40 protein-coding genes (1 of these 40 only partly in view) are annotated in these 49,708 nt (G+C 60.3%); 18 read left to right on the top strand and 22 right to left on the bottom strand.

The window, feature by feature from the left end:
- Both IWY39_RS24625 and IWY39_RS23060 read right to left on the bottom strand, forming a co-directional pair.
- Window positions 1-146 (bottom strand): alpha-amylase family glycosyl hydrolase (locus IWY39_RS24625; RefSeq protein ID WP_196871724.1); only part of this gene is annotated, 146 nt, incomplete at its 3' end.
- On the bottom strand, window positions 143-2,002 hold the full coding sequence (locus IWY39_RS23060) for an alpha-amylase family glycosyl hydrolase (protein ID WP_107125665.1): 1,860 nt from the start codon (window positions 2,000-2,002) through the stop codon (window positions 143-145). The genes IWY39_RS23060 and IWY39_RS24625, both read right to left, overlap by 4 nt.
- 168 nt (window positions 2,003-2,170) lie before the next feature.
- Between IWY39_RS23060 and IWY39_RS23055 the strand changes: the two genes are divergently transcribed.
- The gene (locus IWY39_RS23055) at window positions 2,171-3,193 is read left to right on the top strand and encodes a LacI family DNA-binding transcriptional regulator (protein WP_017181297.1); all 1,023 of its coding nucleotides are present in this window, start codon (window positions 2,171-2,173) and stop codon (window positions 3,191-3,193) included.
- 86 nt (window positions 3,194-3,279) lie between these two features.
- Here the strand turns inward: IWY39_RS23055 and IWY39_RS23050 are convergent, their stop codons facing one another.
- The 9 genes from IWY39_RS23050 to IWY39_RS23015 form a co-directional block, all read right to left on the bottom strand.
- Window positions 3,280-6,057: a TonB-dependent receptor gene (locus IWY39_RS23050; protein ID WP_196871723.1), complete on the bottom strand. Its 2,778-nt coding sequence runs from the start codon at window positions 6,055-6,057 to the stop codon at window positions 3,280-3,282.
- A gap of 273 nt (window positions 6,058-6,330) precedes the next feature.
- Complete coding sequence (locus IWY39_RS23045) at window positions 6,331-7,536, bottom strand: phosphatidylinositol-specific phospholipase C1-like protein (protein ID WP_261376070.1); 1,206 nt, start codon at window positions 7,534-7,536, stop codon at window positions 6,331-6,333.
- Window positions 7,533-9,467, bottom strand: coding sequence for a glycoside hydrolase domain-containing protein (locus IWY39_RS23040; protein WP_107125663.1), 1,935 nt, complete (start codon window positions 9,465-9,467; stop codon window positions 7,533-7,535). The genes IWY39_RS23045 and IWY39_RS23040 overlap by 4 nt, the downstream gene beginning before the upstream one ends.
- Window positions 9,464-10,717 carry a YdcF family protein gene (locus IWY39_RS23035; protein WP_107125734.1) on the bottom strand — a complete coding sequence of 418 codons (1,254 nt, stop codon included), beginning with the start codon at window positions 10,715-10,717 and terminating at the stop codon, window positions 9,464-9,466. Before IWY39_RS23035 ends, IWY39_RS23040 begins: the two co-directional genes overlap by 4 nt.
- Before the next feature lie 10 nt (window positions 10,718-10,727).
- The gene (locus IWY39_RS23030; protein WP_229380708.1) at window positions 10,728-13,241 is read right to left on the bottom strand and encodes a TonB-dependent receptor; all 2,514 of its coding nucleotides are present in this window, start codon (window positions 13,239-13,241) and stop codon (window positions 10,728-10,730) included.
- 381 nt (window positions 13,242-13,622) lie between these two features.
- The gene (locus tag IWY39_RS23025) at window positions 13,623-15,035 is read right to left on the bottom strand and encodes an IS4 family transposase (protein WP_107126268.1); all 1,413 of its coding nucleotides are present in this window, start codon (window positions 15,033-15,035) and stop codon (window positions 13,623-13,625) included.
- Entirely contained in the window at window positions 14,975-15,802 is an 828-nt protein-coding gene (locus IWY39_RS24240; protein WP_229380690.1) for a TonB-dependent receptor, read from the bottom strand. The genes IWY39_RS23025 and IWY39_RS24240 overlap by 61 nt, the downstream gene beginning before the upstream one ends.
- On the bottom strand, window positions 15,796-17,523 hold the full coding sequence (locus IWY39_RS23020) for a TonB-dependent receptor (RefSeq protein WP_229380689.1): 1,728 nt from the start codon (window positions 17,521-17,523) through the stop codon (window positions 15,796-15,798). Before IWY39_RS23020 ends, IWY39_RS24240 begins: the two co-directional genes overlap by 7 nt.
- Before the next feature lie 81 nt (window positions 17,524-17,604).
- Window positions 17,605-18,776, bottom strand: a protein-coding gene (locus tag IWY39_RS23015) for an IS3 family transposase (RefSeq protein WP_107124077.1) whose coding sequence is annotated in 2 segments (ribosomal slippage) — window positions 17,605-18,512 and window positions 18,512-18,776 — 1,173 coding nt in all. Because the reading frame shifts where the segments join, the coding sequence is not laid out codon by codon here.
- 411 nt (window positions 18,777-19,187) lie between these two features.
- Between IWY39_RS23015 and IWY39_RS23010 the strand changes: the two genes are divergently transcribed.
- Window positions 19,188-20,375 (top strand): acyl-CoA dehydrogenase family protein, encoded by a 1,188-nt coding sequence (locus IWY39_RS23010; protein WP_107126357.1) that lies wholly within the window; start codon window positions 19,188-19,190, stop codon window positions 20,373-20,375.
- A 65-nt stretch (window positions 20,376-20,440) separates the two neighbouring features.
- Here IWY39_RS23010 and IWY39_RS23005 read toward each other — a convergent pair whose 3' ends face one another.
- A complete protein-coding gene (locus IWY39_RS23005; protein WP_229380809.1) occupies window positions 20,441-21,391 on the bottom strand; it encodes a LysR family transcriptional regulator in 951 nt (316 codons plus the stop codon).
- Window positions 21,392-21,600: 209 nt separating this feature from the next.
- Here IWY39_RS23005 and IWY39_RS23000 point away from each other — a divergent pair, with 209 nt between their 5' ends.
- Both IWY39_RS23000 and IWY39_RS22995 read left to right on the top strand, forming a co-directional pair.
- Window positions 21,601-22,968, top strand: a complete 1,368-nt coding sequence (locus IWY39_RS23000) for an aminotransferase (RefSeq protein ID WP_107126355.1) — start codon at window positions 21,601-21,603, stop codon at window positions 22,966-22,968.
- 63 nt (window positions 22,969-23,031) lie between these two features.
- On the top strand, window positions 23,032-24,216 hold the full coding sequence (locus IWY39_RS22995; RefSeq protein ID WP_107126354.1) for an MFS transporter: 1,185 nt from the start codon (window positions 23,032-23,034) through the stop codon (window positions 24,214-24,216).
- Between the two features lie 105 nt (window positions 24,217-24,321).
- Here IWY39_RS22995 and IWY39_RS22990 read toward each other — a convergent pair whose 3' ends face one another.
- Together IWY39_RS22990 and IWY39_RS22985 are read right to left on the bottom strand one after the other, a co-directional pair.
- Window positions 24,322-25,125 (bottom strand): SDR family NAD(P)-dependent oxidoreductase, encoded by an 804-nt coding sequence (locus IWY39_RS22990; RefSeq protein ID WP_107126353.1) that lies wholly within the window; start codon window positions 25,123-25,125, stop codon window positions 24,322-24,324.
- Window positions 25,122-25,961, bottom strand: coding sequence for a 2-keto-4-pentenoate hydratase (locus IWY39_RS22985; RefSeq protein WP_107126352.1), 840 nt, complete (start codon window positions 25,959-25,961; stop codon window positions 25,122-25,124). Before IWY39_RS22985 ends, IWY39_RS22990 begins: the two co-directional genes overlap by 4 nt.
- 127 nt (window positions 25,962-26,088) lie before the next feature.
- Between IWY39_RS22985 and IWY39_RS22980 the strand changes: the two genes are divergently transcribed.
- From IWY39_RS22980 to IWY39_RS22940, 9 genes are all read left to right on the top strand, one after another.
- On the top strand, window positions 26,089-27,597 hold the full coding sequence (locus IWY39_RS22980; protein WP_017181284.1) for an aldehyde dehydrogenase family protein: 1,509 nt from the start codon (window positions 26,089-26,091) through the stop codon (window positions 27,595-27,597).
- Window positions 27,598-27,643: 46 nt separating this feature from the next.
- Window positions 27,644-28,678 carry a WD40/YVTN/BNR-like repeat-containing protein gene (locus tag IWY39_RS22975; RefSeq protein WP_229380807.1) on the top strand — a complete coding sequence of 345 codons (1,035 nt, stop codon included), beginning with the start codon at window positions 27,644-27,646 and terminating at the stop codon, window positions 28,676-28,678.
- A complete protein-coding gene (locus tag IWY39_RS22970) occupies window positions 28,665-29,153 on the top strand; it encodes a VOC family protein (protein WP_107126350.1) in 489 nt (162 codons plus the stop codon). The genes IWY39_RS22975 and IWY39_RS22970 overlap by 14 nt, the downstream gene beginning before the upstream one ends.
- Window positions 29,154-29,220: 67 nt before the next feature.
- Window positions 29,221-29,826, top strand: coding sequence for an amino acid synthesis family protein (locus IWY39_RS22965; RefSeq protein WP_017181281.1), 606 nt, complete (start codon window positions 29,221-29,223; stop codon window positions 29,824-29,826).
- 3 nt (window positions 29,827-29,829) lie between these two features.
- Entirely contained in the window at window positions 29,830-30,753 is a 924-nt protein-coding gene (locus IWY39_RS22960) for an alpha/beta fold hydrolase (RefSeq protein WP_107126349.1), read from the top strand.
- Window positions 30,754-30,768: 15 nt separating this feature from the next.
- A complete protein-coding gene (locus IWY39_RS22955; protein WP_107126348.1) occupies window positions 30,769-32,358 on the top strand; it encodes an acetolactate synthase large subunit in 1,590 nt (529 codons plus the stop codon).
- Window positions 32,355-33,140 (top strand): SDR family oxidoreductase, encoded by a 786-nt coding sequence (locus IWY39_RS22950; protein WP_107126347.1) that lies wholly within the window; start codon window positions 32,355-32,357, stop codon window positions 33,138-33,140. Before IWY39_RS22955 ends, IWY39_RS22950 begins: the two co-directional genes overlap by 4 nt.
- A 17-nt stretch (window positions 33,141-33,157) precedes the next feature.
- Window positions 33,158-33,730: a cytochrome b gene (locus IWY39_RS22945; RefSeq protein WP_107126346.1), complete on the top strand. Its 573-nt coding sequence runs from the start codon at window positions 33,158-33,160 to the stop codon at window positions 33,728-33,730.
- Window positions 33,731-33,766: 36 nt separating this feature from the next.
- Window positions 33,767-34,507, top strand: a complete 741-nt coding sequence (locus IWY39_RS22940) for an aldehyde dehydrogenase family protein (RefSeq protein ID WP_231377817.1) — start codon at window positions 33,767-33,769, stop codon at window positions 34,505-34,507.
- A 7-nt stretch (window positions 34,508-34,514) separates the two neighbouring features.
- On the opposite strand, the gene IWY39_RS22935 is transcribed toward IWY39_RS22940, so the two are convergent.
- Window positions 34,515-35,351: an IS5 family transposase gene (locus tag IWY39_RS22935; RefSeq protein WP_107125139.1), complete on the bottom strand. Its 837-nt coding sequence runs from the start codon at window positions 35,349-35,351 to the stop codon at window positions 34,515-34,517.
- Window positions 35,352-35,386: 35 nt separating this feature from the next.
- Between IWY39_RS22935 and IWY39_RS22930 the strand changes: the two genes are divergently transcribed.
- Together IWY39_RS22930 and IWY39_RS22925 are read left to right on the top strand one after the other, a co-directional pair.
- Window positions 35,387-36,151, top strand: a complete 765-nt coding sequence (locus IWY39_RS22930) for an aldehyde dehydrogenase family protein (RefSeq protein WP_331274494.1) — start codon at window positions 35,387-35,389, stop codon at window positions 36,149-36,151.
- A 25-nt stretch (window positions 36,152-36,176) separates the two neighbouring features.
- Window positions 36,177-36,566 carry a carboxymuconolactone decarboxylase family protein gene (locus IWY39_RS22925; protein ID WP_107126344.1) on the top strand — a complete coding sequence of 130 codons (390 nt, stop codon included), beginning with the start codon at window positions 36,177-36,179 and terminating at the stop codon, window positions 36,564-36,566.
- A gap of 172 nt (window positions 36,567-36,738) precedes the next feature.
- On the opposite strand, the gene IWY39_RS22920 is transcribed toward IWY39_RS22925, so the two are convergent.
- The 3 genes from IWY39_RS22920 to IWY39_RS22910 form a co-directional block, all read right to left on the bottom strand.
- On the bottom strand, window positions 36,739-38,283 hold the full coding sequence (locus tag IWY39_RS22920) for an alpha/beta hydrolase domain-containing protein (RefSeq protein WP_231377815.1): 1,545 nt from the start codon (window positions 38,281-38,283) through the stop codon (window positions 36,739-36,741).
- 10 nt (window positions 38,284-38,293) lie between these two features.
- Entirely contained in the window at window positions 38,294-40,618 is a 2,325-nt protein-coding gene (locus IWY39_RS22915) for a TonB-dependent receptor (protein WP_231377814.1), read from the bottom strand.
- 352 nt (window positions 40,619-40,970) lie between these two features.
- The gene (locus IWY39_RS22910) at window positions 40,971-41,978 is read right to left on the bottom strand and encodes a sterol desaturase family protein (protein ID WP_229380803.1); all 1,008 of its coding nucleotides are present in this window, start codon (window positions 41,976-41,978) and stop codon (window positions 40,971-40,973) included.
- A gap of 807 nt (window positions 41,979-42,785) precedes the next feature.
- On the opposite strand from IWY39_RS22910, the gene IWY39_RS22905 reads away from it, so the two are divergent.
- The 3 genes from IWY39_RS22905 to IWY39_RS22895 all read left to right on the top strand — a co-directional run bounded on the left by IWY39_RS22905 (window position 42,786) and on the right by IWY39_RS22895 (window position 46,521).
- The gene (locus tag IWY39_RS22905) at window positions 42,786-43,085 is read left to right on the top strand and encodes a 2Fe-2S iron-sulfur cluster-binding protein (protein ID WP_107126358.1); all 300 of its coding nucleotides are present in this window, start codon (window positions 42,786-42,788) and stop codon (window positions 43,083-43,085) included.
- Window positions 43,086-43,405: 320 nt separating this feature from the next.
- Window positions 43,406-44,599 (top strand): hypothetical protein, encoded by a 1,194-nt coding sequence (locus tag IWY39_RS22900; RefSeq protein WP_107126341.1) that lies wholly within the window; start codon window positions 43,406-43,408, stop codon window positions 44,597-44,599.
- Window positions 44,600-44,772: 173 nt separating this feature from the next.
- The gene (locus IWY39_RS22895; protein ID WP_107126340.1) at window positions 44,773-46,521 is read left to right on the top strand and encodes a PAS domain-containing protein; all 1,749 of its coding nucleotides are present in this window, start codon (window positions 44,773-44,775) and stop codon (window positions 46,519-46,521) included.
- A 23-nt stretch (window positions 46,522-46,544) separates the two neighbouring features.
- Here IWY39_RS22895 and IWY39_RS22890 read toward each other — a convergent pair whose 3' ends face one another.
- The 4 genes in view from IWY39_RS22890 to IWY39_RS22875 are tightly spaced (at most 53 nt apart) and all read right to left on the bottom strand, a layout consistent with a single transcriptional unit that may run on beyond the window.
- On the bottom strand, window positions 46,545-47,036 hold the full coding sequence (locus IWY39_RS22890) for a DUF3237 domain-containing protein (RefSeq protein WP_229380802.1): 492 nt from the start codon (window positions 47,034-47,036) through the stop codon (window positions 46,545-46,547).
- Between the two features lie 53 nt (window positions 47,037-47,089).
- Window positions 47,090-47,971, bottom strand: a complete 882-nt coding sequence (locus IWY39_RS22885) for a kinase (RefSeq protein ID WP_107126338.1) — start codon at window positions 47,969-47,971, stop codon at window positions 47,090-47,092.
- On the bottom strand, window positions 47,971-48,942 hold the full coding sequence (locus IWY39_RS22880) for a 2-hydroxyacid dehydrogenase (protein ID WP_107126337.1): 972 nt from the start codon (window positions 48,940-48,942) through the stop codon (window positions 47,971-47,973). Before IWY39_RS22880 ends, IWY39_RS22885 begins: the two co-directional genes overlap by 1 nt.
- A gap of 9 nt (window positions 48,943-48,951) precedes the next feature.
- Window positions 48,952-49,708, bottom strand: the 3' portion of a protein-coding gene (locus IWY39_RS22875) for a TauD/TfdA dioxygenase family protein (RefSeq protein WP_229380801.1). Its footprint extends 158 nt past the window's final position; 757 of the gene's 915 nt are visible here — the last part of the coding sequence; its start codon lies beyond the right edge, outside the window; its stop codon occupies window positions 48,952-48,954.

The following is a 49,708-nucleotide window of genomic DNA, read 5'->3' as shown; positions in this document are numbered from 1 at the left end:
TCGACGCCAAGCGATGCCACATAGGGCAGGCGGGCAGTGATGCCGTTGAGATCGCCGATGCCATCGCCATTGGAGTCAGCAAAACTGCGCGGGTAGATCTGATAGATGGCGGCGCCGCGCCACCATGGCTGTAGAGTGTCGGTCATTCAGGGGACTTTGCGGGCAAGGAACGGGAAGGGCGGACAGCGCACAGGCTGTAGCCAAGCGGAGGAAGGCGGAGCGAAAGACTGCCCGGCGCGACAGCGCGGGCGGCGCAGGGCGCACCGGCGAGGGTGACGAAATCCCGCGATCCGACATCGACCTGAACATGGGTGTCGATCGGCGCGGTCGAAGTGTTGAAGGCGATGAGATATTCCGCGCCGCTATCAGGATCGAAGCGCGAGACGGCGAAGAGGCCGGGCTCCTCCGACCGGGCGCGGGTCGTCTGCTTGCCCCGGCGCAGCGCGGGATGGGCGGTGCGCAGGCGGGCGAGCGTGGCGATGGTGCGATAGAGGGGATGGGTCGGATCGAAGCGGGCCATGGCCGTCGTGGCGTAGGTGCCGACGAGGCGATTGTCGTTGTAGGACGCGACCTTGCTGCCGAACATATCCTCGCGCGCGTCCTGATCACCGCCATCGCCCGAAAAGCCCTGCTCGTCGCCATAATAGAGCGTCGGTGCGCCGCGCAGCGTCAGCATCATGGCATGGCCGAGCGTGACGCGGTCCAGCACTTCCTGTTCGCTGGCGGCGGGGAAGGCGCGGCGGACGAAGGTGGCGAAGCGGCCATTGTCGTGGTTGCTGATGAATGTCGGCAACTGCCGCGCGGTGGCGGCGCCCCGGACATAGAGGTCGTCACCTTGCAGCATCTTTTCCCACAGCGCCGTCGCACCCGGACCCGCGACGGTCTGGATCGCGGCCTGATGAAAGGCGAAGTCGAGGACGGCGGGAAAGCCGCCTTCGCGCGTGTACCAGGCGAGCGCGCCGGACATTATGTCGCTTTCCGCCACCTCGCCGAAAATGTGGAAATTGGGGATGCCCCTGGCCCGCGCCCGCGCCTGCATGGCGGGGACGAAAGCCTGCCAGAAATGCGGATCGACATGCTTGGCCGTGTCGACGCGGAAGCCATCGACGCCGAAACGGTCGATCCAGCCGCCGAATATATCGATCATCCCCGCAATGACGCGGGGATTTTCAGTCATCAGGTCATCGAGCCCGGCAAAATCGCCCATTGTCGCGCTTTCGCCCCGGTAGGTCGTTTCGCCCCGGTTATGATAAAGGGTGACGTCGTTGAGCCAGGCGGGCGTCTTGGCCTGTTCCTCGCCCTTGGGGACATAGGGGGTGTAGGCGTAGGATGGATCGGTCAGCCGGGCGAAATTGTCCGCGCTATGATCGTCATCGCCGGCAAAGCCGCTGTTGATCGGCGGGCCGTTGACGCCGCCGCGCCGTTGATAGGGATAGTCGGCCCGCGAACGGTAGGGGCAGGGGGCCGCAGCACATTCGCGCATCTGGATGACGTCGGCGGTATGGTTGGCGATGATGTCCATATAGACTTTCATGCCGCGTGCGTGCGCCGCCGCCACGAGTGCCGCGAAATCGGCGTCGGTGCCCAAATGCGGGTCGACATGGGTGAAGTCGGTGATCCAATAGCCGTGATAGCCCGCGCTTTCCTGACCTTTGGCCCCCTGCACCGGCTTGTTGCGGAAGATGGGGCCAACCCAGATGGCGGTCGCGCCCAGCCCCTGGATATAGTCAAGCCGCCGGGTCAGCCCTTTAAGATCGCCGCCGTGGTAAAAGCCTTTTGCCGCAGGATCATAGCCATGGGTCAGTCGATCGCCGCCATAGCCGCCCTTGTCGTTGCGTGGATCGCCATTGTCGAAACGGTCGGGCAGGACGAAATAGATGACTTCATCCTCCGGCAGGCGGGCGCGAAAATCCGCTGCGGCGGGCGAGGGGGGCGCCTCCGACAGGGCCGGGCTGGCCAGTGCCAGCAGCGCAGCGAACAGCGTGGGATTGCGCCTGCCCATTCCTCATCCTCCTCTTTTGCCGCACCTGCGTGATTGCGGCGGTCTTGTTCCCCCCTTCTTAGGCGGCGTTGGTCCGCCGGGCCAAGCATGTGACATACGTATTCAAAGCCATGTTCCAGACTGAACGCCCTGCTTTCCAAGCGGGCCGGACGGGCGTAGGATCAGACCATGGCCGTCAATGAAAAAATCACCTCGTTCGACATCGCCACACTGGCCGGCGTTTCCCAGCCGACCGTGTCGCGCGCGCTGCGGGGCGACCCCACGGTCAGCGAGGGGACGCGCAAGCGGATCGAGGCGATTGCCCGCCAGCTCAACTATGCGGTGGACAAAAATGCCTCTTCGCTGCGGCGGGGGAAGAGCAACACGCTGGCCTTGCTGTTTTTCGAGGATCTGCTGCCCGACGAAAGCTGGATCAACCCCTTTTTCCTGTCGATGCTGGGGCCGATCCTGCAAACCTGCGCCAAGCGCGGCTATGATCTGCTCACATCCTTCCAGCAATTATCGACCGACTGGCATGTCGATTATGAGGATAGCCGCAAGGCCGACGGCATCATCCTGCTGGGCTATGGCAATTACGAGATCTACCGCGTGCGGCTGGAGCAATTGATAGCGCAGGGGACGCATTTCGTGCGCTGGGGATCGGTTGACGACCATGCGCTGGGGATGACGATTGGCTGCGACAATCGGCAGGGCGGGCGTGACGCCGGGCGTCGTCTGATCCAACGGGGCTGTCGCGCCATCGCCTTTCTGGGCGATGCGTCCGACCGCTACCCCGAATTTCGCGACCGCTATGCGGGGCTGGCGCAGGTGATGACGGAAGCGGGCCTGCCCGTCGACCCCAGGCTGCATGTCGATGCCCTGTCGATCGAACATTCAGGGCATGAGGCCGCGCGCCGACTGATTGCGGGCGGTGTCCCCTTCGACGCGATTTTCGCGGGTTCGGACCTGATCGCCATCGGCGCGATGCGGGCGCTGGATGAGGCAGGCATGGCGGTGCCGGGCGACGTCGCCCTGATCGGCTTTGACGATATTCCGGCGGTCAGCCTGACGCGCCCGCCATTGACGACGGTGGCGCAGGATTATCTGCGTGCGGGCGAAGTGCTGGTCGATGCGCTGATCGGGCTGATCCAGGGCAAGCCGGTGACGCCGACGCTGCTGGCGCCCCGCCTGATCACCCGCATGACTGCCTGACAAAAAGAAGGGACCGCCAACTCCGTGAAAAGGAGCGGCGGTCCCGGCGCTGCCTGCGTGCAGTCAGGCAGTTTGGCGAAGGGCGATCAGAATTTGTAGGTCAGGCCCAGATAATAGTCGCGGCCATAGCGCTGATAGTCGATGACCTGGCGCGGATCGTCATTCTGATAGGTGACGAACGGCTGGTCGGTCAGATTCTTGCCCTGGAGCAGGATAGACAGGCCAGTGAGCGGACCGGACTGGAATTCATAGCCGATCTGCGCGTCCAAAATCCCTTCCGCCTTGGCGGTGCGGAAGGTCGGGGCTGCCGACAGGCCCGCCACTTCGCCCAGGAAGGAGGAACGGTAGCGATAGCTGACCCGCGCCTGGAACCCGTTTCGTTCGAAATAGGCGGTGCCGCTGGCGACCCATTTGGACAGGCCGGGCAGGGTCACGGTGTCGGTGGGGTTGGAGCCATATTTGACTTCGCTGTGGGTGTAGGAGCCGCTGGCGAACAGGCCGAAGCCATCAAGCGACTCGCTGAACAGCTTGAAGGGGAGCGATGCGGTGCCTTCCACGCCCATGATGGTGCCCCGACCGTTGTTGGCGGGCGCTTTGAGCAGGCCGATCGCGCCGCCATTGGCAATGATTTCGTTGCGGACGTCCACTGGCAATGCCGGAAGGAGCGACGAGAAATCATAGGCGATGCTGTTGTTGGGATCGACGAAATCGGTCAGATTCTTGAAATAGCCCGACAGCGACACATAGCCGCCATTGCGGAAATAGCGCTCCACCGACAGGTCGATATTGGTCGACTGCGAGGGACGCAAATTGGTGTTGCCGCCGTTGGAACTGAACGGGCTGTTCATGGGGTCTGAACCCAGGCCGATCTTGGACGGATCAAAGCTGAATTCCTGGTTCACGCGCTCCTGATCCAGACGGGGGCGGACCATGGCCTGCGCCGCGCCCAGCTTGACGAAGAAGCCCGGCTCCAGTTCGACCGAGATCTGCGCGCTTGGCAGGAAGTCGGTATAGCTGGCCTTGCCCGATGCGGGCACCACCGTGACGACGCCGTTGCTGAAGCTGGAAATGGTGCCGACCGAGCGCTGCCGGGAATGGATCACCTGGACGCCGAAGGCGCCCTTGAGCGGCTTGCCGCCCAGTTCGCCGTCCATCGTCATCTTGGCATAGCCGGTGAACACGTCTTCCTTCACGAAATTGTCGCGCACCAGCGATTGCGGGCGATTATCATACACCGCGTCCAGCACATTATCGTAGAGATAGAGCGGATTGAGCGTCAGCATCGCCGGGACGCCCAGATAGCCAAGCGAGACGTTGGAGCCGAGCAGCGCTTCGCTTGGGACCGGCGCGGAACCGGGGGTGCCGCCCGCAACGGTGCAATCGGTGCCGCCCGTGGGACACAGGAAAAAGCTGGTAAAGGCGCTGGTTTTCTTGCGACGGCTATAGTTGCCGCCGATTTCCCAGTTGCTGAACAGGCTGCCTTCGATGTCGCCGTTGAGGTTCATGCGGAGCGAGCGCATGTCGTCGATGAATTTGGGCCGATTGAGGAAACCGGCCTGCACCACGGCGGTCGTGCCATTATAGCCCCAGCCATTGGGATCGGTCAGGCTGATGATCCCGGTGTTGGTATAGTCGATGGTCGGCACGATCTTGAACAGGCCGTTCGACTGGCGATCGACCCGCACGCTGTCCGGCACGCCCGACCGCAGATAGCCTGTGCCCGAATAGGTTTCGAGCAGGAAGTCGGTGCGCTTGGCGCGCGACCAGCTGGCATCGACGTTCAGGCGAAGCGCGTCGTTCAGGCTGAACTGGTTGTTCCAGCCCAGCGAGATCGTGTCGGCGGTACGCTTGTTATAATCGTTGCGCTGGACGCCATAGACATTGCTGAAGGTCGCGCCGGTGACGAAGCCATTGTCGACCGTCACGTCGCTGACACCCACATTGGCGCCCCAGACCAGCGGGAATTCGATGCCGCGCAGCCGCTGTTCTTCCTCGAAATGCGAATAGAGGACGTCGAAGGTCGAATGGAAATTGTCGCTGGGCTGCCATTCCAGCGTGCCGACCGCGCCGTAGCGCTTGAGCAGGTTGGACTGCACATAGGGCTTGGCGCCGCCGATGATCAGGTTGCCGCTGGCGTCGGTGGGATAGCCCCAGGCGTTGAAGCGTTCATTCTGCGAGGGGGTTTGCGATGCCGCAAAGCCGATGGCCAGGCCCAGCGTGTCGTCGGCATATTGATCCACATAGGTCGCCGACGCGCGATAGCCATAGCGTTCGCCGTCCGGGTTGAGCTTGTTCATGCCGTTCATCTGGCCGCGCAGCGACACGGCGATGATGCGGTCATTCTTGTCAAGCGGGCGCAGCATCCGGAGGTCGACCGTGCCCGAAATGCCCGCCGCGATCAGCGACGCATCGGTGCTTTTATAGACATTGACGTTCTGGAAGAATTCGGACGGATACTGGTCATATTCCACGCCGCGATTGTCGCCGACCGTCACCTGTTCCCGACCGTTGAGCAGGGTGGTGGAGAAGTCGGGGCCAAGGCCGCGGATCGACAGGCGCTGGTCGCGGCCTTCGAGACGTTGGGCGGTGACGCCGGGCAGGCGGGCCAGCGAGTCCGCGATCGACACGTCGGGCAGCTTGCCGACATCTTCGGCAGTGATGGAATCGACGATCAGGACCGAATCGCGCTTCATCTTCGCAGCGGAGGCGAGGGAGGCGCGGATGCCAGTGACGACGATGGCCTCGCCAGCTTCGTCGGCTGCGACGGGCGCATCGGCCGTCTGCGCAGATGCTACAGACGCTACGGAAAGCGAAACGCTCGCCATCAAAGCTGCGCGCAGAATGGAACCATGAAATTTGTGCATTGCAGAAACACCCTCCCCAAGACGCCTGTCAGGCGCTTCTTGCCGCTTTCGCGGGTCTGGAGGCGTGATAGCCCTGTGCTGCCCGATCTGCACAGAATCCCACATACGTATTCAGGCGATTTCGCGCGACATCCCCCGCACCCCGGCGGTTCCCCGGCTGAATGGGCGGGCGTGGCGGCAAGGACGGGGAGGGACGAGGAGCGGTTATTTTGTGGGCGGACGGAGCGCGGGCACGATCAAAGCTCCGCTAGCCAGAGAGGCGGTAGCCAATGCCTATCGTACGCTGCTGCAACGATAGACCAGCCTGTTGCAGCGCCATCCCTGCGCAAAGGGGGCAAGGTGATAGTCGTTGGCGTAGATATTCGGCGTGGTCAGATAATCGGTCGATATGATCTGTGCGCCGCTGGCCAGCGCTGCGTCGCGGCGCTTGCCTGAACCGTCGCGCGCATCGACGGTGTCAATGTCGGCGCGTGTCCGCACCAGATACCCTTTGCGGACAGCATCGCCTATTTCAGCGCCGCGCGTCAGCGCATTGTCGAACAGCATGAAGGCCGTGTGCGCCATACCGGCCTGACCCTGGACGAAGGCGGCGCGTCCCTGAAGTGACGGGCGTCCGTCCAGATAGGGTGCGAAGGCATTGAGATTCATGCCCGGCACGAGAAACAGGAACAGGAATTTGCCACGGGCCTGCCCCAGCGTCGGCCAGCGCTTTGCCAATGCGGCAGCTTCGAGGGTCGGCAAGTCCCCCCGCAGGTCGTCGGGCGTAAAAAGCTTGTCGCGGCCAAGGATGCTGCGGATGCTGTCATCCACTTCATCGAACGCCGCCTTGTCGAAGGGCGGAATCTGTGTCGCGCCGGGGATCGCCTTGTCCAGGCCAGACAGCTTGGGCTCTAGCAGCACGAATACCGGGCTGTGGTTCGGCGTGGCGTCCGACCATTGTTTCATCAGCGTCAGGCAGTGGCGAAAGGTCGGGCACTGGCTGCGAAAATCCAGGTCCGCGACATGCAGCACCTTCATCCCCGGCTTTGCCAATTCATCGCGATAGATTGGCGCGAGATCGGTCACCCCCTGCGCGCGCAACTGGCGATAGGGCAGGGGATCGGCATAGGCGCCACCGGCAGGATCGGGTTGCAGATCGATTTCTATGCTGCGAACGCCGCTGCGCAACTGCGCCTGCAACGGCATCTGCACATAATCGAGGCTGACCGCCATGTCCGTCAGGCGACCGGGATGTTCATCCAGCATCTGCGCCCGCTGGGCGGGTAGCATCATGTCGTTCATTTTGGCCATGAACGCGGACAGACGTGGTGCCATCAGCGCCATCACGCGCGGATCGGCCGGGATTGCATAGCTGTTGTGCGTGCCGACCACTTGTATGGCGTTGATGGGTACAGCGTCGGCGTTCGACGCAGGTTGCGCCACGGCCATTGCTCCACACAGGGTCGCGGCAAGGCCGGCCATCATCGCAAACCGTTTCACTGACCTGTCTCCTGCTGCATCGACCGGACCGGCAAGTCCTTCAAAGCCGTGCCGTTGATCCGAATGTTCCGGCCTATCGGCGTCGTGACGACATAGCGCGGATCGCCGGGCGTTATCGGATAGAGGCCGAGCATGGCCCACACGTACCAGGCGGACATGGTGCCCGCGTCATCGTCCATGCCGTCGGCAAAACCCTGCGGTGACAAGGCAAAGCTGTGTCCTACCCAAGGCTGTGGCCGCACGCCGGAATTGACGTAGCGATGGGGGACCGACTGGGTGATATAGCGGCGCACCACCCGTTCGGTCGCAGCCTTGTCGCCCGCCCATGCAAAGAGATAGGGCGTATGAATGTCCGGCTGGTTCGTCATGTTGAACAGATTGTCGGCGAAGAAGCGATCCAGTTCAGGCCGGAACCGCGGACCCAGCGTTTGCGCCAGCCAGGGGAGATCGAACACCGGGGCCCAGCGATATTGGGCCAATGTGCCCTGATATAGCCCCCGCGCCTTCACGATATCAGCATCGTCCCCCAGATCCCGAAAGGTCGCCAGCCACATCGGACGATAGCTGAGCGCCCGCGCACGAAACGCCTGTGCGGTGGCGGTTTCGCTCAGGTCCGACGCCAGTTCGGCAATCGCCCAATCATCATAGGCGGCCTCGATCTGTTCGTCCGGCGTCTTTCGCGCAAGCGTGGCGCTTTCGGCGACCATCCCGGCCAAGGCTGCTTTCGCGTCGAAATCGGTAATGCCCCTGCGTCGGAAATCGAGCAGGGCAATGCCCGCATGTTCGGTGCGTACGGTCAGAAATGGCTCGGTCGGCGTCGCCCAGCGCGCCTTGCCGCTCTGGTAGAGCCTCACCAGCGAGCGTGCGATCTGCGCGGCACGATCCGGATCGATCAGCGCAATCAGGGGCATCTGCGTCCGGTAATTGTCCCAGAGCGCCCAACTGGTATAATGTTGCTGTCCGGGGGAAAGCCGTTGAACCATGCCATCGCTGCCGCGGAAGCGCCCGTCAGGGTCTGCGATGGCGACCGGCGACTGCATTACCCGGAACAATGCGGTGTAAAGCAGTGCCTGCTGCTTTTGGGAACCACCGATATGGACGCGGGAAAGTTGCCTGTTCCAGTCGGCCAATATCCGGTCGGCAATGGCCTGAAAGGGGCGGTCGCCCAGTTCGGCGTCACGTACATTGGCTGCGGCCATCGGATCAACCGAGGAAAGGCCCGTGCGCAGTTCGACAATATCGCCGCTGCGCACCTTCAGCGCCAGTTGCGCATCGTGCGCCGGGTCGCCTTGCCAGATTGCCGTTACCGGATTGCCATTATGGGTCAGGCGGGTCGCTGAGTGGAGATGATAGGTGCCCGCGTCGCAGACGGTGCCTGCCGAAAAACTGGCCTGTAGATCGCCGTCCGGCTGCGCCTGCCAATGGGCGGCGATGCGCCTGGAATAGCCACGATCGAAGGCGATCATGACATTGACCTGTCCGGATTTCGGTATGGTGAAGCGCAAGGCGCCTGCTCCGCGCGTAGCGGTCATCTCCGCAAGGATGCCCGGACCGTAACTTACGCCATAATAGCCCGCATGGGCGCGCTCACGGCGCTTGTCGATCGGCGCGGGATCAGTGGCGTCATCATAGGCAAGCATGACCTTGACGTCGCCACCCGCGCCGTCGCAGCCGACACCGACGCCGCGCGTGTGCGAAAATCCGGTAAGCGTGGTGGCGGCGTGGTCATAGCCGGCATGATTGGCAGGCGTCGTATCAGGGCCAAGCTGGACCATGCCAAAAGGCGCGACGGCTGCCGGACTGAGTTGCCCATAATCGGCGAGCGTGCCTACGAAGGGATCGACCAGCAACCCCGGCTCGCGCGCGCCCGCCGTCGCGGCAATTGCGCCATATGCCAGAATTGCCGATAGGGTAGAGACGATGCGGTTCATGGATCGAGCGGGTCGATGGCTTCGACATGGAAGGCGGCCGGGTCCGGCGTGAACATCAGCGTGAACTGATCAGGCCCCGCTTTCAGGCGACCGGGCTGCACGCCCATTTCCGCGAGATTGCGCTGCGCCAGCATGTCGCTGCCGATATATTGGATCGTGCGATGATCCGACACGACCAGCGCTGGCCGGTCGGTCGGAAATTTCGCGGCCAGCAACAGCCGCGCGCAGTTGCGCAAATTGGTGGTGGTGTGGCGCGCGTGCGGTTCCATCAATATGCGGTCGGCGGGCACGCCATATTGCGTGACAAGCAGCCGCTTCATCTCGACCGCTTCGTTGAACGGTGTGCGATTGGGATGAACATTGCCGCCCGACACGATGATGAACGGCGCGACGCCGCGCGCGAACATATCGGCGGCGATCGACAGGCGGATATGCCCCAGCACGCCCGTGCGCGATTGCGCATCTTCTGGTCCGTGACCAAAGACCAGCAAAGCGGTATAGGGCTTTCCGCGCCAGTTCATTGCGTCGATGGCGCGGTTCGTCGCGGCATTGTCGCCGCCGAGCAATGGCCGGAAATTGCCCGCGTCGATGCGCTCGTTCATTTGCAGCAGACCCGCCGCATAACGCAAGGCGGGATCGAAAAACAGGTCGTTGCCCTTGGCCTGCGCAGCGGTGGCGACGCCGTGCGCGCTCAAAATGTCGGCCATCTGTGGCGACGCTACAGGAAAGATGGTCGCATCTATGACAGGATAGCGCGGCGCCACACCCTTGGCATAGACAGCGATCACGCGGTTGGTTGCCGCCGCCGTTTCCGTCCATGCCGCAGCCAGCAGATCGGCATCGGACAAAGCCGCATATCGCGCAAAACGTCCCGATGGGCGCATCTGCTGCGCGACCAGCGCCTTGCCCAGTTTGGGATCGTCCAACAGGAGCCGCAGGCGGGTTTGCGCCAGGGCGATGTCCGCATCGGTCCATAGCCACGCATCGGCCAGGCAGTGCGGCGATGGCGTGCATGTGCCTGTGGGAATGCGTGCCGCGCGATCGGCCATTAGCGTTTGCAGAACATGGTCGTCCCGCAATGCCTCAGCCCATCTGTCCGCTGTCCGCAACATGGCGAACAGCGGAAAGACACGCGTCGACAGCGTGTCGGCAAAGGGTGATGCGTACCCCGCAGGTTCCTGCGCCACGGCCGTTACCGACGCCAGCGACAGGGCAATCGCCACGAAAGGCCCGAAGGCGCAGGCACGCATCAGGCGCAAATCACCAGCTCCGGCTAAGGATGAAGCGGAAGTTGCGGCCGAACACCGGACGACCATAGATCGCATCGCTTGCACCTTGCCCGGCAAGCTGGTCCGTGCGGGGATTGCCTTCGGTCAATCCCTTGGCGTTGCTCAGATTGTCGCCCACCACCTGGAAGCGCCATTTGCCGTAGGTCATGGCCGCGCTGGCGCCGAAGGTCTGATAGGCGGGCAGCGCGGTCAGATTGAAAAGGTCGACATAACGGCGACCGACCCATTCATAGCGCCCTGCGATCTGCAATTCACCTTCGCCAACCGGGAAGGTGAATGCCGGACGCACATTGCCGAAGAATTTGGGTTCACGGATGATCTGATTGCCGTTGACCGCGCTGGGATCGGCACCGGACGAGTTTTGCAGGTTGCGATATTGCGCATCGGAATAGGTTATGGAACCGGCCAGTTCGAACCAGCGGACAGGCGCAATCTTGCCATCGATTTCCACCCCCTTCACGACCGCTTCTCCGATGAAGGGCACGGACTGGTCGTTGCGGCCGGTCGCCGGGTTGAAGGCGATGAACGAGGCGTTGAACGGGTTAAATTTGGTGTAAAATCCCGTCACATAGACATAGGCCGGGCCGTAGCTTGCCTTGACGCCCAGTTCATACTGGCGCGCCTTGGTCTTGATGATGGTCGGCGCCGGGGTGGATACGACGCCCATCTGCGGGGGCACTTCCAGATTGGAGACGCGGCCATAGGCGCCCAGATTGCCGTTCAAATCGTAATTGGCGCCCAATGTCCAGTTGGTCGCCGAAGGCTTGAGCGTCCGGTTCACGATCGCACCCGTGAAGGCGCGGGTGTTATTGTCGGCTATCGTGGTGGGATCGCCCAGATTGGCGCTGGTCGACAGCAGCGAATAGCCATCATAATCGTACCATTCCTTGCGGATGCCGCCGTCTATCTTCAACCCGTCGGTGACGTCCCAGGTGTCGTTCGCGTAGATCGCGATCATCTTCGCATCGGCCTTGCCCTGATTGAGCGTGGTCGTGTAGCGCAAAACCCCATTTTGCGTGACCGAGCCAAGCACGGCGCCCGTGGCCGAATAAGCGACAAGATCGAGCGTGCGTGGCCGGCTCTTCACTTCGATCAGCATGTCCTGATAGGCCTGGAACAGCGTGTTGCCGTAGAATGACCCATAGGTGCCGACGCGCACGTCGTGCGTGCCAAAGCCGGTTTCGAATTGGCGGGTCACGCTCAGATCAGCCTGTCCCGAATAGAATTTGGATTCCGAAACGCGATACTGGCCGGACATGACCAGCCCGGAAGCGGCATAGGGATCATAGACCGTTGCGCCGTTCGTACCGGCAATCGCATAGCCCAGGCGCGCTACGTCCGCACCGAAAGCTGTGCGTGCGGCGGCCAGATTGCTGGCGATGAAGGCATTGCCATCGACCGGATTGGTGGTCGAATAGAAGGCGTCGAAGCTGTTCTTGCCCTTGGTAAATCCGCCCTTGGCGGATACGATCCAACCGTCGAAATCGCCTTCATATTGAATGCCGGCGTTGAAGAAGCGGATATGGCGGCCATCGGCCAGATCGCGCGTCATGCTCTGGGTCACGCCTGCGCCATCGCGATATTTGAAATTCACGTTGCGCAGCGACGGCGAATTCATCGTGCCGGTGTGATAGTCGATGTAAGGATCGAGCGAGACGGAGGGATTGCGCGGATCGGCGATCGGGATCGGCAGATAGAACAGGTTGTGATCGTTCGTATACTGCATCGTCACCTTGACGAAGCCATTGTCCAGATCATGCTTCAGATTGGCGCGGATCTGGCCACCCTTGTCGTTGGGAAAGCCGGCGTCGCGATAGCCATCATGCTGGCGCAGGAAACCGCCAATTGCGTAATAGCTGCTATCGCTGATGGGGCCAGACTGCATGGCGTCGAGCCGATAGAGGCCGGTATCGCCCAGCGTGATCTGCGCCTTGCCACGCGATTCCGGGCCGCCGGTTACCGTGATGTTATTTGCAATGGCGGCGGCGCTGCTCGCGTAGATCGGCGCTGGACCACCGCGGACGATTTCGATCCGCTCGGTCATCAGATCATAGCGGTTCATGCCGTCGCCGGAGTTGAAGAACACGCCGTCGATCTCATGATAGAGCGGCAGTCCGTCCTGCTGGAAGATCAGATAGCCGCGATCGGTCGGGATGCCGCGTACGCGGGTGATGTTCTGCACCTCGCCGCCCGTCGCTTCCACCTGAATACCCGGAACCGTGCCGAGCAGATCGGCGAAATTCTTGGGCGCGATCTTCTGGATTTCGCCCTCGCCGAGCGAATTGACAGCATAGGACACGTCAAAGCGGCGTTGGGCGCGCGCGCTGCCGGTCACGACTATGTCCGATTCGGCATCTTCGTCCGCACCGGCGGCAACGGCCGGCGCGGCTTCCTGCGCGGCGGCAGCGCAGGATAACGACAGCGCCAGTGCGCTGAGCGACGTGATCAAAATGGCAGCTTTGGACTTGTGAACTGTAGGTTGCATTGAGCGACTCCCCCGCTTGGATGACGGGCGGTTAGGGGCGCTTCGCGACACAGCCATGACAGTTTGGCGGGTCGACGTCGGAAAGGGTGAGGATGGTTCGTAAAAAATTTTGACGCGCCTTGGCGCGTCATGCGTGGCCCCGATCATGTCCGCGCCTTGGCGGCCATCCGGCTCCGCCGCCCCTGTCGATCACTTGGAGCGTCTGGCACAACAGACTGACTTAAAACGATAATGTTACCGTCGAAAGCGTTATCGCGTTGCTTGAGATGGAGGCTATCTCGTTCCGGTCAGGACGAAATGGCCCCGGAGCCGTGCAGCTCCGGGGTTGGGCACAGGCTGCTTATCGCGCGCCAAAAGGTATGCGCAGGGTCGCACTTGCTCTTACCCACAAGTGCCTGCTGGGGGCCTCGAGATTCGAGCTCCCTCAACGAGATCGGCGAGTCGCGTCATTCCTCTCCATATGACGGTCGTGCCGGGTGGTGGGTCAGACGCGCGGTCCAGGTAGCCTCCGAGCCTTGCGACGGCTCTGACATAGAATGCGAGGTTGCGGGATGGCGCGCGTCTCAACTTTGGCGTCGAGCTATCGAGAAGGTTGCGCTCCGTTTCGGTGAAGACGGCAGCAGGCGTGGCCTCTGGAGCCTCACGAGCCAGGATCGTCAGCCATGACACGCGCCAGGCAACGACGCAGCACAAGGCGATACAATTGGCCAAGCGGTTGATCGTAGTCAGGCGAAGTTCTTCGATCCGGCACCCGGTTTTCAGGGTCCGGAAGAATGTCTCGATCTTCCAGCGCTTGGAGTACCAGTCAAGCTTATGCACGGCATCGGCGTGGTTTTTGACAGGCAAATTAGTTATAAGCTTCCAGTGAATCCGTTCGCGATCTTCCGGCGGATTGAGTTCTTCGGCATGGATGATCTGAAGCTCTTGGTTTATGTATTTCTTCTGTTTTCCGATTGGAGGCCGGACCGTCATTGTTGCATATCGTATCGATAGCACTGCCCGCTGCTCCTTGCCTTTCGCATCGCGGAATTGGATCTCGTGGGTCCCGCTGCACGGCGTCCTTTCCATAACTTGGGCGATGGTCGTCTTGCCATCTTGAGCCAGGCGGTCGACGCAGCTGCGCACGAGGAATTTGGTACCGAGCTCTTCAGCCAAGCAATAAAGCTCGTAAATGTCGCTTTCGCGGTCTCCGATATGTACACATCGCCCCGGCTCTCCAGCCAATTCGGTAGACCGGCGCAAATTATCAAGCCAACGGATACTTTCCTTTTGATCGATGGGAATTCGGGTCAAATTGACCCTGCGCTTGAGCTCTGCAGTTCCCTTGAACTTGGAGCGTGACCAGAATTTCGCCGCCGTGAGACCCAACGGCAGTCCATCTGGCGTAATCGCAAGGCTGACATGCATCAGAAGGCCGCAGATCGTGAACTTCTGGAACCGGCCATCCTTCAACTTGCGACCAGTCGAGCTTTTCGTAAATCCGATCTTATCCGGATCCGCGCGCTTGAAATTGAATTCGGTGGTGTCCTGCAAGATGAGGATCGGACCTTCGGTTGCCTGAATGCGCAAGGCGGATGCTGCAAAATGCCCTTCCAGGATTTTGTCTTCGCTCACGTTCTCGTTCGAGAGGAACCGGTAGGCGGCCTTAGTATTCGACCAGTCCTGAAAAGCCGTCGGCAGAGATTGCCCAGGGCGCTGTTCAAGTGCTTCAAGCATCGCTCCAAGTCGTCGGTTCAGCCGCGCATCACCCAAATTGGTCTCGGCCGTTTCCTTGTCCACCCAGCTATGTTCCATCCCGGCACCTCACTATCCAAAGGTGCCGGAGAATGAATCATGGGTGATTCCAGCCACGCAATGGGCGCGCGGCAGGCCGAATCACGCACGCGACCACTTGTGGGTAAGAGCAAGAGGGTCGCACCATATGTCGCCGGGGGGGCATAGATGGAGGTGACGCCCAGAATGCCGAGGTTGAGGGCATAGGCGCGATAGGCCTTGTCGAACACATTGCGTCCCCATGCGGTGAGCGACATGCCCGTGCCTTCGTGCCGATAGGTCAGGGACGCGTTGGTGACATTATAGGCCTTCTGCTGCGAACCCAGGCCGTTGGTCACTTCCAGATATTGATCGTCATACCATACGCCGTCGATTTGCGCGGCGATGTTGCCGCCCGGAACGTCATGGTTGTAGCGCAGCAGATAGTTGACGCTGAAGCGCGGGGCGTTTGGAAATTGTGCGCCTTTAATGGTCTTTTGCGGGAAATCGCAGCGGAACAGGCCGCCCAGATTGGTGCAATATTGACTGTCAGGCGCTCCCGGAAAAAACTCCGGTCCAAACTGGACGTCGGTCGCCGGTATGCTGTCGACCGACGATGTTTCCCAAGTGCCGCCCAACACAACATCGAAATTCTTCGACGGGGACCAGAAGGCTTCCAGCTCTGCGCCGGTCGCATGGGCATTGCTGTTGAAAACATGCGGCACGCCGCCGGCAAGGGAAAAAGCCTGATAATCATCGTAGATATAATGGAATAGGGTGCCGTTGAGGCGCAGCGATCGCCCTAGCACGGACGTTTTGAATCCTGCTTCGAAGCTGTTGAGCGTTTCAGGCCGGTGCTGGAAATCAGCGGCGGCGATATTGGAAGAAAGCGACCAGTTGCCGCCCTTGATGCCCGGTTCCAGGATGCGAACAGCAGCGTGTCTGGAGTGGCCTGAAAATTGAGGGACGCGCGGGCTGCCCAACCGCCATATTTTTCACGATTGACGCCAGGTACGACGGCCGCCAGATCCTTGTCGGTGAACAGCACGACGGGGTTGGGTTGCGGCGCATAGGTGGGATCGCTCAGGATGTTAACATAGGCGATGGATTTATTATCTTTCGAATATCGGCCGCCCAATGTCAGTGACAATCGTTCCGTCAGCGTGATGTCGCCCTGAGCGAATAGCGACCAGTTTTTCGATCTGATCTTGTAAAATTGATCGACGGTCGGGACGGAGAAACCGCCATTTCCCGACACTGCCAGATCGTAGATCGGCGCGCCGGTGACGCCGTGAACGCCGTCATAGAACATGTTGAGATAATAGGCGCCAAGCTGCCATTTCAGACGGTCTGTCTCGCCCGCAAACCGCAGTTCCTGCGAAAACTGGTGAAAGTTGATCGAGGTGTCGACGTTGACGATGAGGAAGGGCAGCGCATCGCCATCTTCTGCATAGGTTTTGTCCATCTCCAGATAATTTGTGATGGATGTCAGCTTGGCCGCGCCAAGATCCCAGTTCAGTTCGGCCTGATAGCTGTTCATCACCCGGTCGAGCCTGCCTTTGCGCTCGCCGAAATGAACCCATGGCGACGCTGCTTCGCCAGTGACACCGTTGATCACGCCATTCTGGTCGTCGCTCAGGCCCGCCGCGTTGGTGTTGCAATAGCCATTGTCGAGATAGACGCAGTTTTCAAACACATAGCCGCCAGTCGCGACATTATTGTCTTCGGAATGCTTGTACCAGAGGCTGAGCGTTGCATCGGGTGAAAAGTCCGCCTGGATATTGAGGCGCGCCGCCCATCCGTTCTTGCCGCCCAGATCCTGTCCGCTGCCTGGCGCGATCAGCGAACCATCGGGCGCCAGCGTGTCGCGGGACTTGATGTAGCCATCGGCCTTTTCCATGCGGGCGGCGGCGCGGAAGCGCAGCCCCGGCGTGAGTTGCCCGCCGACGGCGCCTTCCAGAGACTTGCTGTCAAATCGGCCATATTCGCCCTGAACATAGCCGTTCAATTCGTCACTACTGGCATCTTCGCTGAGATAATGGATCAACCCGCCAGTGGCATTGCGACCGAACAACGTACCCTGCGGTCCGCGCAGGACCTCCACACGCTTGATGTCGAACAACTGGCCCGAAATCGCGTTCATCGATGCGATGTAGGCATTGTCCTGATAGACAGCGACCGGCGCTTCCAGATTATCGGTAAAATTGCTCTGCGATATGCCGCGCAGGCTGAAAATGGTCAGGTTCGGCGACCAGGCATTGACGCGCAAAGAGGGGATTTGCTGCGTGATCTGCGTCGTTTCGGTGATGCCCAGGCGGTTGATCTGTTCGCCGGTAAAGGCGCTGACCGAAATGGGAACTTTCTGCAGACTTTCACTGCGCTTGTTGGCGGTGACGACGATTTCGCCGAACAGTGCCGGCTGCGCGCCGTTATCAGTGGTTTCCTGAGCACTGACCAGAACCGGAACGGTCAACGCCGAGCACGCCAATATCAACGAAACGCACCGCGCGGCGCGTGTCTTATTCTGCATGATCACTCACTCCCTTGATTTTTTTGTCCCCACAGCACTGCGAACAGTGATCTGCCCCCACCGAGTGGACCGATTGGTTTGTTAGTGCATTAAGCTCATCGCCGCCATATCCGGGTGGAGGTGGAGCGAAGCGGAACCGGAGGCCGGATATGGCGGTGTCGCCGTTTCCGGGGCCGGTGGTCGATAGCCCAGGCTGCTATGCGGGCGGACGGTGTTGTAATGCCGCCGCCAGGCTTCGATCAGCACTTTGGCCTCGGCAAGGCTGTAGAAGATCTCGCCGTTGAGCAGTTCGTCGCGAAGCGACCCGTTGAAGCTTTCGTTATAGCCATTCTCCCATGGTGAACCCGGCGTGATGTAGAGCGTCTTCACGCCGATCTGCCCCAACCATTTCTGGACGGCAGTCGCGATAAATTCGCTGCCATTATCGGACCGTATATGCGCCGGTGGCCCGCGCGAGATGAACAGGTCGGCGAGCGCTGCCAGAACATCCTCATGCTTGAGCTGCCGCGCGACGATGAGCGCCAGGCACTCCCTGCTGGCCTCGTCGATGATCGTCAAAATGCGGAACTTGCGCCCGTCATGCGTGCGCCCTTCGACGAAGTCGTAGGCCCATACATGACCTGGATATTCGGGCCGCAGGCGGATACAGGATCCGTCGTTGAGCCATAGGCGTCCGCGCTTTGGCTGGCGCAGCGGAACCTTCAGCCCCTCACGCCGCCAGATCCGCTCAACGCGTTTATGGTTCACCGTCCATCCCGCATGGCACAGCAATGCCGTCACCCGGCGGTAGCCATAGCGACCATATTGCTTCGCCAAAGCGATGATATCCTCTGTCAGTGCCTGTTCGTCATCCGCCCCGCGCGGCACCTTGCGCTGTGTCGATCGATGCTGACCCAGCACCCGGCATATCCGTCGCTCGGACACCGGAAGCTCTTGTCGCAAATGATCGATGCAGCGCCGCCGCCGCGCAGGGCTCAGAAGTTTCCCTTGGCAGCCTCCTGCAGGATCAACTTGTCCAGCGTCAGGTCCGAAATCGCCCGGCGAAGACGCTGGTTCTCTTTCTCCAAATCCTTCATCCGCCGCGCCTGGTCGGTCTTCAGCCCGCCATATTCCTTCCGCCAGCGATAATAGGTCTGCTCGCTGACCGCGATCCGCCGGCAGGCCTCCGCTGTCGAGGCCCCCTGCGCCAGCACAATCTCAACTTCACGCAGCTTGCCGATAATCTCTTCCGGCTTGTGCTTCTTGCTCGGCATTCATTTTCCCCTTCGTGGTCCAGACTATCATAGTCTCTGGGCCACTCAGCAGGGGGCAGATCAACAGGCAAGCTGCAAAACGAGCCGTCGTGACGCGGCAATATAAATTTACAGCAGGCGGGATTATGCTTTCATTGGTCCTAAATAGAAACAATAAAATGATCGATGGAGCCGGTTTTTCTGATTTGAGCGCCGTCAGGCAGATGGGGATATAAAATACTGAATATAAACGTTAAATAATCAAACATGGGCGAGCTTCCTGTTGCCATCACGCAACAATCGCTAGAATTATAGCCGATTGTCAATTGAGATTGCCATGAGGTACATTAGACCAATCGTCGCATTGATTCGCTGCCCGAAAAGGAGAGCAACGTGCCTCAGGTCCTGAAAGCCGCAAACGGATTATCGCAAATGCACCCTGTGGAAACCAGCATCACCCCGGACGCTATTGTAGAGCGCGCCCGTGCGCTCGTTCCGATCCTGCAGGAGCGTGAAGCGCAGGCGATCGCCAACAGGCAGGTGCCGGCGGAAACCATCGCTGCGTTTCAGGATGCCGGCTTTTTCAAGATATTACAGCCCAAACGCTATGGCGGCTATGAAATGTCACCGGCTGTCTATTGCGAGGTGGCAAAGACGCTGGCGGAGGGCTGCATGGGCAGCGCGTGGGTCTATGGCGTCGTCGCCGTTCACAACTGGCAGCTCGCCCTGTTCGATCCACAGGCCGCAGAAGATGTCTGGGGGCAGGACCAAAGCGTGCTGATCAGTTCATCCTATATGCCGACCGGGCAGGCCAGGAAGGTGGATGGTGGATATCGGTTCAGCGGTCGCTGGGCATTTTCGAGCGGGTCGGCGCATTGTTCATGGGTGATATTGGGCGCGAACATGGTTGCAGAAGGGGGGGATGGTAAAGCCGAACCCTATAATTTCCTGCTGCCGCGCAGCGACTATACTATCGTCGATACCTGGAATGTGATGGGCCTGTGCCCGACCGGAAGCAACGATATCGTTGTGGATGACGTGTTCGTCCCGGAGCATCGCGTCCTGCGCGAACGCGACATGTTCAATCTGGATTGTCCCGGACACGCGCTCAACAGCGAAGCGCTCTATGCGATTCCGTTTGCGCAGCTTTTCAACCGGACGGTTTCGACCACATCCATTGGCTCGCTGCGACGGGCATTGAATGTGTTTGTGGAAACGACGCGCAAGAAGCGCACGACTTATACCGGATTGAGCGTGGCGAGCGATCCGACGATCCAGAAAGCGGTCGCGGATGTGAAGCTCATATTGAGCGATCTTGAGCTGCGGCTCGCGGCGGATCTGGCGGAGTTGGATGCCAGGGCGGTAAGTGGCGACTGGCCGATCGAGCGCCGCGCGGAATTGGGCCATAGCACCACCGCCATGGTTTCACGCTGTGTCGAAGCAATCGACAAGCTGATGTTGTTTTCGGGAGGAAAGGCGATCTATTCCGGCAATGTCGTCCAGCGCGCGTTTCTCGATATTCATTGCGCACGCGCGCATGTCGCCAACAATCCCTATCCCTATGCGCGCAATGTCGGCGGCCTTGCGTTCGGTTTCGACAATGATTGCATGGATTTGTGATCGGATCAGATCAACCCCGGCTTATCCCGGCCCTGGAAGGGGCCGGATACCGGGCTGAAGCGGCGTCAGGATTTCAGGTCGTGCGCGAGTGCCAGCAGGGGGCCTGAAGCGTCCGGCTTGTCATGCTGCATATTTTCACGAACGAAATCGACGAACGCCCTGACCTTGGAAAGGGCGAAATTGCCGCGCGGGAAGATGATATGAAGCGGGATGCTTTCGCTGACCACGTCGGTCAGGAGCGGTTCCAGCCGGTTCGCCGCGATGTCTTCTTCCACCAGGAAGCGAGGCAGGTAGCTGATGCCGAGACCTTGAAGCGCGGCCTCGCGCGCCATGCGAACCGAATTGCTGGTCAGCGGGCCGCGATTGACGGTAACCGACACATCATCGGAAAGTCGCCATTCGCCCACTTTCGAGAGATGGGTTTCAATGATGAAAGTGTGATCCTTCAGATCATGCGGCGTATGCGGCTTGCCGGTCTTGGCGAGATAGGCCGGCGCTGCGATCAAAACCATCGGATAATCCCGAAGCAGCACATATTCAAAGCTGGAGTCAGGTGGGTCGCCCATCCAGAAGGCCACGTCGAAACGACCTTTGAGCATCCCGACATGGCTGTCCGACAAGTTGAGGAACAGGCGTACGTCCGGATAGGTTTGCAAAAATCTGGGTATTATCGCCGTCAGGTCGAACAGCGAGGAAACGACGGGCGCATTGACCTTGAGATCGCCGCGAGGCTTTGACACCATCCCTGTGATGATCTGATTTGCCTCATTCACCTCATCGACAATTCTGGCGCAGCGCGCATACATTTCGCGTCCGGCAGGGGTCAGCGAAACGGAACGCGTCGTCCGTTCCAGCAGGCGCACGCCAATGCTTTGTTCGAGTTTGGCGATTTGGCGGCTGACGGCGGCCTTTGAATAGCCCAGCAAATTGGCGGCGTTCGAAAACCCCCCTGTGCTTACAACGGCGGCGAACGAGATCATCGCCATCACGTTACCTAGGTCCGGTCTTTCTTCCATGCCTCTCCCTCTTTCATAGAGCCAGATTAGTCAATCGGATTGCTGAAATAGGACGAAAGCGGAAGGCGCGCTTGTTCGTAACTGTTGCGATTATGCAAAAATAAGATTGTTTTGATATTCACTGTTGCGTATGCAGATGCCCATGCACGAGTGTGCGCCCACTTGAATTGCATGGCGGCGATTCGTGTTGTGGTGATCGACGGAGATTTATGATGTTTGAGAAGCTTTCCCAATCCTCACAGCGTGACGTGAGCAGCCAGTTTCATCCGTTCACATCGATCAACGATCTGAAGGCTGAAGGCACGATGATGATGGAATCGGGCTCTGGCGTGCGGGTTCGGGACATTCACGGCAAGGAATATCTTGATGGGATGGCCGGCCTTTGGTGCGTGAACCTTGGTTATGGGCGCAAGGAAATCTCCGAAGCGATTGCACGTCAAAGCGAGAAGCTTTCGTTTTTCCACACCTTCAACGGCATGAGCACGGATGTTGTGGGCGAATGCGCGGAGGCGCTGCTGGCGCGCGCGCCGGTGCCCATGTCGCGCATCTTCTTCGGTACGTCGGGAAGCGATGCGAACGAAACGCAGCTCAAGATCATCTGGGTTTACAACAATCTGCGCGGGAAACCTGAAAAGAAGAAGGTCATTGCGCGCTGGAATGCCTATCATGGCTCCGGCGTCGCCACGGCCAGTCTGACCGGCCTGCCGGGCATGCACAATCTGTTCGATTTGCCCAAGGGGCCGATCCTGCATGTCAGTGCCCCCTATTATTACCGAAAGGCGCCTGATGGCATGTCCGAGCGGGAATTTTCCCGCCAGCTCGCCAAGGAACTGGAAGATGTGATCGAGCGGGAAGGCGCGCATACCATCGCGGCATTTTTCGCAGAGGCGGTGATGGGCGCTGGTGGTCTCATTCCGCCGCCCGAAGGCTATTTCGAAGAGATCATGCCGATCCTCAAGAAGAATGACATCCTGCTGGTCGCGGACGAAGTGGTTTCGGGCTTTGGTCGTCTGGGCACCTATTGGGGCAGCCAGACATATGGATATGAACCCGATCTCATTACCTCCGCCAAGGGGGTGACGTCAGGCTATTTCCCGATGTCGGCCGTGTTCATTTCTCCCAAGGTGTGGGACGTTCTGGACTCCGGCGCGGACAAGATCGGGGTATTCGGCCATGGTTACACCTATTCGGCCCATCCTGTCGGCGCGGCGGCCGCGCTGGCCGCGCTCAAGCTGATCGATGAGCTCAAGGTGGTTGAAAATGTCGCCGATGTTGGCCCCTACATGATGCAGGGTTTGCGCGACCGGTTGGGCCAGCATCCCCATGTCGGCGATATTCGGGGCCAGGGCCTGATGCTGGGCATCGAACTGATGCAGGACCGTGAGACAAAGCAAATCCTGCCGCCGGAAAATCGCACCGGGCGCCAGGTTCTCAAAGCGGCGGCGCAACGGGAGCTGATCACCCGCGCATTGGGCGATACGCTTGTCTTCGCCCCGCCGCTCGTACTCACGCGTGCGGAAGCCGACGAGATCGTCGACAAATTCGCGCTGGCCGTCGACGATGTCTTGAAAGCCTGATCGCACAAGGGCCGTCCAGACTTTCTGGGCGGCCCGTTCACTAAACCTTGGGAATGGGGCGACATGGAGCTTAACACGGCGATTTCGGGCCTGGCCGCTGCGGAACAAGGCGCGGAACGCCTGACCAGAGGCGGACTGATTTCTGCAATATTGCTTGGGCTGGTCGGCGCGGTCGTGATTTTCGTGACGCCCGGTTTCCTGGCGGTAATAGCGCAGAAAACCGGGTTTAACGACGACCAGCTGGGTTATCTGGCGGCCTGGGACATCAACGCCATGGGCGTGACGATCGGCCTCAGCACATTTGCCTTGTCCAGAGTGCCCTGGCGTGTGGCCGTAGGTCTTGGCCTGGCGCTCATAATAAGCGGAAATATTTTAACGGCAGCCGTTGTCAGTTTTCCGGCCATGGCCGCCGCGCGGGTCGTGGCCGGGGCAGGGGAAGGAATTGCGATAGGCTTTGCCTTTGCAGCTTTGGGCCGCGCGAAAAATCCGGATCGGGCCTTTGCTATATATCTGGTGACCGGCGCCGCATTGAGCTCGCTGTTTCTCTACTTTCTTCCCGCGTTGATGGCGATGTTCGCGCCAAGCACCATTTTCATCGCCAATGCAGGGCTTACGGCTCTCGTGCTGCTCTCGCTACGGGCCTTTCCCGACGGCAGCAAGGATGAACCGGACATATTCGCGGCGGGCGGCGGCAAGCTGGACCTGCGGGTGGCATCCGGCGCGCTTGTTGGCGTGTTTCTGCTCTTCTTCGCGATGGGCGGGGTATGGAGCTATGCCGAGCGCATCGGCCAGTTGAGCCGTTTGACGGACAATGCCATTGCCAGCGGGCTGTCCATTGGAACCATGGCGGGCGTTGTCGGGGCGGGGCTGGCGGGTGTCCTGCCGCGCCGCTGGGGACGGAGCTGGCCGTTGATATTCAGCGGGTTGATCGGCACCATCAGCTTCCTGCTGTTCCGCGACCAGGTGTCGAGTACGGCCTATATCCTGGCCTGCGCGATGATGTTGTTCAGCTGGAATTTCGCGCAGCCGCTTTTGTCAGGGATATGCTCGGAGGCCTGCAAACGCGGACGCGTGGTGTGCGCAATGGCGTCGATTCAGACATTTGGCACGGGGCTGGGCCCTGCTGCTGCGGCGGCTAGCCTGATCACGGGATCTTTTGCGGTCATGATCTATGCCGCAAGTCTCATATTGGCGCTCAGCATCATTGTCACAATTTCGACGGCCCAATGGGGACGCAGCCCCGCATGAGCGAGATGGCGGGCATATAGTCCCGCATATCGGTGCGCCGATGCGTTGCGATCATCGTCCGACGGTTGAAAATGGGCTGCCCCTCTCAGGGCAGCCCATTGCCGTTTAGAGGAATATGGCGCGCGACAGGCCGCCATCGACCGCGATCGATTCGCCCGTAATCCCGCTGCCCAGATTGGAGCACAGGAACACGATCGGATCGGCTACCTCTTCCACTTCGAGCATGCGTTTCAGTGCAGCCGGATCACCGGCTTCGCGCGCGACGATCGCATCGACCGTGGTGCCTTCCTCGGCCGCCATCTCGGCGAACCATTCCTCGATATGCTCGGTCCGGGTGACGCCGGGGTGAATGATGTTCACCGTGATGCCATCCTTGCCCACTTCGTCCGACAGCGTCTTTGTGAAATGGACGAGCGCGGTATTGCGCATGCCCGACAGCGCTTCGGTGCAGCGCGCGGTCAACCCGCCAACATTGACGATCCGTCCCCAGCCAGCCTTGCGCATGTAAGGTACGCACGCCTTTGCCGTGCGGAAATAGCCGAACAATTTTGTATTGAGGTCCAGCATCAGCGCATCTTCGTCCGCTTCCTCAATCGCATTGCGCACCAGTCCGCCCGGCGCTGCGGCGCAATTCACCAATATGTGAACGGCCCCGAATTTTTCCACTGCGGTATCGACAAGCGCCTGAACCGATTCTTTGGACGTGGTGTCGGTTGGAACCGCGATGATCTCGCCACCTGTTTCGTCACGCAATTGCTGCGCTGCCGCTTCAAGCTTCGCAGCGGTACGCGCAGCGATCACTATCTTGACGCCGGCAAGCGCCAGCTTGCGCGCCGTTTCCTTGCCAATGCCAACGCCACCCCCTGTGATGACGGCAACCTTGCCTTCAATACCAAGTTTCAAATTCATAACGACTGGTCCTTCTCGTCTGACGGAATGAGGGAGATACGGGCCGCAGGTGCGCCGTCGAAGCTGACGCTTATAGTGTCTCCTGCGAAAATCTCGGTCGCGCCGGTCGTGGTGCCCGATGCGATCAACTGTTCTTTCTTCAAATTGTCATTTTCGTTTTCGCGCAACCAGTTGGCCAGCCAGACGACAGCATCTAGCGGGTTGCCCAAAACTCTTGCGGTCGAGCCTTCGACAGGCGCCTCGTCATTGCGGCTGAGCTTGGCTGGCATATCGGCAAACCTGTCTTCCCACTGCGACGAGAGTTTGCCGCCGAGCACAAGGCCGTAGGCATTGACATTGTCGGCGATCAGCAGGGGCAGCGATTGGTGATCGTCGGCAAAACGGGAAAAGACGATCTCGATGCCGGTATAAATTCCCTTGAGCGCCGCGCAGATGTCGGCCCGCGTATAGGGCCTGTCCAGCATCGGCAGATCACTGCCCATTTCGAACACCAGTTCGGCCTCCGCATATATTTCCGGCACGACCGCGAAAATCTGGCTGCGGTCCGAAAATATCGCGCTGGCCGGAAGGCGACCCACGGTTGGCTCGGCAGTGCCGAACGCGTCCTGCGGCGCCTTGCCGGTCAGGCCCAGTTTCCACACCATGATGGGTTGACCAGTCCGGGCATGGATTCTGCGCTGAATGGCATACGCCTCGTCAATGCTCGGAAATTGCCGGGGCAGGGGCGTCGACATTCGCCTTTCCCCGGTGGCCGCGAGCAGTGCCCTTTCAAGATCGAGATTGTTGTCCTGCACCATGATTCCTTCGGTCTGAACGTCTTTGGCATTGTCGTGCATATGCAACAAATAATCTGATAAATCTATAATTGTTTACATTGTGTCGATCCGCTATTAGATGGATGGAATCGCTCAGGCGTCAAGGCGCTGCGGGCAGGACAGGTTTCAGCAATTGAGGGTCAAGGCCATGTCAGAACAGTCTACAGCATATGCAAAGGCCGAAGCGCTTCGCTCTGATCTGGGCAAAACGCCCCGCGGGCTGATTATCGATGGAAAATCGGTGCAGGCGCAGTCGGGCAAGACCTTCGCCACCGTAAATCCCGCGACGGGCCAGGAAATTTGCCAGGTGGCAGAAGGTGGCGTGGCCGACGTCGATCTGGCGGTCAAGGCCGCGCGCAAGGCGCTGGTCGATCCCAGCTGGCGCGACATGAGCGCAGTAGATCGCTCCAAATTGCTGAATCGTCTGGCCGACCTGATCGAGCGCGATGCAGCAGAGTTGGCCGTTCTTGAGTGCATGGACAATGGCAAGCCGGCAACGCTGACCCAGGCCGTCGAAATCGAAGGTTCGATCAAGACCTTCCGCTATTATGCCGGCTGGCCGACGAAATTTGGCGGTGAAACGCTGCCGGTATCGCCCCGCAGCGGCGCGAAAATCCTGAATTACACGGTGCGCGAACCGGTGGGCGTTTGCGGACTGATTGTGCCGTGGAATTATCCCATGTCGATGGCGGCCTGGAAAGTGGCCCCGGCGCTGGCAGCAGGTTGCACCGTTATCCTCAAGCCAGCCGAGCAAACCCCGCTGACGGCCCTGCGGTTGGCTGAACTGGCTCTGGAGGCCGGTATTCCTGCTGGCGTTTTCAATGTCATAACCGGCTTTGGCGAAGCGGGTGCAGCACTGGTCGACCATCCGGGCGTGGACAAGGTAGCCTTCACCGGGTCGACCGCGGTCGGCAAGGCGATCGTGCGCGGCTCTACCGTCAATCTCAAGAAGGTCAGTCTCGAACTGGGTGGAAAATCTCCGCAGATCGTCCTGCCTGACGCTGATCTCGATGCAGCCGCGGCGTCTGTAGCGGCGGGGATATTCTTCAATCAGGGGCAGACCTGCACCGCAGGTTCGCGGCTCTATGCGCATGCCTCGATCCATGACGATCTTTTGGCACGGGTTGCTGACCATGCGGCGCGGCTCACGATCGGCAATGGTCTGGACCCGAGCGTGAATTTCGGTCCGCTGGTGTCACAGGAGCAATGGGACCAGGTGAGCGGCTATGTCGAAATCGGGAAGAATGAAGGGGCTGAAATCCTGATCGGTGGCGGTCGGCCAAAAGCCCATGGCGAGGGCTTCTTCTTTGAACCCACGATCATGGCAAATGCGGGCCGTGACATGCGCATCGTGCGCGAGGAAATCTTTGGCCCGGTGTTGAGCGCGCTGAGCTGGTCGGACCCCGAAGATCTGGTCGCGCAGGCGAATGATTCCGATTTCGGCCTTTCGGCAGGAATCTGGACGAACGACCTCAAGCAGGCGCACCGCCTTGCCGGTGCGGTCAAGGCCGGGACGGTCTGGATCAACTGTTTCAATCTTGTCGACAATGCCACGCCATTTGGCGGCTTCAAACAGTCCGGCTGGGGGCGTGAGCATGGTCGCCAGGCGATGGAGCTCTACACCGAGATCAAGAGCATCTGGGTCAATCTGAGCTGAACGGCGTCGGAATATAGCAAGCATCGATAGAATAGCAGGAGACCTCATGAGCAGGACCATGATAGTTGCAACCGATGGGCAGGCGATCATTCGCACCCATGACGAGGGCAAGCATTGGTATCGGATCAATATCGGGCAGGATCTGGAATATGACGACCGGGTTCGGTGCCTGCTGATTGATCCCGCCAATCCCGAAGCGCTGTTTGCCGGGGCGGAAAAAGGTTTGTTCTACAGCGCTGACCATGGCGTTCACTGGAGCAGGATTGATTGTGCGCTGAACGGTCTTGCCGTGTGGAAGCTGGTGGTGAGCGAGAGTGATCCCAAGGTGATCTATGCCGGCACTGGCGCTCCTTCGCGCGCTATCCTGTTCCGTTCGCGCGATGGCGGAAAGAGCTGGGAACGCACGCCGCTGGAAATGCCGGAGTTTTGCGCGGGCGTGAATCGCCCCCGCATGCTGGCGCTTGCCGTCGACCCGGCCGATTCCAACGATGTTTGGGCAGGGGTTGAAGAAGGCGGCCTGCACCGCAGCCGCGATGGTGGCGATACGTGGCAACGCATCGATACGAGCTGGTCGGAATTTGGTGGCAATTCCGATCTGCATGACATCGTTATTCTGAAGCAGGACGATGGAACGACAGTGCATCTCGCGCTCACCGTCATCGCGCTTTATCGTTCCACCGACAATGGCGAGACCTGGGTCCGTCTGCCTGCCAAGGAAAGTTGGGGGCTGCGCTATTCGCGACTGCTGATGCGCAAGCCTGGCAGTAATCGGGAGATTGCAGTGGGAATCGGCGACGGAACGCCCGGCACCACGGCTGCGATACTGACATCGGACGATGCTGGCCTGACCTGGACGAAGGCGGAACTCGACCGCCCTTCAAACTCCTGCATGTGGGCATTCGGCGCAAATCCCGCCGATCCCGATTTCATGCTGGCAGGAAGCAAATTCGGCTATCTGTATCTCTCGACAGATGCCGGAAAATCCTGGGCCAAGGAATGGCGCGAGTTCAATGAGATTACGGATCTGACCTGGATACCTGGAATTCCTGAAGATTTGGGGTTGCCGCATGTCACAAACTGAAACCTCTCCGATCCGGGTAGAGAAGATCGCCCATATCGTATTGTTCGTGAGGGACCCCGAACTCTCCGCGCAATGGTATAGTGACATCCTCAACATGAAGATCGTCGCTCGTGCCGCCGATGGCCCGTATAAGGGCGGCGTATTTTTGAGCTTCGGGGTCAGCGACCACGATATTGCGCTGTTTGCGGCAGAAGAAGGCGCGACCACAGGCAAAGAGTTTGAGCATGTCGGCCTGATGATGGCTGGCACGAGCATGGACGATTTGCGGCGGAACTACGCATTTTTCGCGGAACGTGGCGTCAAGATCGCCGAAATTCTGGACCATGGAGTTTCGACCGGGATCTATTTCTATGATCCTGACGGGCACATGCTGGAAGTGTTCTGCCAGCGCGTTCCCCAGGAAACCGGAGCCTCGCAGGCTGAACTGACCCGCAATCAGGGTCAGGCCGATCCGGTAGATCCGAGCCAACTTTAGCAGCGGTCGGCGAACGGGACCGCCGAGCCAACACACTTTGCCAAACGGCAGAGGCAGGGAGAATGACATGAAGACGTATGAGCCGAACTTCGGCGCTTTCCACATCCGCAAATGGTTCAGCCAGGTGGAAGAAATCTGGGCCGGTGAAACAGGCGCTCCTGCAGATGGCCAGCCTTTGGTCAAATATATGATCGGCGCGTGCATCAAGAACCCCTATGCGGGCCAGTTTGTCGAGGATCTTTCGGCCTGGATCGATGCTTCCCCGGAACTGGGCACGGAAATCGGGCGACGGCTGAATGCGCTGTCGGGTGGTGCCAAGATCGAAAGTTACGGCAAGGCGATCATGGTCGGCATCGATGGTGAGTATGAGCATGGCAATGCCCTGCTGACGAACCCGGCGGCTAATCCGGTCCGTGATGCAGTGGGCGGCGGCGCGTCATGGGTTCCCTCCACGGGCAAGCGCGGCGTTCCGGGCACAATCCTCGACATTCCCTTCGGCCACAAGGATGCTCTCTACGTTCGTTCGCACTACGACACGATGAGCGTTTCCTTCGATGATGCGCCCAATCGTGATGAAGTGATCGTTTGCTGGGCATTTGCCACGCGCGGACGGCTGAATGCGCGCCTGGGTGGCCTCAAGGCCGAAGATGCCGAAGGCAACGGACTGACCTGACGCATGAGCATCCAGACGATGACAGACCAAGGCCAGGCTCCGCTTCCCGTCGCGACGCTAGACGGGGAGCGGACCCGCCGCATTTCGAGCGGCACGCTGGATCTATATGTGCGTGAATGGGGTGACCCGGAAGCGCCAGCCATGCTGTTGCTGCATGGCTTGCGAGGCTATTCCGGGACATGGCGCAAGCTGGCATCGTCTCTGGCCGATCGCTGGCATATGATTGCGTTCGACGCGCGCGGCCGGGGGGAAAGCGACTGGGATGCGGAGCGCAACTATTATACCGACGCCTATCTTGGCGATCTGGAAGCGGTTGCCGATGCCCTGAAGCTCGATCGCTTCGTGCTGGTCGGTCATTCGATGGGCGGAACGACATCCTATTGCTACGCCGCCAAGCATCCGGATCGTTTGCTGGGTTTGGTCGTGGAAGACATCACTGCCGGTTCTTCGGTATCGGGTGCCGGGTTCGAACGGATCGTCGCAGAAATGGCTGCGTTGCCAACCCGTTTTGCCGACTGGGCGGAGGCCCGCGCCTATTGGCGCAAGCTGCGGCCCAACGTGTCCGATGCAGCCATCGAGGAACGATTGTTTGAATCGATGCGGGCAGACGACAGCGGTTCGGTGGTATGGCGTTATGATGCGGATGGTATTGCGGCGACCCGCATTCAACCTGATCCATCGCGCGTGGTTGATCTGCACCCGGTGATTGCCGCGATCCGTACCCCCACTCTGGTGATCCGTGGCGGGCGATCGGATTTTTGCAACCTCGATAAGGTGAGGGAGCTGGAAGCCGGCAACCCCAGGCTCGCACATGCCAGCGTGGCTGAAGCCTCCCATTATGTTCATGACGATGCGCATGAAAGTTTCATGCGCCTTGTCGAAGGTTTCCTTGCCGGCCTGAAGGTCGGTGGGGCGGCGCTTGGCTGACAGGAAAGAGATATTATGAACGTTCAAAGCGAAGCAAAAGCGCCGGTCAACGGGCGCCTGGGCGCCGATCTTTTGCTCGACAGCCTGTATGAAGGCGGCGCGCGCATTTGCTTCGCCAATCCTGGGACGACCGAATTGGGGCTGGTCAGTGCGCTGGCGCGTGACGGACGGTTGCGCTGCGTTCTCAGCCTGTTTGAAGGCGTGTGTACAGGCGCGGCCGATGGCTATGCCCGCGTTTCGGGCCAAGTGCCGCTGACTCTGCTGCATCTGGGGCCTGGTTTTGCCAATGGCATCGCCAATCTCCACAATGCGCGCCGCGCGGGTTCGCGGATCATCAACCTGATCGGTGATCATGCGACATGGCATCTGGCCTATGACGCGCCGCTGACGTCAGACATTGTCTCGCTGGCACAACCTGTATCCCGTCAGGTCATCTCCCTCGCAAAGCCTGATGCGATCGCTGATGATGTGCGGCAGGCGTTCGCGGCGACCAATCTGGCGGAAGGTGGCGCTGCAACGCTGATTTTCCCGACCGATGTGGTTGATGCCCCGGCGCCTGACAACGGAAACGCAGTAGGGTTCGCGCCGTACCAGTTGACGCCGGTGGGGGACGACAGCATCAAATCGGTGGCGGCCGCGCTGTCCGAACCGGGCGAAACCATTGTCCTGCTGGGGGGCAGCGCGCTCACCGAAGCCGGGATTCGTGCCGGGGCCGCGCTCGCCGCCGCTCTGGGCGGGCGGTTGCTGATGGAACCCTATCCGGGCATCGTAACGCTGGGTGGGGATCTGCCGAAAGTGGAGCGTCAGGCCTATTTCCCCGATGATGTCATCGCACAAATGGGCGATGCCCGCGTCGTGCTGGCTGGCGCGCGCATGCCGATCAGCTATTTCGGCTATGAAGGCTGGCCCAGCCAGCTGGTGCCCGACGAAAGGTTGGTGCGCCTGGCTGCGCCTGGCGAGGATGCCGTTGCCGCGCTGGTTGCGCTCGCCAGTCAGGTTGGCGGTGAGCAAGCACGCGCGCCTGCGCCGATGGAGGCAGTCTGCTCGCCTGAAGCAGACGCAACGTTAACGCCGGTATCGGTGGTGGAGGAACTGCTGGTCCAGTTGCCGCAGGACGCGGTGATTTCACTGGAAGGGTCGACTCTGGGCGGCCCCTGGCTGCGCAACGCGCATCGCGCGAAGCGGCACCGGGTGATGACGAATACCGGAGGCGCGATTGGGCAGGGGCTGCCTTGCGCGGTCGGCGCTGCGCTGGCGCAGCCTGACGCCCGTATCGTTGCGCTTCAGTCCGATGGCAGCGCGCAATATACGTTGCAATCGCTCTGGACGATGGCGCGAGAGGGGCTGAAGGTCACGATCATCATCGCCGCCAATCATCGCTACGCGATCCTGCAGACCGAACTTAATCGGGCCGAAGTGCCGCTCGATGACAAGATCGTCGCCGATCTGACGAAACTGGACAGTCCCAAGGTCGATTGGGTCGCGTTGGCTAAAGGCTATGGTGTCGAGGCGATCCGCGCGACCACGAATGGAGAGCTGTCTGCGGCACTGCGCCATGGCCTGACGCTTGATGGGCCGTTGCTGATACAGGCAGAATTGCCATGAGCGGTAGCCAGCGGGTTGCGATCCTGACCGGCGGTAGCGGCGGACTGGTTCCCGGCATCGCCGAACAACTGGCCAATGCCGGCTTTACGATTGTCCTGACGGCGCGTGGCGAGACGGCGCTGGAGGCTGCGGCGGCGCGGTTGAGGGAGAGCGTCGACACGCCTGTCGTTGCGATTGCGTCCGACGCCCGCGATGCCACCGCCACCAAAGCCCTTGCCGAAAAGGTCATCGATCGGTTCGGTCGCATCGATGTGCTGGTCAACGCGGCAGCAAGCTCAACCCCGATCGGGGGCGCTATCGAAGACGTCGATATTGATGCGTTGATTGCCGATGTCGACGTGAAGGTGGGTGGATATTTGCGTTACGCGCAGGCGGTTGTCCCCGCGATGAAGCGACAGGGGGCGGGACATATCGTCAATATCGGCGGGCTGACCGGGCGGTCGAGCGACACTTTGAGTGGTCTGCGCAATGCCGCGGTCGCCCATTTGACAAAGGTGCTTTCCGATCAACTCGGGCGGTTTCGCATTTCAGTTAACGTCGTCAATCCGGGCATCGTCCGGACGCCTCACCTGGACGAGTTGTTTGCCGAAATGGCCGAGGAATGCGATGTTACCGCAAAGGACATCGAGGCCGAATTCGTTCAGGACATCCCGACGGGTGAAATCCTGTCTCCTGCCCAGGTCGGGCAATTCATTGCCTTTCTGGCAAATGCGCAGAGTCCTTCGATAACCGGGCAGTCCCTGACTATCGATGGAGGCTATTCGCGAGGCGTTTACCTCTAGAGGATCGGGAAAAGGTCATGCAGGAAGATACTGGACGGAAAAATCCCAAATATCCGCTCTCCATGCGCATTTTGCATTGGCTCCGAGCGGTCATCATTCTGGGTCTGATCTGGTCGGGCTGGTATATGACCAGCTTGCCGGACAGCACTCCGATAGCGAAATTCGAATTTTTCTATCCCAATCATAAGCAATTCGGCGTCCTGGCCTGGCTGCTGGCGGTGCTCCACCTTCTTATTCGCTGGCAGAAGCGGCGGGTGTTGCCGCAAACCCCGGACGGCCTGACCGGCTGGGAACGAACCTTATCCCATGCGGTCCACCGTTTGATCATGACATTGACACTGCTGATCCCGATTTTTGGCTATTCAATGTCGTCCAGCTTTACGCAGAGCGATGGCGTCCCCTTCTTTTTCTTCGGTCATTTGCCTGAACTACTGCCAAAGAATGATGAGGCCTTTGCGTTATTTCAGGCGCTTCACGAATATGGCGCCTATCTGCTTCTGGCATTGATCGTTCTGCACGTTGCAGGTGCGGCAAAGCACCGCCTGCAAGACAAGGGCGGTGAAACCGACGTCCTGTCGCGCATGTTGTGAGACCATTTTCTTTCATTTCCTTGGAGTTCTGTCGCAATGACTGACCCGGCACTGCATTTGTTGCGCCCTGAATATCTTGATCAAGGCGGGCTGAAGGTCACAAATCCGGCAGACGGGCGCGAAGTCACGACCATCCGCCGCTATAATCGCGCGGAATTGGTCGAGATCGTCGAGCGCGCTGACGCAGCACGGCATGAATGGGGCGCTCGCACGGCAAAGGAGCGTAGCGATGTGTTGCGCGCCTGGTATGATCTGATGTGCGAGCATGCCGAGGCGCTGGCGATGCTGATGACGCTGGAGAGCGGCAAGCCCCTTGATGAAGCGCGCGGCGAAGTGAAATATGGCGCGGCTTTCATTGAATGGTTTTCCGAAGAAGCACGCCGCGCCTATGGCAAGGTAATCCCGACCCATGCGTCGGGGAAGAGGATCGTCACGCTGCGTCAGCCAGTCGGCACCTGTGCTGCGATCACGCCATGGAATTTCCCGCTGGCAATGATAACGCGCAAGGCTGGACCGGCGCTCGCGGCGGGATGCTCCATTGTCGTGAAACCGGCTGAACTGACGCCGCTTTCGGCGCTTGCGCTAGAAAATCTGGCGCATCAGGCCGGCGTGCCGCATGACCTGTTCCGGGTCGCCCCGGCAGTGCGTTCTTCGGAGGCTGGTGACGTGTTCTGCACCCACCCCCTTGTCCGCAAGATCAGCTTTACCGGATCGACGCAGGTCGGGAAGCTCATCATGGCCCAGGCGGCCGGGCAGGTTAAGCGCCTTAGAGCCTGATTCAAAATTATCGGGCGTGATTTGATGGCCTTGCGATGCGGCGTGCGAAGAGCTGGATCGAGGCGATGAAGAGCCATGCGGTAGCCGATGCGATGGTCTGTTCAAAGTCCTTGGCGAGGCGGCGATTGCGGTTCAGCCAGGCGAGGGTTCGCTCGACGACCCAGCGTCGCGGGAGAATGACAAACCCCTTTGCGGCATCCGACCGTTTGACGATCTCGATGGTCCATTTGCCGATCCGGCGCAGCGCGTCCCTGAGTTTGTCACCGGCATAGCCACCATCGGCGAAGACATGGCGCAGCCACGGGAAGCGCCTGATGATCTCGGCCAGCACCAGCGGAGCGCCGTCACGGTCTTGGATGTCGGCGGTGTGGACTACGGCATGGACGAGATTGCCGTCGGTATCCGTCAGGATATGGCGCTTGCGCCCCTTTGTCTTCTTGCCCGCGTCATAACCCCGTGGCCCGCCGCTTTCCGTGGTTTTGACGCTCTGGCTGTCGATCACGCCGGCGCTGGGCGAGCCCTGGCGGCCTGCAGCTTCGCGCCCGATCAGCAGCAGGGTATGGTTTAACGACAACCACAGCCTGCTGTCCCGCCACAGATAGAACCAACGCCGCACCGTCGAGACCGGCGGAAAACACGGCGGAAGCATCCGCCACGGGAGGCCGCCACGCAACAGATACAGGATCGCCTCGACAATCCGCCTGAGCGGCCACTTGCGCGGACGCCCTACATGCGAGGGCGGCGGAAAGAACGGCTCGAGCAGCGCCCATTCGGCATCGGTCAAATCGCTTGGCAAAGCCAAGTCCGCACGGGCATACTGCGCCCGAGTGGTGTCGGTCCACATCGTTGATTTCCTTTGGTTTGTCGCAAAACCGCTGAATCAACGACAGGGCACGCCGTCAAGCTAACCCGCTGATACCACTCAACTTAATTTCGGATCAGGCTCTTAGTCTGGAGTTGGGCGGGAACGCGCCTTTCATCATATTCGATGATGCCGATATTGACCGGGCGGTCGAGGGCGCCATGGCCTCACGCTTTCGCAATGCCGGGCAGACCTGCGTCTGCGCCAACAGGTTTCTCGTTCAGGCAGGCGTTCATGACGCTTTTGTCGAACGCCTGACCGCGCGTGTCGAGGCTTTGCATGTAGGCGACGGAATCAATAACCCTTCGGGCATGGGTCCGTTGATCAGTGACAAGGATGCCAGTCGCGTCGCTGACCTGGTCAAGCAGGCGGAAATCCAGGGCGCGTCCAAGGCTGGAACAGCCCCGGACGTTCCTGAGCAGGGCGCATTCCATCCGCCTGTCGTTCTGACCGGCGTCACCACGGACATGGCGATCGCGCATGAAGAGATATTTGGGCCGGTAGCGCCCGTGATCCGCTTCACGCACGAAAGCGAAGCCATGCAGATCGCCAATGACACGCCCTTTGGCCTGGCGGCCTATGTCTATACCGCCGATTTCGCCCGGCAGTGGCGTTTTATGGAGGGGCTGGAATATGGCATGGTTGGGGTCAATGACGGTCTGATTTCGACCGAGGTTGCGCCTTTTGGCGGCGTGAAGGAATCCGGCTTTGGTCGGGAGGGATCGAGCCATGGCCTGTCGGAATATATGAACATCAAATATTGCCTTATCGGCGGGCTATAGGCTCGGACTGGCTCGGAGAGCAGTTATGGACGAAGATCGGCTGGCCAAAGGGCTGAGCATTCGCAGCGAGGTTCTGGGCGCGGACTATGTCGCCCGTTCCATGGCGCAGGCAGATGATTTCAGCCGGCCGATGCAGGAGCTTTCGAGCAGCTATTGCTGGGGTGAGATATGGGCCCGCGATGGTTTGTCGCGGCGGGACCGCAGCCTGCTGAATATCGGCATGATAAGTGCGCTGAACAGGCCGCACGAGTTGAAGCTGCACGTCAAGGCGGCTCTGCGCAACGGTTTGACCCGCGAGGAAATTCGCGAAGCCTTGTTGCAGGTCGCGGTATATTGCGGAATTCCCGCCGGGATCGATTCTACCCGCATCGCTCAGGACGCGTTTGCTGAATATGACGCGGAGCTGTCGGAATAAGCAGCGTTTCGTTCGGCTGCCTACGTCGCACAGGAACGTCATCAGGGCCGCAAAGGAGCGTGGTTGAGTACTCGCCCTGGCGACGGCAGTTGCGCTGTTCAGCATCGGATTTGCCGATCCGCAAATCCGATGCAACCGTTTCCGCAGCAAGCCAAAAGCCATGTATCGGCTGTCAGGGCGCCGTTTTCGTAAAGTCAGCGGGAGAGGCTATTGGCTCAAGTCCTTCAGCATCACCTGGGAGCAAATATCCTGCCGACACGGATCGGCGTTTGGCGTCCTCGAACCGACGGGCATAGTTGCGATAATTGCCATAAAGAGCGCGTAGTCGCGCAGCGGAATAGGGAAGCTTGGTGTCATAGACGACGCCACAGCCGGTTTCATAGTCGGTCCAATATTCGGCGCTTGGCACCATGATCCAGGGCGGGCGTACGCCTCCCACTATATTGCCGGTTTTGGCGTCTCGCCGCACGCCCGCGCCGTCGCGCGCGACCCGGTCCGCACGAGGCATCGGCTCCCCCAATCGCACCCACCGGTCAAGCGCGTCCAGCAACGCCGAGAATGGCAGTTCGGATGGTTCGTCGTAAATCTGCTGGCACCGCGGATCGTTCGGCTTTCCGCGCTCGTACGGCATGGGCTCCACTTCGCCGGTCCCCAGATCGGCCTTGCGCAGATGTGGGGTGCCCATCACCTCATAATAGCGCAATTTGGGTTGGTCTGTGTCAGGCGGCAGGACTATCTGTTCGATCGCATCATGCACCGTTTCGGACTGACTGAAAATGGTGACGAAGGGCGCGTCTGTCGGCATGTGGCGCGGCAGGCGGATGCTGTCTCCCGCCACCTCGCCATAGGCGAGCTTGCCCGTCATATAGGCGTCGATCAAGGGACGTCCGTCCGGCATGCGCCATTGCTGGTGTCGACCCTGATCGAGATAGTCCAACCAGATCTGGGCATTGACCGCCCAGGTGTTGACATAGACCCGATCGACCTTGCGTCCTGCCAAAGGACCGTTCGGCAGGTTCGATTTAAGCAGCATCGCCAGTTCAGCGCTGATGCCCTGCGCTTGGGGGATGAACGGGTCTGGCTTTCCACCGCGCAGGAACTTGCCTGCATCGAAGTAGCTGCCAAGCGGTGCATAGCGCGGATAGTCGAAGCGGCGCATGAAATCGAAATTGACGATGTCGCCATATTGCCGGGCGTCCGCGCTCTGTCCGGTTTCATCGAGCGGAAATTTCGGGTCATTGGGCGGCGTGATGATCGACAGGGTATAGCCGACGAACGCATATCCTTTTCGGGTGAGGTAATCGCGGGTCAATATCCAGCCCGCAGCCCGCTCCCCAAACCAGCTGAACGGTTCGATAATGACCGTGCCGTTGAACCGCGCGGGATCTTTGGGCTGGCGTATCAGAAACCGGGTGACGTAGGGAGCGGTCGTGACGGTCTGACCCGTTGCTGTAATCGCGGGCGCTACGCCCGCGAGATAATATTCCGCCTCTTCATAGCCGACCTTTTCGAGATCGACATATTCGGTTCCCGGCCGCGCCGCGGAAGAAAGCGGCAGCTTTCCGCTGGGCGGGACCGGAGTGACGGTTGGCATCGGCAGCACTTCAGCGTCGGCGCCGCTCGCGACCAGCAAGGCGATGGCAAGGGCCAGCGCTGTTCCGCAGGCGGGAGAGCGCCACCGTCGCTTTGTGTCGGGCAATGACGACGCTTTGCTCATAATGGCCATCTCAGAAGTCGGTTCTGAATTGGACGCCAAGCTGGCGCGGGCGGCTGACCGCACCACGCGGCAGGCGCTGCGCACTGCCATCGGCCAGGATTTCCGACCGCTCGATGCCCGAACTGTACAGGTCGCCGAGGTTGAGGCGCTTGTCGAGCAGGTTCTTGCCATAAAGCGTGATCTGGGAGGTGCCAAACTTCACGCCGATCGAGGCGTTGACGAAGTTGAGTGGCTTGCGGTCGAGGAAGCCGCCAGCGCTGTTTGCGACTTTCAGCCCCCCTGTATAGCTATAGTCAGCGCTGATGAGCAGCGACGCGTTGTCGCTGATTGGATGATCGTAATTGCCCGAAATCGATCCGGTCCATCTGGGCGTCTGGACGAGCCGGGTATCAGGCGCCTGCGCGAGGAGGCCGGGGTCAAGCAAGCGGCCATCGGTGTAGCCAAGGCCGAGTTGGAGCATCAAGGGCACGCCGGCGATGGGCCTGCCACTCACTTCCAGTTCGCCGCCGCGAATGCGTGCCTTGCCGGCATTGGCGGTGAAACTGAACGTACATGTGGGCAGGATCACCTGCTGCTGGATGTTGGACCAATCGATCTGGAACGCGGCGGCCGCGACATTCAGCCGCCCTCCGGCGATCCGGCTCTTCGCGCCGACTTCATAGCTCCATAGCGTGTCGGACTTGAAATCCTGCGTATCATCCTGTGTACGCCCGATCGCCGCGAGGTCCGACTGGCAGAAATCCGGCAGCCGACCTTGTGATCCACCCAGACGAAAACCCTTCGACGCCGATGCGTAGACCGTGCCCTCCCGCGGCAGCTTGTAAGAAACGACGAACTTTGGAACGATACCGCTCTGGCGGCTGCGGCGCGCCGGTGCCAGGTCGCCGCCCGGCGAATTGAAGATGCCTTCGCTCAGCACGGCGTCGGCCTTCTGCTTGATCCAATATTGGCGCAGCCCGCCGGTCAGTGTCAGTTTGGGTAGAATTTCATAATATAGCTCGCCAAAAATCGCGCTATTGTCTTCATGCGTCGGGAAAGTCTGGCGCGTGATGAAGGGCGGATCGAACCCCGCATCCTCGAATTCCGGAACCGGCAGGGCCGGCTGTGCAAAGCTGTTGAAACGGTGCTGATAGAAAAGGCCGACGATGCCGGACAAGCCGGGCAGCAGGGTGCCTTCGTCGAACGAAAGCCTGACCTCTTGCGTGAAGCGCCGGTCCTTGGAAATGTTGATGGTCGGCAATGGTGGATCCCCGATATCCACACCAAGCACATCCCTGATATAGCCGTTATTGCCTTCGGTCGTGTCTTCCAATTCCTTCGTCCGACGCGCAAAATAGCTGCTGGAAGAGACGATCGAATATCCTTCGCCCGAATATTTGAGGACAAGCGATCCTAGCCCCCAACGATCTTTGGAATATTCCTGCACGTCGCGATCGCGATCAATCGTGTAGGTCACGGGGCGATAACCGGGGAGGGGGAGATAGGCGGCGGGGAAACCATGCAGATTATATATCTGCCCGATGCCGCTGATCGTCGCCTCCAGCTCATCCGTCAGCTTCGCCCGCAAGGATGCGGAGGCCGAGTAGGTGTCGCCGCGCCCCTGACCGGGCACCGAAACAAGGGCCCCAGACGCACCGGGGAAACGGCGCGTGATGAAACCGGACTCGCGCGTGTAGCCGCCAGCGATGTCCAGTCCCACCCGGTCGGGTACGACAACCAGGTTGGCCAGGGCATTGCCGTCGAAATCGAAGCCGCCATTCTTGGTGCCGCCGCCCTGAATTTGGGCGGTGTAGCTGTTTTCGGTGAAGGTCGGCTGGCGCGTGATGAAGCGCAGATTGCCGCCCATCGAACTGGCGCCGAAGAGCGTGCCCTGCGGTCCTTTAAGGACTTCGATGCGATCAAGGTCCAGGGTCTGCGGGCTGATCGAGGCCGGGACGGGGGTATCGTTGATATAATAGGCTGTCGTGTTGGCTCCGGCGACGCCGCGGATGGTCGTCTGCCTGCCGCCGACAAAGCCGACCGACGAAAAATCGCCGCCCTGGCCGTACTGGAACGTGACGTTGGACAGTTTCGTCGCATAATCAGCGAAGGTTTGGATATTCTGCTTTTTGAAAAAGTCCGAAGAATAGGCCGTGATCGAGGCTGGCACGTCCGTCAGCGACTCTTCCTTTCGCCGTGCGGTAACGACGATCGCGTTGCTGTCGTCATCGTTGTTGCGGGCTTGTGCTGGTGAGGGCCGATCAACGGCAGAGCCTTGAGATGCCTGCGCCAGAGCAGCGGCGCCGTTGAGTTCTGCTACCAGGACCAGCGTCAGGATCGATACGCTCGCGCTCATGCTCAAAAGGCGCCGGTGGCGTTCGGAAACGAATGTGTCGAAAGGCCTCATACAGTTTTACTCCCTGTCTCATTGGCGGCTACGTCATGCGTGCCGCCTTTTTTTGCCCTAGCCCGGCGCGAAAATCGCAGTCCCGAGAGGGTGTTGGAAAATGGGTATTTGGGGCTGTTGCTCATCCCATCGCGTCTCAGAGGCTATGGGGGCAACGCCTGTGGGGTAAGTAACGTACCGTATCGCGGCGTAACGATCGCATGTTAATGCAAGGACAGGCCGGATTCGCGGGCGTCACAGCTTTGGCTGCGACCTCGGCGGATAGCCGTAACGGTCGCAGCCATGGGCGCGGGTAACGTTATTATTTCGGGTCGGCTTCTGCCTCGTGCCGCCGTCCGACGCGCACCAGATCCCTGATCTGCCGGCCGGCGACGACAAAGGGTTCGCCATAAAAGCCCTTGAGGGTGTTATGCGGGTTCTGGTCGCCGAATTCTTCTTCATTGACGCCCCATCGCCAGGTTTCACCCTTCTTGGGCAGATAGAGCGTGCCGAACATCCAGTCCCACAATGTCAGGACCACGGCGTTGTTCTTGTCGCGATGCTGAAGTTCGATGCTATGGTGCAGATTGTGCATCACGGGCGCCAGCACGATCCGATCCAGCCAGCCATATGATACCGGCACATGGACGTGGGACAGAAAGTCGATCACGAAGAACAATATATAGGCCATAATGCCGACGCAGGCCACGGTTCCAGGGTGCAGGGCCGTGCCCGTGGCATAAAGGGCCACGCCCGTCACCAGGCCGCCAAACACCGCCGGGACAGCATTGACGATGAAGAATTCGATCGGATGCTGGCGATAGAGCGTCCAGGGGGTCAGGGTTTCGGCCGTGTGGTGCGGCTTATGCAGGGTCCACAGGAAGGGGTTGGTGTGACACCAGTAATGGACCCAATACCCCATAAAGTCGGTGGCCAGGAAAAAGACCAGAAATTGCACGGCGACGATTGCCCAGGCCGCATGCAGCAGCGGGGCGGTGGCACCAAATTCGGCGCTGAGCAAGTTGGCGACGTTGGTCGCGATCGCCAGGCCATTCAGTGCGAACAGGCCGACGAGCGGGAAGCCGATGACGAAAAGGATGATCGCATTCCAGCGATCGACCCGTGCCGAGGCATGGCTGTGCAGGTCGCGCGGGAAGGCGGCGTTAAGCAACATTTTGAACGATATGGGGCCGTTCGGACGTTCCGACAGAATGAAGATGATCGCAACCACCGCCGCGAACAGAGGCAGACCCCACATCCACATCGCCATGATTTCGATGGTCGGTTCGTAAAAGGCGCGAATGCCGGACCACAGGTTAGAATTGTCCATGATGACCTCCTGTCGACAGGCATGCGCAGATCGCTAGGACAGAGCGGCCTGGAGGCGGACGATGTCGGCCAGCCGATCGGTGCGAGACGATTCCATGATCGACGACGACCGACGGGGGGCGGGCGGTGTTGAAGCATGTAATCATATTGTCTCTCCTATTCGCGTCCGCTCGTTAAGGAGCGTGTTCAGCCATTGCTTGCGCATGCCCAGCAGCGATGCGGGAGCGCGAATGCTGGCGTCGCCACGACGGTGGCTGCTCGCCAGGATGCAATTCGTATCGCCCTGCTTCGCGGCGCAAGCTTGGTTGGCCATGGGGGAAAGCATCGCGCGCCTTGGCTGCGACCAAAAGTAACGAACAGTATTGTGCAGGACGTAACGTACCGTATCAAAGGCTGCGACGCTTTGGACGACGGCGGATTACGCCGGTAAGGTGACGGCCCGAAGGGCCGCGAAAATCCGTGCGTGAGGCGCGGCGGTGCCGCGTTCTAAATGTGCCGCAATAGTCGGTACGTGCCGGTGAGTGCCTCAGGTTGCTGTTGCAAATATGAGATAATCATTGACATTATCGCGAATTCGCTGCCAATGAATGAACGATGATGAACGGTTGCCTGATCGAGATGCGATAGCTTCGCGAGCGGCGCCGCGTGGGTCAAATTCACATTCATAATATCCACAGCCATAGGTGTATTCGGGCCCGCAAAGGGCGCACGCGCAAGGATTTTTGAGGAGATGAGCACAGTGAATATGTCGATATCGCCCGTAGAAGATGTTGCCGCTGAACCGCAGCGGGAAGGCGGGTTGCGGGTCATGCTGTCCGATGGAGTCGTTCGGGACGTTGCCGCGTCGCCCGGCCATTCGGTCATGGAACTGATCCGCGATGCGGGCATTGCCGAACTGCCTGCCTATTGTGGCGGCGTCTGCTCCTGCGCGACGTGTCACGTCTATGTCAGCGCGGAGTGGTTGAGCCTCTTGCCGCCCATGAGTGACGATGAGGACGCGTTGCTCGACAGCATCGCCAACCGGGCGTCGCAATCGCGCCTTTCCTGCCAGATCCCGTTTTCCGCACAGTTGCACGGCATGGAAGTTACCGTAGCGGTCGAGGAGTAATGAACCGGAGCAGGCGTCGCTGTCCGATTGCGGCCGCGTTGGCGCCTGCGTCCGCAACATACGGCGGCATGTGTGACCTAGGGTGTTTACTTACGGACAGAGGGGGCGCAGATATGTTAAGATTGTTGCTTGGAGCACAGCGCTGAAAATTCAACCTGGTCCGTCATTCCGTCCCACGTTCACGATCCCATGCCATGTCGTCAGATGCCATGTCGTCAGATGCCATGTCGTCAGATGACAGTGCACGGGAACGGTTGAGAGCATTCGCCGAAACGGTCCGAACGAGTGGAAGTCTGGGGAAATCGGTACAGATAAATCGATTGTTCGACTTCCTCGTCGAATCCTCTCTAGCAGCTAGAACGCCCAAAGAGATCGAGATTGCGCAGGAGGTATTCGGGCTTTCGCCAAGCGATCATCTCGGCCAGGACGCCACCGTCAGGATGAGCATCCACCGGCTGCGCAAGAAGCTGGAAAACCTGCCCCCCAACAGGGAAGGCGAACATCTCGTGCTTCCACGAGGGGAATATCGCCTCCAACTCAGGTCCGACGTCGATGTCGATGCTGCGGGACTGGCCGCGGAGGCTTTTTTCGGCAAGACCGACGACGCAGGAACACCCCGGCGTCAAACCCGCTACAATATGCTGGTGCGGCCTGTCCTAGCGATCTGCGTCCTTGGGATCATTGTTCTCGCGGTGCTGATGGCCTGGTTCTGGCCTTTGAGCCTGACCAGAGATGCTCGGCTGGCGTCCGCGTTCTGGAAGCCCCTGACACATTCGGCGATCCCGACCGCCCTGATCGTGGGCGATCGTTATGCGTTCGGGGAAGTCGAAAACGGCCGGGTCGTTCGGCAGGTGGTTGATCCGCTCGTCACCAGCAGCGAAGATCTCGACCGCTACCTGCTCAACCACAAGCGCGATGGTGCCCAGGTGGTCGATCTCAACCAGTTTGACCTGCCAGCGGCGATGGCCCCCGCGCTGGTGTCCATCATGCCGGTCCTGAACCGGGCCACCGGCGATGCCAAGGCCAGGGCGATCACATCGTCGCGCTTCACCACAGACATGCTCAAGACGCATAATATCGTCTATATCGGTCTGTTGAGCGACCTGCGCGACCTCAGGGAGCCGATATTCGATCGATCAGGCTTTGCTTTGATGCCGACCGGAAACGCGATCGTCGATCGCCGGAGTGGCCGGCGGTTCGAAGCCAATTGGGCCGACCCGTCCAAGGAGCGCATGTTGCGTCGCGACTATGCCTATGTCGCCAGCTTTCCAGGACCATTTGGCAACCGCATTCTGGTGATCGCCGGAATGAACGATCCGGGTCTTGTGGAGGTAGCACAGATTGTATCCCGTCAAGCCGATCTGGCCATATTGACGGGAAAAGCCAGTGAAAAGTCCGCGTTCGAAGCGCTTTACGAAATCCGGACTTTCGGACCATCCGGCGTGGCAAATCGACTGATTATCGTGAGACCGACGCAAGCAGGGCGTCAATGGGACGCCACCTTGCAACGATGATGGACTTGATCGGGCTCCGGCGGCTTTCGACGCAGCGATGATTGCGATGCCGGCGACGCGGTAGCAACCGCTTCGCTGATCCATGATCGGTCCTTTCCATTGCCTTGGTAACCAAATGGCGCGCCAATCGTTGCACGGTTGGACTCGTGCGCGTTGGCAACTAGAGGAAACACATGAATCAAGACCAAGACGGGCAAAACGACGCTGGCTTTGACGTCGAAAGCGCAGGGCAGAGCCAGGGCATTCCGGCAGGCGACACGCTACAGGATGACGGCAAGGATACCACTGGTCGCAAGGCTCGGCAGCATTGGCGCGAAAGTGTTATCACCCGGCCCGGACTCGATGATCGTGGCGACGTTTTTTTCGCGGCGATCGAGATGACCCGCATGCCGATGATCCTGACGGACCCCGCGCAGCAGGACAATCCGATCGTGTTCGCGAACAAGGCGTTCCTTGATCTGACCGGCTATGAAGAGAGCGAGATCCTTGGGCGGAACTGTCGTTTTCTTCAGGGTGCGCAGACCGATCGTGCCGCGGTTGACGAACTGCGCGATGCGATCGCCCAGCGTGAGTCGATCGCTGTCGAGATACTGAACTACAAGCGGGACGGGACACCGTTCTGGAACGCGGTGTTCATTGGCCCGGTTTACGACACGTCGGGCAACCTCCTCTATTTCTTCGCCAGCCAGTTGGACGTGACGCGCCGCAAGGAAAGCGAGCAGGCGTATCAGCAGTCGCAGAAGATGGAATCGATCGGCCAACTGACTGCCGGGCTTGCGCACGACTTCAACAATCTTCTGCAAGTGGTGACAGGCAATCTGGAACTATTGTCGGGTCGCGTCGCGGATGAAAAAGCACAGGCTTATCTGGCGCGCGCGCAGGGCGCTGCCGAGCGTGGCGCCAAGCTGACCGGGCAATTGCTGGCATTTGCACGCAAGACGCGGCTGGACCCGCGCGCGATCGATGTGAATGCCTGCATTGTCGGGTTTGCCGACATGCTTGAAAGTTCGCTGGGCCGCTCGGTCGAGCTTCATCTGAGCCTGCGCCACGGGCTGCCCAAGGCGGTGCTGGATGCCGAACAGTTTGAGATGGCCATCCTCAACATAGCGCTCAACGCGCGCGACGCGATGCCAGGCGGCGGGCTGTTGACGATCTGCACCTTGAAGCTGCATCTGAACGGCGATGCAGAGGCGCGACAGCTGAAATCCGGCGATTATGTCGTCATTGAGCTGCGCGACGAGGGGGAGGGCATGCCGGAGCATGTCGCCGCGCGCGCCGCCGAACCCTTTTTCACGACCAAGCCGACCGGCAAGGGCACCGGCCTGGGGCTCGCCATGGCTTCCGGTTTCGTCCAGCAATCGCGTGGCCGGCTGGAGATTGACAGTGCGCCGGGGAAGGGCACGACGATCCGCATGCTGTTTCCGGTGGCTGGTGCGGACGCGCTGCCCTCGGTTCACACGGCGGGGCATCCTGTTGGCGAAAGCGCCAAGGTGGACGGCGCGCACATCCTGCTGGTGGAGGACAGCCCCGACGTGCTCGCCCTTGCCCAGGAGCATCTGGTCGAGGCAGGATACCGCGTGACGGCGGTGGAAAATGGCGACCTTGCTTTGGCGGAATGGGAGCGGATCCGCGGGACCGATCCCATCGACCTGCTGTTTACCGACCTGGTCATGCCCGGCACGCTCAATGGCATCGCGCTGGCCGAAGCGATCACTGCGCAGGATCGCGATATGCCGGTTCTCATGACGACGGGCTATAATGAGGAACTGGTTGCAGAAGGACCGTTGCGGCGCGGGCTGGATGTGCTTGGCAAGCCGTGGCGCAAGGCCGAGCTGCTGGATCGGGTGGCACAGGCGCTGGCAAAGCGCGCCGCCGGTCAAGCGCGTCGCATTCCGTCCGAGTTCGGCGCTGCCGAAGAATAGTCCGGTCCCTCGCGTTCACCCCATCAGGTGACGCGCCAGACCCATAGCCGGATCGAGTCGGGGTAACGCGCGCCAGAGCAGATGAAGATGCTGCTGTTGAGCCATTCATAAGGGCCAACGGGTGCGATGAATTCGGGGACGGTGCGGAAATAATAAGCCGACGGATCGACAGGCTCCCCGCCTGCCAGACGCGCCATGACATCGGCAGGCCCATGCCGCAGTCCCCTGTTGCGGATCTGGATGACCGCGCCATCATCGGTTTCGATCGCATAGGTCGCGTCTGCGACCGTGACGCCATCCGGCCGCAGAAGCTGCCAGTCGCTTCCTCCGCCCAGGATATGGCCGCGAATGCCTGGTCCCTCGACTGTGCCCGACAGGATGGGTATGATCCGCCGCATGCCATCCGGCGTCTGGCCAATCTGTATCGGATCGGCCAGTTGCGCGCTGGCAGCATAAAGGAATTCAAGGCCGGGCCGGATGGCATCGACGGTTATATTGTCAGGCGACATGGTCATCGGCTCCATCTACGGGCGATCCGGTTACGAGAATCCAGTTTGGCATATACCAATCATGGACCGGCAAGGCGCTGGCAGGACATCACATTCTGTTGTGCATCAAGCTGAAACACTATGTCCGCGCGCGCCGGAAGGTCGGCGAACATATGGCGGGTCACACGCTCATAATGGCTCACGAAGCGGGCCACGGCGGCGTCATCCATGATAGCTGGCGCATCCGGCGCGGCCGCGCGAAGCTTATGTTCCTGAAGTAGCCGGTTGGCGAGAACATGATCGAACGAAGGCGGCTGCAACATCACCAGATGGTCGATCCGCGAAAACAGCTGCGCATAGGAGGTCTGCAGGGCCATGTTCACATGGCGTCGCCAGATGCCTTCGGCGTCCTCCTGCGCCTCCAGCGCGTTGAGCGGCTGGATCAGGCTGTTGGCATCCTGTGGCCGAGCGCCCACACACCAGCCTTCGAACAGCAGAATGTCGACCTTGCCGGCATGGCGTGTCCAGTCGGCCCGCGGCAATCGGTCGTCCAGCGCCTTGCTGAACCGCGGGATCAGGGCTTCCCGCCCGGCGGCCATATCATCCAGCAGCGCGATCCCTGCATCGACATCATGCGTCCCCGGCACCCCGCGCGTGCGGAAGAGGGGATGGATGTCCTGCGCGATCCGCTCGCGCGCCGCCAGGGGCAGGTAAAGATCATCGAGCGAAACCACCGCCGCCGACACGCCATGTTCAGGCAACAGCGACGCGCAGAGGAAGCGACAGAGCGTGGATTTTCCACTGCCCTGTGCCCCGTTGATCCCGACGATCAGGGTGCGTCCTGCCAAGCTGTGCCACTGCGCGATCTGCTGTGCGAGCGGCCGCCACCAGCGATCGACTATCGCCGCGTAGGAGGCGGGCAACTGTTCTGCCGCGATAAGATCATCAACGGACACAGGCATTACAGGCTATCGCGGGGCGTCCGACCCTCCCGCCAGTCGTCCAGATTGGCAAGCGCGCGCATGCCCATCGCTTCGCGCGTTTCCCGCGTTGCGCTGCCCAGATGCGGAAGGAGGACGGTATTGGGCGCATCGCGCAAACGTTGGGAGACATGGGGTTCGCCAGCAAAGACATCCAGCCCCGCGCCGCCGATCCGCCCTGCTTCCAGTGCGTCGATCAACGCGCCTTCGTCGACAACATCACCCCGCGCGGTGTTGATCAATATGGCATGGGGGGCCATGTGTGCGAAAATGGCCGCATCGATGATGTTGCGGGTTTCCGCGCCGCCGGGGATATGCAGCGATACGACGTCGCTCTGCGCCACCAGATCGACCAGTGACGGCACGAAGCGCGCGCCAAGACGCTGTTCATCTTCCTGCGGGCCGGGTCGCCGTGAAAAATAGACGATGTCCATGCCAAAGCCGAAACGGGCGCGCTCCGCCATCGCCTGCGCGATCCGGCCAAAGCCGACCAGCCCCAGCGTCTTGCCGCGCAAGCTGGTCCCAAGCAAATGGGTCGGCCGCCAGCCGGTCCATTGCCCGGCACGCAATTCCCGTTCGCCTTCGCCTGCGCGGCGGGTTGTCATCAGCATCAGCGTGATGGCGATGTCAGCAGTCGCGTCGGTCAGCACGCCGGGCGTATTGGTCGCGACAATGCCCGCCGCCCGCGCCGCCGCGAGATCGATATGATCAACGCCTGCGCCGTAATTGGCGATGATCTGCACCCGTCGCCCCGCCACGCCCAATATGCTGGCATCCAGCCGATCGGTGATGGTGGGGCAGATCGCATCGAAGTCACGCATGGCCGCGGCCAGTTGCGCGCTCGTCAGTGCGACATCGCTATCGTTGAATGTCGCGTCATAGCGCTGCGCGATCAGCGCTTCGACCCTTTCGGGCCATTTGCGTGTCACCAATATCCGGGGCTTGTTGACCATCGTTTCGGATCAGTTCTTTGGTGCCGAGGCGGAGAAATAGGCCGTGAACGGATCATCGGCATGTTCGGGCGGTTCGCCTTCGCGCACGGTCGTACGCCGCATGTCGCGCCGCTCGTTATAAATGTCGAAATCGCCACCCCGGTGCATGGTGGTGAGGTTGTCCCAGATCACGATGTCGCCCGGTTCGTAGGAGACGCCGAACACATATTGCGGCTGGGTGGCGAATTCGATCAGATATTTGATCAGCGCGCGGCCTTCCTCACGGGGCAGGCCCACGACATCCATCGCATGGCTGCCGATATAGATGGCGGTACGTCCAGTCGCTTCCTGATGCATGATCATGGGCTGGCGCGCTTTGGGTCGGCCGTCAATCTCTTCCTCCGTGATCGGAAAACCGGCGAGCAGGCGCGAATACCAGAGCGAATGGTCGGCTTCCAGCGTATCGATCTTCGCCCGGATGTCGGCCGGCAGATCCTCATAGGCCGATCGCATGTCCGCGAAATAGGTGAGGCCGCCTTCCTTGGGCACCTCATAGGCGAGCAGCAGCGAATAGGCCGATCGCAGCTCCATGAAGGAAGAATCGGTATGCCAGAGCCGATCGCCTTTCTTGTGCAGCACCATATTTTCATCGACCAGTATCTCGCCCGCCGGGGTGAGGTTGCTGGCGTCGAATATTTCCGGCGTGTTCGGGTGGCGGCGCGGCCGGTTCTTGACCGCAGGCGCGGTTTCCAGATGGCCGAAATGGCGACTGAAAGCGATGTGGGCG

Origin of the sequence: Sphingobium sp. JAI105 (assembly GCF_015752145.1) — a bacterium.
GTDB lineage: Bacteria > Pseudomonadota > Alphaproteobacteria > Sphingomonadales > Sphingomonadaceae > Sphingobium > Sphingobium xenophagum.
Note: the sequence above shows the minus strand (reverse complement) of the source record. Positions and strands in the feature narration are given on the sequence as shown.

Bases quoted from the DNA above. Each gene is read 5' to 3' on its own strand.
- IWY39_RS22880 (WP_107126337.1), bottom strand. From the start codon at position 48,942: ATGGTCAACAAGCCCCGGATATTGGTGACACGCAAATGGCCCGAAAGG.
- IWY39_RS23040 (WP_107125663.1), bottom strand. From the start codon at position 9,467: ATGAACCGCATCGTCTCTACCCTATCGGCAATTCTGGCATATGGCGCA.
- IWY39_RS22940 (WP_231377817.1), top strand. From the start codon at position 33,767: ATGACTGACCCGGCACTGCATTTGTTGCGCCCTGAATATCTTGATCAA.
- IWY39_RS22950 (WP_107126347.1), top strand. From the start codon at position 32,355: ATGAGCGGTAGCCAGCGGGTTGCGATCCTGACCGGCGGTAGCGGCGGA.
- IWY39_RS23025 (WP_107126268.1), bottom strand. From the start codon at position 15,035: ATGGAACATAGCTGGGTGGACAAGGAAACGGCCGAGACCAATTTGGGT.
- IWY39_RS22990 (WP_107126353.1), bottom strand. From the start codon at position 25,125: ATGAATTTGAAACTTGGTATTGAAGGCAAGGTTGCCGTCATCACAGGG.
- IWY39_RS22995 (WP_107126354.1), top strand. From the start codon at position 23,032: ATGGAGCTTAACACGGCGATTTCGGGCCTGGCCGCTGCGGAACAAGGC.
- IWY39_RS22920 (WP_231377815.1), bottom strand. From the start codon at position 38,283: ATGAGCAAAGCGTCGTCATTGCCCGACACAAAGCGACGGTGGCGCTCT.
- IWY39_RS23050 (WP_196871723.1), bottom strand. From the start codon at position 6,057: ATGCACAAATTTCATGGTTCCATTCTGCGCGCAGCTTTGATGGCGAGC.
- IWY39_RS22980 (WP_017181284.1), top strand. From the start codon at position 26,089: ATGTCAGAACAGTCTACAGCATATGCAAAGGCCGAAGCGCTTCGCTCT.
- IWY39_RS23020 (WP_229380689.1), bottom strand. From the start codon at position 17,523: ATGCAGAATAAGACACGCGCCGCGCGGTGCGTTTCGTTGATATTGGCG.
- IWY39_RS22955 (WP_107126348.1), top strand. From the start codon at position 30,769: ATGAACGTTCAAAGCGAAGCAAAAGCGCCGGTCAACGGGCGCCTGGGC.
- IWY39_RS23030 (WP_229380708.1), bottom strand. From the start codon at position 13,241: ATGCAACCTACAGTTCACAAGTCCAAAGCTGCCATTTTGATCACGTCG.
- IWY39_RS22925 (WP_107126344.1), top strand. From the start codon at position 36,177: ATGGACGAAGATCGGCTGGCCAAAGGGCTGAGCATTCGCAGCGAGGTT.
- IWY39_RS23010 (WP_107126357.1), top strand. From the start codon at position 19,188: ATGCACCCTGTGGAAACCAGCATCACCCCGGACGCTATTGTAGAGCGC.
- IWY39_RS22985 (WP_107126352.1), bottom strand. From the start codon at position 25,961: ATGCACGACAATGCCAAAGACGTTCAGACCGAAGGAATCATGGTGCAG.
- IWY39_RS22935 (WP_107125139.1), bottom strand. From the start codon at position 35,351: ATGTGGACCGACACCACTCGGGCGCAGTATGCCCGTGCGGACTTGGCT.
- IWY39_RS22915 (WP_231377814.1), bottom strand. From the start codon at position 40,618: ATGAGCGCGAGCGTATCGATCCTGACGCTGGTCCTGGTAGCAGAACTC.
- IWY39_RS23060 (WP_107125665.1), bottom strand. From the start codon at position 2,002: ATGGGCAGGCGCAATCCCACGCTGTTCGCTGCGCTGCTGGCACTGGCC.
- IWY39_RS22965 (WP_017181281.1), top strand. From the start codon at position 29,221: ATGAAGACGTATGAGCCGAACTTCGGCGCTTTCCACATCCGCAAATGG.
- IWY39_RS22975 (WP_229380807.1), top strand. From the start codon at position 27,644: ATGAGCAGGACCATGATAGTTGCAACCGATGGGCAGGCGATCATTCGC.
- IWY39_RS22970 (WP_107126350.1), top strand. From the start codon at position 28,665: ATGTCACAAACTGAAACCTCTCCGATCCGGGTAGAGAAGATCGCCCAT.
- IWY39_RS22890 (WP_229380802.1), bottom strand. From the start codon at position 47,036: ATGACCATGTCGCCTGACAATATAACCGTCGATGCCATCCGGCCCGGC.
- IWY39_RS22910 (WP_229380803.1), bottom strand. From the start codon at position 41,978: ATGGACAATTCTAACCTGTGGTCCGGCATTCGCGCCTTTTACGAACCG.
- IWY39_RS23005 (WP_229380809.1), bottom strand. From the start codon at position 21,391: ATGGAAGAAAGACCGGACCTAGGTAACGTGATGGCGATGATCTCGTTC.
- IWY39_RS22945 (WP_107126346.1), top strand. From the start codon at position 33,158: ATGCAGGAAGATACTGGACGGAAAAATCCCAAATATCCGCTCTCCATG.
- IWY39_RS22885 (WP_107126338.1), bottom strand. From the start codon at position 47,971: ATGCCTGTGTCCGTTGATGATCTTATCGCGGCAGAACAGTTGCCCGCC.
- IWY39_RS22905 (WP_107126358.1), top strand. From the start codon at position 42,786: ATGCTGTCCGATGGAGTCGTTCGGGACGTTGCCGCGTCGCCCGGCCAT.
- IWY39_RS23035 (WP_107125734.1), bottom strand. From the start codon at position 10,717: ATGCGTGCCTGCGCCTTCGGGCCTTTCGTGGCGATTGCCCTGTCGCTG.
- IWY39_RS23055 (WP_017181297.1), top strand. From the start codon at position 2,171: ATGGCCGTCAATGAAAAAATCACCTCGTTCGACATCGCCACACTGGCC.
- IWY39_RS22960 (WP_107126349.1), top strand. From the start codon at position 29,830: ATGAGCATCCAGACGATGACAGACCAAGGCCAGGCTCCGCTTCCCGTC.
- IWY39_RS22895 (WP_107126340.1), top strand. From the start codon at position 44,773: ATGAATCAAGACCAAGACGGGCAAAACGACGCTGGCTTTGACGTCGAA.
- IWY39_RS23000 (WP_107126355.1), top strand. From the start codon at position 21,601: ATGATGTTTGAGAAGCTTTCCCAATCCTCACAGCGTGACGTGAGCAGC.